This window comes from Allobosea lupini, assembly GCF_900109525.1.
Taxonomy (GTDB): Bacteria; Pseudomonadota; Alphaproteobacteria; order Rhizobiales; family Beijerinckiaceae; genus Allobosea; species Allobosea lupini.
The window spans coordinates 442,597-497,704 of record NZ_FOAN01000006.1 but is presented as its reverse complement, the minus strand read 5'-3'; the positions used below and the strand labels follow the sequence as shown (position 1 = coordinate 497,704).

52 protein-coding genes (1 of these 52 cut by a window edge) are annotated in these 55,108 nt (G+C 67.2%); 30 read left to right on the top strand and 22 right to left on the bottom strand.

Annotation, left to right across the window (positions count from 1 at the left end; translation table 11 throughout):
• On the top strand, positions 1–1,138 hold the 3' portion of the coding sequence (locus BMZ21_RS20210; protein WP_244543922.1) for a glycosyltransferase family 4 protein. Its footprint begins 17 nt before the window's first position; only the last 1,138 of its 1,155 coding nucleotides appear in the window; its start codon lies beyond the left edge, outside the window; its stop codon occupies positions 1,136–1,138.
• Positions 1,135–1,806, top strand: a complete 672-nt coding sequence (locus BMZ21_RS20205; RefSeq protein ID WP_091838222.1) for a class I SAM-dependent methyltransferase — start codon at positions 1,135–1,137, stop codon at positions 1,804–1,806. The genes BMZ21_RS20210 and BMZ21_RS20205 overlap by 4 nt, the downstream gene beginning before the upstream one ends.
• 17 nt (positions 1,807–1,823) lie before the next feature.
• Here the strand turns inward: BMZ21_RS20205 and BMZ21_RS20200 are convergent, their stop codons facing one another.
• The 4 genes from BMZ21_RS20200 to BMZ21_RS20185 form a co-directional block, all read right to left on the bottom strand.
• Positions 1,824–2,051, bottom strand: coding sequence for a DUF1059 domain-containing protein (locus BMZ21_RS20200; protein WP_425285455.1), 228 nt, complete (start codon positions 2,049–2,051; stop codon positions 1,824–1,826).
• Positions 2,052–2,257: 206 nt separating this feature from the next.
• Complete coding sequence (locus BMZ21_RS20195) at positions 2,258–2,965, bottom strand: L,D-transpeptidase (protein WP_091838217.1); 708 nt, start codon at positions 2,963–2,965, stop codon at positions 2,258–2,260.
• A gap of 140 nt (positions 2,966–3,105) precedes the next feature.
• The gene (locus BMZ21_RS20190) at positions 3,106–4,173 is read right to left on the bottom strand and encodes a patatin-like phospholipase family protein (RefSeq protein ID WP_199777486.1); all 1,068 of its coding nucleotides are present in this window, start codon (positions 4,171–4,173) and stop codon (positions 3,106–3,108) included.
• Complete coding sequence (locus tag BMZ21_RS20185) at positions 4,170–4,955, bottom strand: 3-hydroxybutyrate dehydrogenase (RefSeq protein ID WP_091838214.1); 786 nt, start codon at positions 4,953–4,955, stop codon at positions 4,170–4,172. The genes BMZ21_RS20190 and BMZ21_RS20185 overlap by 4 nt, the downstream gene beginning before the upstream one ends.
• A 117-nt stretch (positions 4,956–5,072) precedes the next feature.
• Here BMZ21_RS20185 and BMZ21_RS20180 point away from each other — a divergent pair, with 117 nt between their 5' ends.
• The 3 genes from BMZ21_RS20180 (at position 5,073) to BMZ21_RS20170 (ending at position 9,097) form a co-directional block, all read left to right on the top strand.
• Complete coding sequence (locus BMZ21_RS20180) at positions 5,073–5,606, top strand: transcriptional repressor (protein ID WP_091838211.1); 534 nt, start codon at positions 5,073–5,075, stop codon at positions 5,604–5,606.
• Positions 5,607–5,673: 67 nt separating this feature from the next.
• The gene (gene ispG / locus BMZ21_RS20175) at positions 5,674–6,951 is read left to right on the top strand and encodes a flavodoxin-dependent (E)-4-hydroxy-3-methylbut-2-enyl-diphosphate synthase (protein ID WP_091838209.1); all 1,278 of its coding nucleotides are present in this window, start codon (positions 5,674–5,676) and stop codon (positions 6,949–6,951) included.
• Between the two features lie 160 nt (positions 6,952–7,111).
• The gene (locus tag BMZ21_RS20170) at positions 7,112–9,097 is read left to right on the top strand and encodes a potassium transporter Kup (protein WP_091838206.1); all 1,986 of its coding nucleotides are present in this window, start codon (positions 7,112–7,114) and stop codon (positions 9,095–9,097) included.
• A 4-nt stretch (positions 9,098–9,101) separates the two neighbouring features.
• On the opposite strand, the gene BMZ21_RS20165 is transcribed toward BMZ21_RS20170, so the two are convergent.
• Positions 9,102–10,055, bottom strand: coding sequence for a polyprenyl synthetase family protein (locus BMZ21_RS20165; RefSeq protein WP_244543921.1), 954 nt, complete (start codon positions 10,053–10,055; stop codon positions 9,102–9,104).
• Between the two features lie 134 nt (positions 10,056–10,189).
• Here BMZ21_RS20165 and mtgA point away from each other — a divergent pair, with 134 nt between their 5' ends.
• Positions 10,190–10,918, top strand: a complete 729-nt coding sequence (gene mtgA, locus BMZ21_RS20160; RefSeq protein WP_425285454.1) for a monofunctional biosynthetic peptidoglycan transglycosylase — start codon at positions 10,190–10,192, stop codon at positions 10,916–10,918.
• 90 nt (positions 10,919–11,008) lie between these two features.
• A complete protein-coding gene (gene rpmF, locus BMZ21_RS20155) occupies positions 11,009–11,194 on the top strand; it encodes a 50S ribosomal protein L32 (protein ID WP_057189713.1) in 186 nt (61 codons plus the stop codon).
• A 77-nt stretch (positions 11,195–11,271) separates the two neighbouring features.
• On the opposite strand, the gene BMZ21_RS20150 is transcribed toward rpmF, so the two are convergent.
• Positions 11,272–11,490: a hypothetical protein gene (locus BMZ21_RS20150; protein WP_143079743.1), complete on the bottom strand. Its 219-nt coding sequence runs from the start codon at positions 11,488–11,490 to the stop codon at positions 11,272–11,274.
• A gap of 167 nt (positions 11,491–11,657) precedes the next feature.
• On the opposite strand from BMZ21_RS20150, the gene BMZ21_RS20145 reads away from it, so the two are divergent.
• Complete coding sequence (locus tag BMZ21_RS20145) at positions 11,658–13,352, top strand: EAL domain-containing protein (RefSeq protein ID WP_091838196.1); 1,695 nt, start codon at positions 11,658–11,660, stop codon at positions 13,350–13,352.
• Between the two features lie 35 nt (positions 13,353–13,387).
• On the opposite strand, the gene phaR is transcribed toward BMZ21_RS20145, so the two are convergent.
• Positions 13,388–13,963 carry a polyhydroxyalkanoate synthesis repressor PhaR gene (gene phaR / locus BMZ21_RS20140; RefSeq protein WP_091838193.1) on the bottom strand — a complete coding sequence of 192 codons (576 nt, stop codon included), beginning with the start codon at positions 13,961–13,963 and terminating at the stop codon, positions 13,388–13,390.
• Positions 13,964–14,212: 249 nt separating this feature from the next.
• On the opposite strand from phaR, the gene BMZ21_RS20135 reads away from it, so the two are divergent.
• The 3 genes from BMZ21_RS20135 to phbB are packed head-to-tail and all read left to right on the top strand — an operon-like array spanning position 14,213 to position 16,386.
• Complete coding sequence (locus tag BMZ21_RS20135) at positions 14,213–15,391, top strand: acetyl-CoA C-acetyltransferase (protein ID WP_091838191.1); 1,179 nt, start codon at positions 14,213–14,215, stop codon at positions 15,389–15,391.
• 13 nt (positions 15,392–15,404) lie between these two features.
• Positions 15,405–15,620, top strand: coding sequence for a DUF1737 domain-containing protein (locus BMZ21_RS20130; protein WP_091838188.1), 216 nt, complete (start codon positions 15,405–15,407; stop codon positions 15,618–15,620).
• 40 nt (positions 15,621–15,660) lie between these two features.
• Entirely contained in the window at positions 15,661–16,386 is a 726-nt protein-coding gene (gene phbB / locus BMZ21_RS20125) for an acetoacetyl-CoA reductase (RefSeq protein WP_091838185.1), read from the top strand.
• 76 nt (positions 16,387–16,462) lie between these two features.
• On the opposite strand, the gene BMZ21_RS20120 is transcribed toward phbB, so the two are convergent.
• On the bottom strand, positions 16,463–17,659 hold the full coding sequence (locus BMZ21_RS20120; protein ID WP_091838183.1) for an MFS transporter: 1,197 nt from the start codon (positions 17,657–17,659) through the stop codon (positions 16,463–16,465).
• A gap of 94 nt (positions 17,660–17,753) precedes the next feature.
• On the bottom strand, positions 17,754–18,413 hold the full coding sequence (locus tag BMZ21_RS20115; RefSeq protein WP_091838181.1) for a GntR family transcriptional regulator: 660 nt from the start codon (positions 18,411–18,413) through the stop codon (positions 17,754–17,756).
• A 44-nt stretch (positions 18,414–18,457) separates the two neighbouring features.
• Here BMZ21_RS20115 and BMZ21_RS20110 point away from each other — a divergent pair, with 44 nt between their 5' ends.
• Together BMZ21_RS20110 and BMZ21_RS20105 are read left to right on the top strand one after the other, a co-directional pair.
• Complete coding sequence (locus BMZ21_RS20110) at positions 18,458–19,624, top strand: pyridoxal phosphate-dependent aminotransferase (RefSeq protein WP_091838178.1); 1,167 nt, start codon at positions 18,458–18,460, stop codon at positions 19,622–19,624.
• A 12-nt stretch (positions 19,625–19,636) separates the two neighbouring features.
• Positions 19,637–20,635, top strand: a complete 999-nt coding sequence (locus tag BMZ21_RS20105) for a dipeptidase (protein WP_091838176.1) — start codon at positions 19,637–19,639, stop codon at positions 20,633–20,635.
• 168 nt (positions 20,636–20,803) lie between these two features.
• On the opposite strand, the gene BMZ21_RS20100 is transcribed toward BMZ21_RS20105, so the two are convergent.
• Positions 20,804–21,790, bottom strand: coding sequence for a GlxA family transcriptional regulator (locus BMZ21_RS20100; protein WP_091838173.1), 987 nt, complete (start codon positions 21,788–21,790; stop codon positions 20,804–20,806).
• A gap of 122 nt (positions 21,791–21,912) precedes the next feature.
• Here BMZ21_RS20100 and BMZ21_RS20095 point away from each other — a divergent pair, with 122 nt between their 5' ends.
• Entirely contained in the window at positions 21,913–22,743 is an 831-nt protein-coding gene (locus BMZ21_RS20095) for an alpha/beta fold hydrolase (protein WP_091838171.1), read from the top strand.
• A 191-nt stretch (positions 22,744–22,934) separates the two neighbouring features.
• Complete coding sequence (gene yddG, locus BMZ21_RS20090) at positions 22,935–23,822, top strand: aromatic amino acid exporter YddG (RefSeq protein ID WP_091838169.1); 888 nt, start codon at positions 22,935–22,937, stop codon at positions 23,820–23,822.
• A 1-nt stretch (position 23,823) separates the two neighbouring features.
• On the opposite strand, the gene BMZ21_RS20085 is transcribed toward yddG, so the two are convergent.
• Genes BMZ21_RS20085 through gloB form a run of 3 tightly spaced genes read right to left on the bottom strand, consistent with a single transcriptional unit; the run spans position 23,824 to position 25,827 of the window.
• Entirely contained in the window at positions 23,824–24,585 is a 762-nt protein-coding gene (locus BMZ21_RS20085) for a GNAT family N-acetyltransferase (protein WP_091838167.1), read from the bottom strand.
• Between the two features lie 2 nt (positions 24,586–24,587).
• Positions 24,588–25,043, bottom strand: a complete 456-nt coding sequence (locus tag BMZ21_RS20080) for a cupin domain-containing protein (RefSeq protein ID WP_091838164.1) — start codon at positions 25,041–25,043, stop codon at positions 24,588–24,590.
• A gap of 19 nt (positions 25,044–25,062) precedes the next feature.
• On the bottom strand, positions 25,063–25,827 hold the full coding sequence (gloB, locus tag BMZ21_RS20075) for a hydroxyacylglutathione hydrolase (RefSeq protein ID WP_091838161.1): 765 nt from the start codon (positions 25,825–25,827) through the stop codon (positions 25,063–25,065).
• A gap of 163 nt (positions 25,828–25,990) precedes the next feature.
• On the opposite strand from gloB, the gene BMZ21_RS20070 reads away from it, so the two are divergent.
• The 4 genes from BMZ21_RS20070 to BMZ21_RS20055 all read left to right on the top strand — a co-directional run bounded on the left by BMZ21_RS20070 (position 25,991) and on the right by BMZ21_RS20055 (position 30,585).
• Positions 25,991–26,761 (top strand): class I SAM-dependent methyltransferase, encoded by a 771-nt coding sequence (locus tag BMZ21_RS20070; RefSeq protein WP_091838158.1) that lies wholly within the window; start codon positions 25,991–25,993, stop codon positions 26,759–26,761.
• A gap of 118 nt (positions 26,762–26,879) precedes the next feature.
• On the top strand, positions 26,880–27,833 hold the full coding sequence (locus tag BMZ21_RS20065) for an acetyl-CoA carboxylase carboxyltransferase subunit alpha (RefSeq protein ID WP_199777497.1): 954 nt from the start codon (positions 26,880–26,882) through the stop codon (positions 27,831–27,833).
• Positions 27,834–28,031: 198 nt separating this feature from the next.
• A complete protein-coding gene (locus BMZ21_RS20060; protein WP_208862329.1) occupies positions 28,032–29,453 on the top strand; it encodes a L,D-transpeptidase family protein in 1,422 nt (473 codons plus the stop codon).
• A gap of 214 nt (positions 29,454–29,667) precedes the next feature.
• Positions 29,668–30,585 (top strand): TorF family putative porin, encoded by a 918-nt coding sequence (locus BMZ21_RS20055; RefSeq protein ID WP_167561684.1) that lies wholly within the window; start codon positions 29,668–29,670, stop codon positions 30,583–30,585.
• Between the two features lie 119 nt (positions 30,586–30,704).
• Here the strand turns inward: BMZ21_RS20055 and BMZ21_RS20050 are convergent, their stop codons facing one another.
• Positions 30,705–31,526, bottom strand: a complete 822-nt coding sequence (locus tag BMZ21_RS20050) for an AraC family transcriptional regulator (RefSeq protein WP_091838151.1) — start codon at positions 31,524–31,526, stop codon at positions 30,705–30,707.
• 105 nt (positions 31,527–31,631) lie between these two features.
• Between BMZ21_RS20050 and BMZ21_RS20045 the strand changes: the two genes are divergently transcribed.
• Positions 31,632–32,837, top strand: coding sequence for an MFS transporter (locus BMZ21_RS20045; RefSeq protein WP_091838148.1), 1,206 nt, complete (start codon positions 31,632–31,634; stop codon positions 32,835–32,837).
• A gap of 50 nt (positions 32,838–32,887) precedes the next feature.
• Positions 32,888–33,676, top strand: coding sequence for a 2-keto-4-pentenoate hydratase (locus BMZ21_RS20040; protein WP_091838145.1), 789 nt, complete (start codon positions 32,888–32,890; stop codon positions 33,674–33,676).
• A 33-nt stretch (positions 33,677–33,709) separates the two neighbouring features.
• Here BMZ21_RS20040 and secA read toward each other — a convergent pair whose 3' ends face one another.
• Positions 33,710–36,556 (bottom strand): preprotein translocase subunit SecA, encoded by a 2,847-nt coding sequence (gene secA, locus BMZ21_RS20035; RefSeq protein WP_091838143.1) that lies wholly within the window; start codon positions 36,554–36,556, stop codon positions 33,710–33,712.
• Between the two features lie 306 nt (positions 36,557–36,862).
• Here secA and BMZ21_RS20030 point away from each other — a divergent pair, with 306 nt between their 5' ends.
• Positions 36,863–37,711 carry a peptidylprolyl isomerase gene (locus BMZ21_RS20030; protein ID WP_091838140.1) on the top strand — a complete coding sequence of 283 codons (849 nt, stop codon included), beginning with the start codon at positions 36,863–36,865 and terminating at the stop codon, positions 37,709–37,711.
• Positions 37,712–37,735: 24 nt separating this feature from the next.
• On the opposite strand, the gene BMZ21_RS20025 is transcribed toward BMZ21_RS20030, so the two are convergent.
• Positions 37,736–38,107 carry a helix-turn-helix domain-containing protein gene (locus BMZ21_RS20025; RefSeq protein ID WP_091838138.1) on the bottom strand — a complete coding sequence of 124 codons (372 nt, stop codon included), beginning with the start codon at positions 38,105–38,107 and terminating at the stop codon, positions 37,736–37,738.
• Between the two features lie 12 nt (positions 38,108–38,119).
• Complete coding sequence (locus BMZ21_RS20020) at positions 38,120–38,374, bottom strand: type II toxin-antitoxin system RelE family toxin (protein WP_167561683.1); 255 nt, start codon at positions 38,372–38,374, stop codon at positions 38,120–38,122.
• Positions 38,375–38,471: 97 nt separating this feature from the next.
• On the opposite strand from BMZ21_RS20020, the gene argJ reads away from it, so the two are divergent.
• The 4 genes from argJ to mutT are packed head-to-tail and all read left to right on the top strand — an operon-like array spanning position 38,472 to position 41,554.
• Entirely contained in the window at positions 38,472–39,725 is a 1,254-nt protein-coding gene (gene argJ / locus BMZ21_RS20015) for a bifunctional glutamate N-acetyltransferase/amino-acid acetyltransferase ArgJ (RefSeq protein ID WP_091838134.1), read from the top strand.
• Entirely contained in the window at positions 39,694–40,635 is a 942-nt protein-coding gene (locus tag BMZ21_RS20010) for a DMT family transporter (protein ID WP_091838131.1), read from the top strand. Before argJ ends, BMZ21_RS20010 begins: the two co-directional genes overlap by 32 nt.
• A 14-nt stretch (positions 40,636–40,649) precedes the next feature.
• Positions 40,650–41,141, top strand: a complete 492-nt coding sequence (locus tag BMZ21_RS20005) for a carboxypeptidase regulatory-like domain-containing protein (protein ID WP_244543920.1) — start codon at positions 40,650–40,652, stop codon at positions 41,139–41,141.
• Between the two features lie 8 nt (positions 41,142–41,149).
• Complete coding sequence (gene mutT, locus BMZ21_RS20000) at positions 41,150–41,554, top strand: 8-oxo-dGTP diphosphatase MutT (RefSeq protein ID WP_091838125.1); 405 nt, start codon at positions 41,150–41,152, stop codon at positions 41,552–41,554.
• Positions 41,555–41,770: 216 nt separating this feature from the next.
• Here mutT and BMZ21_RS19995 read toward each other — a convergent pair whose 3' ends face one another.
• Both BMZ21_RS19995 and gltB read right to left on the bottom strand, forming a co-directional pair.
• Positions 41,771–43,195: a glutamate synthase subunit beta gene (locus BMZ21_RS19995; protein ID WP_091838122.1), complete on the bottom strand. Its 1,425-nt coding sequence runs from the start codon at positions 43,193–43,195 to the stop codon at positions 41,771–41,773.
• A gap of 4 nt (positions 43,196–43,199) precedes the next feature.
• Positions 43,200–47,831, bottom strand: a complete 4,632-nt coding sequence (gene gltB, locus BMZ21_RS19990; RefSeq protein ID WP_244543929.1) for a glutamate synthase large subunit — start codon at positions 47,829–47,831, stop codon at positions 43,200–43,202.
• 769 nt (positions 47,832–48,600) lie between these two features.
• Between gltB and BMZ21_RS19985 the strand changes: the two genes are divergently transcribed.
• Both BMZ21_RS19985 and BMZ21_RS19980 read left to right on the top strand, forming a co-directional pair.
• Positions 48,601–49,659 (top strand): threonine aldolase family protein, encoded by a 1,059-nt coding sequence (locus tag BMZ21_RS19985; RefSeq protein WP_091838116.1) that lies wholly within the window; start codon positions 48,601–48,603, stop codon positions 49,657–49,659.
• Positions 49,660–49,761: 102 nt separating this feature from the next.
• A complete protein-coding gene (locus BMZ21_RS19980; RefSeq protein ID WP_143079742.1) occupies positions 49,762–50,559 on the top strand; it encodes a hypothetical protein in 798 nt (265 codons plus the stop codon).
• A gap of 98 nt (positions 50,560–50,657) precedes the next feature.
• Here BMZ21_RS19980 and BMZ21_RS19975 read toward each other — a convergent pair whose 3' ends face one another.
• Positions 50,658–51,119 (bottom strand): Hsp20 family protein, encoded by a 462-nt coding sequence (locus BMZ21_RS19975; protein ID WP_091838111.1) that lies wholly within the window; start codon positions 51,117–51,119, stop codon positions 50,658–50,660.
• A gap of 296 nt (positions 51,120–51,415) precedes the next feature.
• Between BMZ21_RS19975 and BMZ21_RS19970 the strand changes: the two genes are divergently transcribed.
• A complete protein-coding gene (locus BMZ21_RS19970) occupies positions 51,416–52,483 on the top strand; it encodes an alpha/beta fold hydrolase (RefSeq protein ID WP_091838108.1) in 1,068 nt (355 codons plus the stop codon).
• Here BMZ21_RS19970 and hisN read toward each other — a convergent pair.
• Entirely contained in the window at positions 52,388–53,170 is a 783-nt protein-coding gene (hisN, locus tag BMZ21_RS19965) for a histidinol-phosphatase (protein WP_091838105.1), read from the bottom strand. The two genes, BMZ21_RS19970 and hisN, sit on opposite strands and share 96 nt — an antisense overlap.
• Before the next feature lie 349 nt (positions 53,171–53,519).
• On the bottom strand, positions 53,520–54,440 hold the full coding sequence (locus BMZ21_RS19960; protein WP_091838103.1) for an N-formylglutamate amidohydrolase: 921 nt from the start codon (positions 54,438–54,440) through the stop codon (positions 53,520–53,522).
• 288 nt (positions 54,441–54,728) lie between these two features.
• Between BMZ21_RS19960 and cpdR the strand changes: the two genes are divergently transcribed.
• Positions 54,729–55,088, top strand: a complete 360-nt coding sequence (gene cpdR, locus BMZ21_RS19955; RefSeq protein WP_038363805.1) for a cell cycle two-component system response regulator CpdR — start codon at positions 54,729–54,731, stop codon at positions 55,086–55,088.
• The last annotated feature ends 20 nt before the right edge of the window (positions 55,089–55,108 follow it).

The following is a 55,108-nucleotide window of genomic DNA, read 5'->3' as shown; positions in this document are numbered from 1 at the left end:
GTTGTTCGTCGCTACCGAGGACTGGTTCTTCGCCTCGCATTTCCTGCCGATGGCTCGCGCTGCGGCGGAGATGGAGCTCGACGTCGCCGTGATCGCGCGGGAGCGCAATCACCGCAAGGCGATCGAGGCGACCGGAGCAAGGCTGATCGCGCTGGAGGCCGAGCGGCGCTCGCTCTCACCGGTGGCGCTGGCCAGGCAGATCATGGCGCTGAAGCGCCTGATCGAGCGCGAGAAGCCCGATATCCTGCATTGCATCGCGCTGAAGCCGATCGCGCTCGCCGGCCTTGCCGGCAAGCTCGCCGGGGTCGAGCGCCGGGTCTACGCCCTGACCGGCCTCGGCTTCCTCGGGGCGCGCGAAGGCGGTCTCGCCGATGCGGCGCGGCTGGCGGCGAAGGTCTGGCTGCGCGAGGCGGTCGACGGGCCGCAGGTCCGTTTCCTGTTCGAGAACCCGGACGATCCCGTCACGCTCGGGCTCGATCCCGCCGATGGGGCGAAGGTCGCGATCGTCGGTGGTGCCGGGGTCGACCCGCTGGTCCTGATGCCGGAACCGATGCCGCCGCAGCCGCCGCTCAGGGTCGCGCTGGTCGCCCGCATGCTCTGGTCGAAGGGCGTCGACCTTGCGGTCGAGGCGGTCACGCTGGCGCGCAAGCAGGGCGCGCGGGTCGAGCTGACGCTTCACGGCGCACCCGACCCCTCCAATCCCAAGGCGGTTCCGGAGGCGACCCTGCGCGAATGGTCGGCGCGGCCGGGCATTAGCTGGGCCGGGCCGACGCGCGACATCGAGGGCGTCTGGCGAGGGCACCATGTCTGCTGCCTGCCCTCGCGTGGCGGCGAGGGCCTGCCGCGGACCTTGCTGGAAGGCGCCGCCTGCGGCCGGGCGCTCCTGACCACCGACGTACCGGGCTGCCGCTCCTTCGTCCGCACCGGCCAGGACGGCTTCGTCGTGCCGGCCAACGACATCGCCGCGCTGGCGCAGGCGCTGGTGACGCTCGCCGCCTCGCCCTCCCAGGTCGAGCGCATGGGCGCGAGCGCGCGCGAGCGCCTGCTCGCGGGCTATACCGAACGCGACGTGATGGACGGGGTGAAGGCGCTTTACCGTTCGCTGTTGGGTCAGCGGCAGGCGGACCTCGTCGCGTGAGCGCGGTCGACGCCACGCTCGACCGGCTCGCTTTCATCCGCGCCCATACGCGGCTCTTACCGGTGCCGCATGCGCCGGAGATTTCGCTCCACGTTGCCGAGGAGGCGACCGAGCTCTGGCAGAAGACCGAGGACGAGCTGGCGACGATCGGCCTGCCGCCGCCGTTCTGGGCCTTTGCCTGGGCCGGCGGGCAGGCGCTGGCGCGCTATATCCTCGACCATCCCGAGACCGTACGGACCAAGCGCGTGCTCGATTTCGCCAGCGGCTCTGGCCTCGTCGCCATCGCTGCGGCCAAGGCGGGGGCGACGCAGGTGATCGCTGCCGATATCGACGCCTTCGCCGCCGCCGCGGTCTGGCTTAATGCGCAAGCGAACGGCGTCTCGATCGAGGCCCGCCTCGACGATCTCATCGGCCTCGACCAGGGCTGGGACGTCATCCTCGCCGGCGACATCTGCTATGAGCGCGAATTGGCGGCGCAGGTGATCGATTGGCTCTCGGGCCTCTCGCAGCGCGGCGCGACTGTGCTGATCGGCGATCCCGGGCGCAGCTATCTGCCCAGGGACAGGCTCGCCGAGGTAGCGACCTATCAGGTGCCGGTGACGCGCGCGCTGGAGGACGCCGAGATCAAGAAGAGCTCGGTCTGGCGGCTGGCGGGCGAGAAGCGATAGAGGTCGGTAGGTCCCGCTCAGGCGGCCCGGCTCGGCGCCTTCTCCGGGGGCATGCCGTCTTTGATGACGCTCCTGAGCATGTCCCGCAATTCGGGCGTATCCTGATGCCCGTGAACCTTGACGGCGTGTTGAACGGCTGCTTCCAGCAGTTCGCCCTCGGTGTCGGCGCCGATCGCGATCGAGCAGTTCATTTCGCTCGGGAATTCGCGGCAGTCGATGAATTTGCGTCCCATGGCGTCCTCCATGATTGGAAGATCCGGCCCTGCAAGTCGAAGGGCTGCGCGGTCTACAATACGCTCAGGCGGGATTGCCGCAAAAGCGATATGCGGCCCGGCCATGGCCGGGAGCGTGACTATTTCGTCTACCGCGCCATCGATGATTGGGCTCCCCGCACGAAAAAGGGCGCCACCGACACCGGCAGCGCCCTTATCGAAAGCGCGATGGTGCTGTCTCAAGCCGGGAGCACGACCACCTTCGTCTTGACCGGCGTCTGGTTGTAGAGGTGGATCATGTCCTGCGTGAGCAGGCCGATGCAGCCGCTGGTGATGCCGTTGCCGATCGATTCCGCGTCGAGGGACGCATAGATCGTATAGAGCGTGTAGGCGCCGTTCTGGTAGAGATGCAGCGTGCGCGCGCCGAGCGGGTTGTCGAGGCCGCCGGGCATGCCGCGGGCGTATTTGGCGGCTTCCGGCTGGCGCTTGATCATCTCCTTGGGCGGCGTCCAGGTCGCCCATTCGGACTTGCGCCCGACATAGGCGTCGCCGTTCCAGCGGAAGCCGTCGCGGCCGACATTGGCGCCATAGCGGGTCGCCGTCCCATCGCCCTCGACGCGATAGACATAGTAATTGCCGGGATCGACGATGATCGTGCCGGCGGCGTGCTTGGTGTCATAGGCCACCGTGCGGCGGAAATATTTCGGATCGACATGGCTGATGTCGATCGCCGGGATCGGGAACTTCTCCTCGGGCACCGGCCCGTAGAGCTTCTGCGCCTCGGCGAGGCTCACGCCGTCGGTGGTGCAGCCGCCGAGCGCGAGCGCGCCGAGACCGGCGGCCGAGCCGGCCAGAAAAGCGCGGCGGCCGATGAGGCCGGCCGGGCGCCCGCGCAGGGCGATCTCGTGCATCTCGCGGGCATCGGCCCTGCTATCGTCGATGATCATGTTCCTGGACTTCCCATGTCCTGCTGCCCGACGAGAGATCACTCCGGCATACATCTGCTGAACCTCTTGGCGGGGCGGAGATTGCCGGCACATGGCATGGCTGGCAAGCTCCGGCTCCGCTGCATTCTCGGCCTCACGCCTTACGAAATCGCTTCCTTCAAATCCAGCGTTCCCTGCACTCCGATCGCCGCGTAGTTGCGTTTCAGCCAGCGCTTGGCGGCGGTGCGGCCGAGATCGCGCAGGCTGAGCAGGAAATTCCATTCCGAATTGAGGCGCGACGAGGAGGTCAGCTGCGCCAGCGGCAGGCCGCCATCGATGCGATGCATCAGCACGCGCTTGTAGTCGCCGGTCGAGAGCTTGCCGTCGTCGACGAGGCGGTTGACGAAGTCGATGGCGCGCAGTTCGCGTAAGAGCGAGGCGTTGAAGGTGATCTCGTTGAGCCGGTCCTGGATCGCCCGTGCGTTGGTGGGCAGTTCGCGGCGCTCGAGCGGGTTGATCTGCACCAGCAGTATGTCGTCGCCGGCCGCCTCGTAGAACAGCGGGAAGAGCGGCGGATTGCCCATATAGCCGCCGTCCCAATAGGCCTCCCCCGATATCTCGACCGCCTGGAACAGCATCGGCAGGCAGGCCGAGGCCATCAGATGGTCGGCGGTCAGCTCTTCGCGCGTGAAAATCTTGATCTTGCCGGTGCGGACATTGGTCGCCGAGATGAAGAGATTCACGTCGGCGCAGCCATTGACCTTGCTGAAGTCGATCAGGTCGGCGATCACCCCGCGCAGCGGATTGATGTTGAGCGGGTTGACGTCATAGGGGCTGGCGACCTTCGACAGGAGCTCGAACCAGATCAGCCCCGGCGGGCGCCCGTCGGTCCAGGCGCCGAGCATGGTGTCGAGCAGCGAGCGCTCCGAGCCGCCATATTTGCCGTCGACGCTGATCCGGCGCCAGAAATTCTCCAGCGCCGTGCGGGCGCCGTCGCTGCCGCCGTCGAGCCAGCCCTCGGTCAGCACCACCGCGTTCATCGCACCGGCGCTGGCCCCGGTGATCGCCTCGATGGCGATGCGGCCATCGGCGAGGATCTCGTCGAGCACGCCCCAGGTGAAGGCGCCGTGCGCGCCGCCGCCCTGGAGCGCGAGGTTGACCGACTTCTCGGCCTTCGGGCCCGCCAGGCCCTTGACCTGCGGGACGCGGCTGCGCTTGCGGCCGGTCACGCGGCGGTCCAGCCGCCATCCATCGGCAGGGTGGTGCCGGTGATCGACTTGGCCGAATCGGTGCAGAGGAAGACGGCGAGCGCGGCGACCTGCTCGACGGTGACGAATTCCTTGGTCGGCTGGGCCAGCAGCAGCACGTCGTTGATGACCTGCTCCTTGGTCAGGCCACGGGCCTTCATCGTGTCGGGGATCTGCTTCTCCACCAGCGGCGTCCAGACATAGCCGGGCGCGATCGCGTTGACGGTGATGCCCTTGGTCGCGACCTCGAGCGCCACCGTCTTGGTGAAGCCGGCGATACCGTGCTTCGCGGCGACATAGGCTGATTTGAACGGCGAGGCGACGAAGGCGTGGGCGCTGGCAGTGTTAATGATCCGGCCCCAGCCCTTTTCCTTCATCTTCGGCAGGGCGGCGCGTGTGGCGTGGAAGGCTGAAGACAGGTTGATCGCGATGATCTGGTCCCATTTCTCGATCGGGAACTCGTCGACCGGGGCGACATGCTGGATGCCGGCATTGTTGACGAGGATGTCGATCGCACCGAACTCGGTCTCGGCCTCGGCAACCATGGCGGCGATCTCGTCGGGCTTCATCATATTGGCGGCCGAGTAGCGCGCCTTGACCTTGTAGTCGGTCTCGATCGCACTGCGTTCCTTCTCGATCGCGTCGGCATCGCCGAAGCCGTTGATCACGACATTGGCGCCTTCGGCAGCGAGCGCGCGGGCGTAGGCGAGGCCGATGCCGGAGGTGGAGCCGGTGACGAGGGCGGTGCGATCTTTGAGGAACATGGGGCGGCTCCTGACATTTGGCCTGAGAACGCTTAACTTACCGGCGGAGGCTGGCATTGCGCCAGCGAGGGAGCGTCGGTCACCAGGACGGTGCCCGATGTGCTATTGCAACGCAACATGACGAAAATGCAGCCTGCAAGCGACGCTCATCATCACGATCACGAGCATGGTCTGTGCCAGCATGCGCACGACCATTCGGCCCATGCCGCCACCGGTCTGGCGCGAGCCGAGAAGGTCTGCCGCGAGCGCGGCCTGCGCCTGACGCCGATCCGGCGCAAGGCGCTGGAGGCACTCTATTCCGACCACAAGCCGGTGGGCGCCTATGATCTGGCGGATCGGATCTCGCCGCCTGGCGGACGCCGGTTGGCGCCGATCTCGATCTACCGGGCGCTCGACTTCCTGGTCGAGCAGGGTTTCGTGCACCGTCTGAGTTCGCGCAACGCCTTCATCGCCTGCCCGCATGGGCACGGCGCCGATGAGGCGGTCGCCTTCCTGATCTGCGAGATCTGCGGCGGCGTCGACGAGGACGCCTCGCCGGCGATGCGCCAGGCGATCCGGGGGATGGCGGAGGGCCGGCACTTCCAGACCTCCTATCAGGTGGTCGAGATCGTCGGCCGCTGCGAGCATTGTCGCGACGCTGCCGCAGCTTGACGATTATCCTGCAACGGCGCAGTGCAGCCGCGACGAGCCGCTGCCGGCAAAGGATCCGGACTATTCCATGAGCGATCAGCCGCTGACCTGCCTGCCCGAAGGGCCTGACGCCGCGCCGGCGCCTCGCAAGCGCACCGTCCCGGTCATGGTCGGCCATGTGCAGGTCGGCGGCGGTGCGCCGATCGTCGTACAGTCGATGACCAATACCGATACGGCCGACATTCCTGCGACGGTCGGACAGGTCGCGGCATTGGCGCGCGCCGGCTCGGAGCTGGTACGGATCACGGTCGATCGCGACGAGGCGGCGGCGGCCGTCCCGCATATCCGCGAGCGGCTCGACATCCTCGGCATCGACGTGCCGCTGGTCGGCGACTTCCACTATATCGGCCACAAGCTGCTGAGCGACCATCCGGCCTGTGCGCAGGCGCTGGCGAAATACCGGATCAATCCCGGCAATGTCGGCTTCAAGGACAAGAAGGACAGACAGTTCGGCCAGATTGTCGAGCTCGCGATCAGGCATGGCAAGAGCGTGCGGATCGGTGCCAACTGGGGCTCGCTCGACCAGGAATTGCTGACTTCGCTGATGGACATCAACGCCGCCGCAGCGAAGCCGTTCGATGCGCGGGCGGTGATGCGCGAGGCGATGGTGCAGTCGGCCCTGCTTTCGGCCGAGCGCGCCGAGGAGATCGGCCTCGGCAAGGACAAGATCATCCTCTCGGCCAAGGTCTCGGGCGTACAGGACCTGATCGCGGTCTATCGCATGCTGGCGGAGCGCGGCGACTACGCCATCCATCTCGGCCTGACAGAGGCCGGGATGGGCTCGAAGGGGCTCGTCGCCTCCTCGGCGGCGCTCGGCGTGCTGCTGCAGGACGGGATCGGCGACACGATCCGCTTCTCGCTGACGCCGGAGCCGGGTGGGGATCGCACGCTGGAGGTCAAGGCCTCGCAGGAATTGCTGCAGACCATGGGCTTTCGGGCCTTCGTGCCGCTGGTCGCGGCCTGTCCGGGCTGCGGGCGGACGACCTCGACGGTGTTCCAGGAGCTGGCGATGGACATCCAGAGCTGGATCTCCACCTCCATGCCGGAGTGGAAGACGCGCTATCCTGGCATCGAGGCGCTCAACGTCGCGGTGATGGGCTGCATCGTCAACGGCCCGGGCGAGTCCAAGCACGCCGATATCGGCATCTCGCTGCCCGGCACGGGCGAGACGCCGACCGCGCCGGTCTTCGTCGACGGCAAGAAAGTCGCGACCCTGCGCGGACCGTCGATCGCCGCCGACTTCAAGGCGATGGTCGAGGATTACGTCGAGCGGCGCTACGGCGCCCGCGCTGCCGCGGCCGAATAGGCGCAGTCGACCATTCAATCGTTTGAAGCGATTCTCGGCACGCATGACGCGAAAGTGGCTGCCGCCAGCATGGAACTGCTCTAGCGTCTTTGCCTGGACAGACAGGCCGTGCTAGAGGCCCCGGCCTTTCGCTGCATTGCAGCACCCGCGGAGCGCCCTGATGGGTCATGACCAGCAGCACCCGCCGGCCGCCAAGCCGGATGGGGATCGCTTCGGGCTCGACGAGCCGGCCGGCAACGGCCACTCCACGCAAAGCTATGCCGCATTGGCCCTGGGCGCGCTCGGCGTCGTCTACGGCGATATCGGCACGAGCCCGCTCTATGCGCTGCGCGAGACGATCCTGGCCGCGACCGGAGCGGCCTCCGGCGGACATGGCGGCGGCGCCGAAGTCGTCCTGACGGGCCCGCTGCCGCGCGCGGCGGTGATCGGCGTGCTCTCGCTGATCCTGTGGTCGCTCGTCGTGGTGGTGACGCTGAAATACGTCGTGCTGCTGCTGCGCGCCGACAACAACGGCGAAGGCGGCACGCTGACCCTGGTCGCGCTGGCGCAGCGCGCTTTAGGGCGCACGCGCGGCGGCATCGTGCTCTTTCTCGGCATGGCCGGCGCGGCGCTGTTCTATGGCGATGCCGTGATCACGCCGGCGATCTCGGTGCTCTCGGCGGTCGAGGGCCTGAAGCTGGTGACGCCGGTTCTGAACGACTACGTCATCACCATCGCATCCGTGATCCTGATCGCGCTGTTCCTGGTGCAGAGCCGCGGCACCGGCAAGGTCGCCAATTTCTTCGGCCCGATCATGACGATCTGGTTCCTGACGCTGGCCGGGCTCGGCATCTACCATATCGCCGACGATCTCGGCGTCTTCGCCTCGATCAATCCGTATTACGGCGTGCGCTTCTTCTTCGACCATCCCGGGCTGTCGCTCGCCGTGCTCGGCAGCGTCTGCCTTGCGGTGACCGGGGCCGAGGCGCTCTATGCCGATATGGGCCATTTCGGCCGCGGCCCGATCCGCAGCGCCTGGGTCTTTCTGGTGTTCCCGGCCTTGTGGCTGAACTATCTCGGCCAGGGTGCGCTGATTCTGTCCGACCCGACGGCGATCGACAATCCGTTCTACAAGCTCGCGCCGCCGGCGCTGATCCTGCCGCTGGTGATCATGGCGACCCTCGCCACCATCATCGCCAGCCAAGCGGTGATCACCGGTGCCTATTCGCTGACCCGTCAGGCGATCCAGCTCGGTCTGCTGCCGCGCCTCGAGATCCGCCACACCTCCGAGCATACCTCGGGTCAGATCTACATCCCGCGCATCAATATCCTGCTGCTCTTCACGGTGCTGCTGCTGGTCTGGACCTTCAAGACCTCGTCCAACCTCTCGCATGCCTATGGCATCTCGGTGTTCGGGGCGATGCTGGTCGATTCGCTGCTCGCCTTCATCGTGATCTGGCGGGGCTGGCGCTGGGGTCTGGCGGCCGCTGTCGCCGTGATCCTGCCCTTCCTGATCATCGACGTCGCCTTCTTCTCGGCGAACCTCCTGAAACTGCTCAGCGGCGGCTATGTGCCGGTGCTGTTCGCCATGGCGCTCGTCCTGCTGATGTGGACCTGGGTGCGCGGCACCAAGATCCTGTTCGACAAGACCCGCAAGACCGACGTGCCGCTGCTCGAGCTGGTCGGCATGCTGACCAAGAGCCCGCCCTACCGGGTTAAGGGCATGGCGGTGTTCTTGACCAGCGATCCCGAGACGGCCCCGGCCTCGCTGCTGCACAACCTCAAGCACAACAAGGTGCTGCACGAGCGCAACGTCATCCTGACCGTGCGCTCGGCCGATACCCCGCGCGTCGCCGAGAGCGAGCGCGTCAGGCTTTCGCGGATCACCGACGATTTCTGGCGCGTCGAGATGGTCTACGGCTACATGGAAAGCCCGAATGTGCCGAAGGGGCTGGCGATCCTGCGCAAGCAGGGCTTCAAGTTCGACATCATGTCGACCTCGTTCTTCCTGTCGCGCCGCTCGATCAAGGCCTCGCCGCAATCGGGCATGCCGATCTGGCAGGACAACCTCTATATCGGCCTGACCAAGAGCGCGACCGACGCCACCAACTTCTTCCAGATCCCGACCGGCCGCGTCGTCGAGGTCGGCACTCAGGTCACGGTCTGACGTATCAGCTCTGGCGCTGCGCGCTGAACTGCGCCGCGGCGCGCAGCATCGCCGCCTCCGGCCCGAAGCCGGCGAGCGCCGCGATCGCCTCGTCGCTCAGCCGGTCGCGCTCGTGCTTGGCGGCGTCGAGCCCGAGCGCGGTGACCAGCGTCGCCTTGCCCTTCGCGTCGTCCTTGGCAGTCGCCTTGCCCATCTGCTCGGCGCTCGCTTCGATATCGAGGATGTCGTCGGCGACCTGGAAGGCCGCCCCCAGCGCCTTGCCGTAGCGCTCCAGCGCAGCCATCCGCTCTGGGTCGGCCTGGCCGAGGCGGGCGCCGATCAGGACGCTGCCGGCGAGCAGCGCGCCGGTCTTCATAGCCTGCATCCGCCGGATCTCGGCCTGGCCGAGCTTCTCCGCGGTGCCGTCGCCGCCGAAGCGTCCCTCGGCGGCAAGATCGAGCATCTGGCCGCCGACCATGCCGCCAAGGCCGAGTGCGCGGGAAAAGAGCAGGACGATCGCGGCACGCGTCTCTCCGTCCGGGTGGGTCCGCGCGTCGGCGATGACGTCGAAGGCGAGCGTCAGCAGGCCGTCGCCGGCGAGGATCGCGGTCGCCTCGTCATAGGCCTTGTGCACGGTCGGGCGGCCGCGACGGGTGTCGTCGTCGTCCATGGCCGGCAGGTCGTCATGGACGAGCGAATAGCAATGGGCGAGCTCGACGGCGGCGCCGGCCCGCAGCGCCTGCTCGGCGGGGACGCCGAAAAGCCCGGCCGTCTCGACGACGAGGAAAGGCCGCAGGCGCTTGCCGCCGCCTAGCGCGCCATGGCGCATCGCGGCGAGGAGCCGGGCGGGGCGATGGATCTCGCCGGCCTCGAGCTCGTTCCGCAGCAGCGCGTCGAGCAGCGTCTCGATGGCCGCTGCCGTCTTCGACAAGGCGCTGGCCAGAGCCGGAGCGGGGGCCGTCCGTTCCACGGAACTCATCATCATCTCTCGCGTTTGGCAGCCTGATCTGGCGCTGACTTAGCGCGCGGGGCTTGCCGGAGGCGGCCGTAATCGTCAAGCGTGGGGGCATGACGCAGATGGCAGACAATCCAGCTCCACGACGCGGGAGCCTCGTGGGATGGATCGTCCGTGTCCTGGTCCGGTTAGCGCTGGTGCTGGCGATCGTTTTCGCTGCGCTGCTGCTGCTCTACCGTTTCGCACCGCCGCCTTCGACGCTGATGCTCGGCCGCTGGCTGACCTTCCGCACGGTGGAGCGCGACTGGGTGCCGCTGTCGCAGATCTCGCCCCATCTGATCCGTGCCGTGATCGCCTCCGAGGACCAGCGCTTCTGCTCGCATGCCGGCGTCGACTGGGGCGAGCTCAACGCCGTGCTGCAGGACGAGGATGGGCCCAGCCGCGGCGCCTCGACGCTGACGATGCAGACCGCCAAGAACCTTTTCCTCTGGCCGGGCCGCTCCTATCTGCGCAAGGGGCTGGAGCTGCCGATGGCGCTGGCGCTCGACTTCGCCTGGCCGAAGCGGCGAGTGATCGAGGTCTATCTCAACATCGCCGAATGGGGCGAGGGCGTCTTCGGGGCGGAAGCGGCGTCCCAGCGCCATTTCGGCAAGCCCGCCTCGCGCCTGACGCCGGCGGAGGCCGCCAGGCTCGCCGGAGCCCTGCCGAACCCGATCCTGCGCGACCCGTCGCGGCCGAGCCGGGCGTTGCTGGCGGCCGCCGGCCGCGTGCAAAGGCGGATGAACCAGCTCGGGCCGCTTGGAAACTGTGCGCTTCCGGCCGGTGCCAGCGCACAAGCGCCACTTTTTCCGCAGCATGGTCTAGCCAGAGCCCGCGCGAGCGTGTAAAGGCCAGCCCTCATCACGAATGTGACGTCGTCGCGACAGTGGTGCGGGTGAAATGCCCCGCCTCGCGCGAAGGCATGATGGAGAGTACCGATGGCCGTTCCGAAGAGAAAGACTTCGCCGTCGAAGCGCGGCATGCGCCGCTCGGCCGACGCGCTGAAGCAGCCTACCTATATCGAAGACAAGAACTCGGGCGAGCTGCGCCGCCCGCATCATATCGACCTGAAGTCCGGCATGTATCGCGGCCGTCAGGTGCTGAAGGCCAAGACCGAGGCCTGATATGGCGGGGCCCTGCGGCCCCAGTCTTCGAGACCCAAGAGCGCCGGCCGATAGGCCGGCCTTTTTGCGTTTATGCGTCAGGCCGAGTGCAGGAGCCGGTGCGGCGGGCGGCGCTGCGCCATTCCCTCATAATAGCGGCGGGCGCCGATGAAAGGCGTCTCGCGGTCGCGGCGGGCGAAGGGGCCGATCCCAGCCTGGCTCGCGGCGAGCTGGACGAGAAAGGCCGCGGGAACACTCGGCGTGGGGGCTTCCTGCTCCGTGAAGGAGGCCGTTTCGGGCTGTCCTGTCTCGATCATCGTGCCGCTCCGGAACATCTGGGGGTTCGGGAGCGAATCCTTGCAATCCGGGCGCCGGCCTTAACCGGCCGTTAACGCAGCCTCCTGCATCGTTTCGGGACAGTTTCCCGCCATTCCGCAATCAGGACGGGGCGGCTCTCCAACCCGTCGTCCGAGGCAGCCGCACCATGTCTGCGCCGTCCCTGTTCGGTTCCCGCGACGAGAGGATCGTCGAGCCGCGCAGCCTGCTCTCATCGATAGGCGAAGTGGCTTACAGCTGGGATATCGGCAGCGACACGTTGAGCTGGGGCCCGAATGCGGCCGAGGTGCTCGGTCCTGTGCCACTCGCCGTGCTGCAGCGCGGCCTATCCTTCGCCGGGCTGGTCGAGCCCGGGAGCGGGCGCAGCCGCTACGATGCGATCTTCTCCTCGGGCGGGCATGATCTCGGCGACGGTGCGGTCTATCGCACGCGCTACGCCGCCGATCTTGCCGGGCGCAAGATGTGGATCGAGGATGCCGGGCGCTGGTTCGTCGGGATCGACGGCCGCCCAAGCCGCGCACGCGGCGTGCTCAGGCTGGAGCGGGCCGTGCGGCCGGAGGAGCTGACCGCGACCGACGCCGATCTCTGCGATCGCAATGCGCTGGTCGAGCGCGTCGACGAGGCCCTGGCAGAGCATCTGCCGGCGGACCGCTCGGTCGTCGTGCTGGTCGCGGCGATCGGCGAGCTCGCGCGCCTCAATGGCGAGTTCGGCCATGAGGGCACGGAGGAGATCATCGAAGAGGTGCGTCAGCGCCTGCATTCGGTGATGCGCCGACGCGACCAGCTCATGCATTATTCCGGCAATCGCTTCGCCATCCTGCTCAGCAGCTGCCCGGCAAACCAGATCGAGGCGGCGGCGGAGCGCTTCATCAAGGCTGTTGCCCGCTCGGCGGTCGAAAGCTCGCGCGGGATTGCGCTGGTCAGGCTGCGCGTCGGCGCCGCGATCGCCCCGGACCTGGCCCGCGAAGGCGCGACGCTGGTCAAGGCGGCCGAAAGTGCGCTCTCAGGCGCCGAAGCGGCGGGGCTCGACAATGCGGTGATCGCGCGCCGGCCGGTTGTGGCCGAGGGCGGCGGCGGCGCGCCGCGGCTCGACCTCGAAGCCGTTGCCGCGCTGAACGAGCGCAGGGTGCGGCTGGCCCTCCAGCCGGTGGTGACGGCGAAGGGCCGCATTCCGGCCTTCCACGAGGCGCTGCTGCGGGTCGAGCGTCCGCAGGGCGGCTTCCTGGCCGCGGCCGAGCTGGTGCCCCTGCTCGAAAGGCGGGGCCTGGTGAACCTGTTCGACCATCGCGTGCTCGAGCTCGCCATGATGCATCTGACGGACCGGCAAGACGCGGTGCTGTCGATCAACGTCTCGCCGCGCACCCTGGCGGACGCCGACTGGATCGAGGGGTTCGAGGCGAGCGCCGGGGCGAGCCCTGGCGCGGCAAAGCGCCTGATCGTCGAGGTCACCGAGACGGCGACGATCGAAGATCCCGAGCGGATGGCCAGGCTCCTGGTTAGGATCAAGCAGCGCGGTGCCCGGGTGGCGATCGACGATTTCGGCGCAGGCCACACCTCGCTGCGGCATCTGCGCGCCTTTCCGATCGACATCCTCAAGCTCGACGGCGCCTTCACGCAGAACCTGCGGCGTTCGACCGATGATCGCTTCTTCGTGCGCACCCTGCTCGAGCTGGCGCATCATCTCGGCGTCGAGACCGTGGCCGAATGGGTCGACGACGAGCTGCAGGCTTCGATGCTGTGCGATTGGGGTGTCACCTATCTGCAGGGACACCTGGTCGGCAAGGCCGAGCTGAGCCTGCCGGACGAAACGCATGATGGCCCGCCACTGCGCGCGGCGGGCTGATAGCGCGGGCGATCAGCTCCGGTTGGAATTGCCGCTCACTTGTCCTTGGCGAGCTTGTCGAGCCGTTCGCGCATCTCGTTGAGCTCGCGCTTGAGATCGCCGAGTTCGCCGGTCTCGCCCTGGGCCGGCGCTTCGCCCCGGCCTTTCGCTGCGGCAGCCGCCGCGAAAGGGTTGAACAGGCGGAAGGCCTCCGTGAACATCTGCATATTGGCGCGCGTCTGGGCCTGGAGCGCATCTATCGCGCCCGTGCCGAAGGCCTTGCTCATCTGCTCGCGGATCTTGTTCTGGTCCTGCGTCAGATTATCCATCGAGAATTCGAGATAGCGTGGCACCAGGGCCTGCATGCTGTCGCCATAGAAGCGGATCAGCTGGCGCAGGAAGGTGATGGGCAAGAGGTTCTGCCCGTCCTTGCTCTCTTCGTCGAAGATGATCTGGGCCAGTACCGAGCGGGTGATATCCTCGCCGCTCTTGGCGTCGTAGACGACGAAATCCTCGCCCTTGCGCACCAGACCGGCCAGATCCTCCAGCGTCACATAGGAGCTCGTACCCGTGTGGTATAGCCGGCGATTGGCGTATTTCTTGATGACAGTCGGTTCTTTGTCGCTGGCCATCGACCCCACACGGCTAGTTGCGGACAAGCCCGAGGGATCGGGCAAGGCCGGAGAACGGTCCCGGAAGGAACGATAACTCTTCGGCTGCCTGCTGCAAGTTTTTTGAGCGCGCCGCGAGATCATGCCGAGTCTGCCTCGAAGATGAGCTTGGCTACTCAGCCCGCTTGACGGCGTCGTTTCGCCCTTCGAAGGTGTGGAAGACATGCCGCTGCGCCGCCTGGCCGGCGAGCGAACCGGAGGAAGAGCCCCATGGCTGAGAATGACATCGTGATCGTTGGCGCAGCGCGCACGGCGATCGGCTCCTTCAACGGCGCCTTTGCCAATACGCCGGCTCACGATCTCGGCTCGGCGGTGATCAAGGACGTGCTGAAGCGTGCCAAGGTCGATGCCGGCGAGGTCGACGAGGTCATCCTCGGCCAGGTGCTGACGGCGGCGCAGGGCCAGAACCCGGCCCGCAAGGCAGCGGTCGACGCCGGCGTGCCGCAGGGCTCGACGGCCTGGGGCCTCAATCAGGTCTGCGGTTCGGGCCTGCGGGCGGTGGCGATCGGCATGCAGCAGATCGCCAATGGCGATGCCAGCATCATCGTAGCCGGCGGCCAGGAATCGATGTCGCTTTCGGCCCACGCCTCGCACATGCGCGCCGGCACCAAGATGGGCGACGTCAAGTTCATCGACACGATGATCAAGGACGGTCTCTGGGACATCTTCCACGGCTATCACATGGGCACCACGGCGGAGAACGTCGCGGCCAAATGGCAGATCAACCGTGAGGAGCAGGATCGCTTCGCCGTCGGCTCGCAGAACAAGGCCGAGGCCGCCCGGAAGGCCGGCCGCTTCAAGGACGAGATCGCGCCGATCACGATCTCGACGCGCAAGGGCGACATCGTCGTCGACACGGATGAATACATCCGCGACGGCGCGACACTGGAGGCGATGGCCAAGCTGAAGCCGGCCTTCTCGAAGGACGGCACGGTGACCGCCGGCAACGCCTCGGGCCTCAATGACGGTGCCGCCGCGCTGGTGCTGATGACGGCAAAGGAAGCGAGCAAGCGGGGCTTGACCCCGCTGGCCCGTATCGCCTCTTGGGCGACCGCCGGCGTCGATCCGGCGATCATGGGTTCGGGCCCGATTCCGGCCACGCGCAAGGCGCTGGAGAAGGCTGGCTGGAAGGTCGGCGATCTCGACCTCGTCGAGGCCAACGAGGCCTTCGCGGCGCAGGCGCTGGCGGTGAACAAGGACCTCGGCTGGAACCCCGACATCGTCAACGTCAATGGCGGCGCGATCGCGATCGGCCACCCGATCGGCGCTTCCGGCGCGCGGGTGCTGGTGACGCTCCTGCACGAAATGGCGAAGCGCGACGCCAAGAAGGGCCTCGCCACGCTGTGCATCGGCGGGGGCATGGGCATCGCCCTGGCGGTGGAGCGCTGAGCAGCTCTCCGTCATGCCGAAGCAGACCACGCTCTATCGCTATCTCACCGGTCCCGATGACGCCTCGTTCTGTCATCGGGTCTCGGACGCGCTGAGCCGCGGCTGGGTCCTCTACGGGCACCCGACCCTGACCTATGACGAGAACTCGGGGCGAGTGATCTGCGGGCAGGCGATCATCAAGGATGTCGACCGGGCTTACGAGCCCGGTCTCGATCTCAGCAAAGAATAACGCGGCCGCATAGCCGCGTCCAAGAGGGGAGAAGACGACGATGGCTAAGGTTGCACTGGTGACGGGCGGGTCCCGTGGCATCGGGGAGGCGATTTCGAAGGGTTTGCAGGCGGCCGGCTACACCGTGGCGGCAAGCTATGCCGGCAATGACGAGGCGGCGGCCAAGTTCACCGCCGAGACCGGCATCAAGACCTATAAATGGGACGTCTCGGACTATGACGCCTGCGTCGCGGGGATCGCCAAGGTCGAGGCCGAACTCGGGCCGGTCGACGTGCTCGTCAACAATGCCGGCATCACCCGCGACGGCATGTTCCACAAGATGACCAAGGAACAGTGGGACGCGGTCATCAACACCAACCTCAACTCGCTCTTCAACATGACCCGCCCGGTCTGGGAGGGCATGCGCGCCCGCAAGTTCGGCCGCGTCATCTGCATTTCGTCGATCAACGGCCAGAAGGGCCAGATGGGCCAGGTCAACTATTCCGCCGCCAAGGCCGGCGACATCGGCTTCGTCAAGGCGCTGGCGCAGGAGGGCGCGCGGGCCGGCATCACGGTGAATGCGATCTGCCCCGGCTATATCGCGACCGAGATGGTCAAGGCGATCGATCCGGCCGTGATCGAGAAGTCGATCCTGCCGCATATCCCGGTCGGGCGCCTCGGCGAACCCGGCGAGATCGCGCGGGCGGTGGTGTTCCTGGCCAGCGATGATGCCGGCTTCATCACCGGCTCGACGCTCTCCGCCAATGGCGGCCAGTACCTGGCTTAGGGTCGATCAGCAGCCCCGAGGCGAGAAGGGCGGAGCCGGTCGGCTCCGCCCTTTTTTCATTCTGCGGGGCCTCCTGTCAGCGCCGCGCTTCCTTCGGCAGCATGAAGGTGAGCAGGCCGAATGCCGGCAGCCAGGCGCAGAGCCAAAAGACCTGGATGATGCCGATCCTGTCGGCGAGCGCGCCGAGCGCGGCGGCAGCGAGGCCGCCGAGGCCGAAGGCGAGGCCGTAGAACAGCCCGCCGACCAGGCCGACGCGGTGCGGCACCAGGTCGATCGCGTAGATCAGGATCGCCGAAAAGGCACTCGCCATGATGAAGCTGATGATCACGCTGAGGATCGCGGTCCAGAGGAGATCGGCATAGGGCAAAGCGAGCGCGAAGGGCAGGCAGCCGAGGATCGAGAGCCAGATCACGCGATGGCGGCCGATGCGGTCGCCGATCATGCCGCCGATGATCACGCCGACGGCGCCGACGACGAGATAGAGGAAGAGCAGGATCTGCGAGAGCTGCAGCGAGACCTGGAAACGCTCGATCAGATAGAAGGTGTAGTAGGAGGTGAAGGAGGCCGTATAGGCGTTCTTCGAGAACAGGATGACGATCAGCACCGCCATGGCGAGCAGGACCTTGCCGCGCGACATGCCGTGCGAGGCGACATCGTCGGCATGCGCCTTGGACGCGACCTGCTCCTTGCGGAAGGCGGAATAGCGCGAGCCGATCCAGGCCATCAGCAGCATGGCGACCAGCACGATGCCGGAGAACCAGGACAGGCTCTGCTGGCCGTTCGGCACGACCACGGCGGCGGCGAGCAAGGGGCCGATCGCATAGCCGGCATGGCCGCCGACCTGGAAGACGCCCTGCGCCAGCCCCTGCCGGCCCGCCGCGGCATGGCGGGCCATGCGGGTCGCCTCGGGATGGAACACGGCCGAACCGGTGCCGACCAGGGCGGCGGCGACCAGCACCATGCCGTAGCTATGGGCGAAGGCGAGCGAAAGCAGGCCGGCCAAGGTCGCGCCCATGCCGGCGACCATCGCATAGGGCCAGGGCTTCTTGTCGGTGACATAGCCGAGAAGCGGCTGCAGCAGCGAGGACGTCACCTGGAAGGCGAGTGTGATCAGGCCGATCTGCACGAAGTCGAGCTGATACGTCTCTTTGATCAGCGGGTAGACCGCCGGGATCATCGACTGGATCAAGTCGTTGAGCAGATGGGCGACGCTGAGCGCCGCCAGGACCGGCATCAGAGGGCGGGCGGCGGTCGGCAAAGGGAGTGTGGTCATGGCGCACGCATGCGCCCGCGCGCGAGCGCGGTCAATCGCCGCACGCCGCGCAGATTGCATGGCGGCTATCGCACATGTGCGCGTCGAAGGCGCGTCAGGGCGATGCCAGCAATTGCGCCGCGAGCGCTTCGCCGGCTGCGAGGATATGGGCTTCCAGCGCCTGGGCGGCGGGCTCGATCCGCCTCGCCGCCAGTTCGGCGAGGATGTGCCGGTGTTCGGCTTCCGAGCGCGGCTGCCAGTCTAGGCCCTGCCAGGTCGCGAACAGGAAGCGTGCGCTCGTCCGCTGCAGGTCCTCGATCGTCGCCAGCAGGCGCGGCAGGCCGCAAGGCGCGGTGATGGCGTGATGGAAGCGCCGATTGGCTGCCTCCCAGATCAAGGCCGCATCGCTGGCCTCCGCTTCGGCGATGGCTGCCGCGGCCGCCTCCAGATCGGCTGCGGCGAGCTTCGGGAAGCCGCGGCGTAGCGCGAGAGCTTCGAGTGCGGCGCGCATCGCCGTCACCTCCAGCACCAAGCCCGGTTCCAGCGGGGCGACGCGCACGCCGCGGCGCGGCTCGCTGACGAGCAGGCCCTGCGCCTCCAGCGTGCGGAAGGCCTCGCGCACCGGCACGTGGCTGGCGCCGAACTCGGCCGCGACATGGTCCTGCCGCACGGCGGTTCCCGGTGCCAGTGCTCCGGTGAGGATGCGCTGCGCCAGGCTTCTGGCGATGCGGCTGGTCAGCGAGGCGCCAGCCTCGCTTTCGTCTTGAAAGCTCATGGCACACATGTTTTCATAGATAATATATGGAATGAGGTTTCACGATGACACGCTCTCGTCCAGCCCGCCTGCATCATATCGCCGGAATCGGCGTCGACCGCATGGGATCGATCGCCGACGCCTCCGGCAAGGATTTCCTACGGCTGGAGAATCTCGACACCGACATCCTGCCGGACCCCGAGGCGATCGCGCGCACGGTGCACGCCGCGACCGAGGATGCCGACAACAGCTACCTTCCCTTCATCGGCCAGGCGCGCCTGCGCGATATCGCAGCCCGCCACGTCTCGGCGATCTCCGGGGTGAGCTATAGCGGTGAGCGCAACTGCGTGATCTCGGCCGGCGGCCTCTCCGGCATCCTCAACGTCCTATTGGCGACGATCGAGGTCGGCGACGAGGTGATCGTCACCGATCCGACCTATGCCGGGCTGATCAACCGGGTGCGGCTTGCAGGCGGGGTGCCGCGCTTCGTGCCCTTCAGCTTCGAGCCTGGTGGCGAGTGGCGGCTCGATCGCACGGCGCTGCGCGCCAGCATCGGGCCGAAGACCACGGCGATGCTGCTGATGTCGCCCTCGATGCCCTCCGGCGGCTGCCTGGACGCCGCCGACTGGGCCGTCGTCGCCGAACTCTGTGTCGCGCATGACCTGTTGCTGATCGTCGATACCGCGATGGAGCGGCTGGTCTTCGACAGCCGGCCGGTGCTGCATCCAGCCGGACTGCCGGGCATGGCGGAGCGGACGATCACGGTCGGCTCTTCGGCCAAGGAACTGCGGATGATTGGCTGGCGCGTCGGCTGGATCGTCGCCCCGGATGCCTTCATGCCGGATCTCGTCGCCGTCTCGCTCGCCAATGTCGTGGTGCCGGTCGGCATCGGCCAGGACGCGGTCGCGACTGCGCTGGAGAATTCGGCGACGACGCTGGCGCCTTATGTCGACGAACTGCAGGCTCGGCGCGATTGCGTGCTCGAGGAGCTGCGCGGCCTGCCGGTCGGCGTCCCCGGCGGCGGCTGGTCGCTGCTGCTGCGCGTCTCGGATTTCGGGCTGGACGGTGCGGCCATGTCGGAGCGGCTGCTGGAGCAGGGCGTTTGCGCCACCGCCATGGCCGGCTGGGGCGAGACTCATGGCGGCCAGTATATCCGTTTCGTCTACGCCAACGAGCCGACCCGGCGCCTGCGCGCGCTCGGCGCCCGCGTTCGCGCGGCTCTCGGTCTGTGAAGGGGCGAGGTGATGGCGGAGTGGCGCAAGACGCGGCCGGAGCTTGCGGACGCGATCGTCTGCGACGGGCTGCTGCCCTGGGCGAAAGCTTTCCTGCCGCCTGGGGCAAGGCTCGGCGAGCAGCTGGCGCGCTTTCGGGCGCAGGGCTGCGACCACATCTCGCTCACTGCGGCCGCCGGGGCGGACGGGCCGGTGGAGGCGGCGGCCCGGCTCGGCTTCCTGCGCCGCGAGATCGCGGCGGCGGGCGACTGGCTGACGATCGCCGTGGACGCGGCCTCGATCAGGCAGGCGAAAGCGCAGGGGCGGCTCTCGGTCTCCTTCCATTTCCAGTCGGCGACGCCGTTCGCGCCCGATCTCGATCTGGTCGAGGCCTTCCGCGCCGCCGGCATCGACCGCGCCATCCTGGCCTATAACGAGGCCAATCCCTTCGCCGACGGCTGCCACGAGCCGCGCAATGGCGGGCTTTCAACGCTGGGGCGGCGGCTGATCGCGCGCATGGACGCCTGCGGCATGCGCGTCGACCTCAGTCATTGCGGGGTGCGGACGAGCCTCGATGCGCTGGAGCTCGACCTCGCCGCGCCGCCGATCTTCTCCCATTCCAATGCGCGCGCGCTGTTCGACCACGAGCGCAACATTAGCGACGAGCAGATCAGGGCCTGCGCCGTCCGAGGCGGCTATATCGGCGTCAACGGCGTCGGCATGTTCCTCGGCGTGGCCGGGCCGCAGATTCCCCAGGCGATGGCGCGGCACCTTGCGCATATCGCTATGCTCGCCGGACCTGACCGGATCGGCCTCGGGCTCGACTTCATGTTCCTCGCAGGCAGCGACTACGGATTCTACCATGCCGCGAAGGGTCGCTGGCCGCGCGGCTATCCGGAGCCGCCCTGGGATTTCTTCCAGCCCGAGCAGTTCGGCGATCTCGTGGCTGCGCTGGAAGCGGAAGGCTTCGGGGCAGAGGAGATCCGGGGTATTCTCGGTGAGAACTATCTGCGGCTTGCGCTTCCCAGCTGAGGCGGATTTCGCGATAGCGCCATGTCGGGGCGGGTGCCGCCTGTCCAGCTCCTCGGCATGACCGTCGTGATCGGAGGCGTCTTCGTGCTGGCGATCGCGGCGGCGCGGGGATGGCTGGGGCGAGACGTATGGCGCGCAAATATATCCGCTTCGCCTGTAGCGGCCCGTTCAGGCGACGGCGACGCCGAAGCGGCGGCGGTAATCGGCCGGGGCGAGCCCGGTGATGCGCTGGAACAGCTTGCGGAAGGCCGAGGCGTCCTCGTAGCCGACATCCCAGGCGATCTGCGCCACCGGACGGCGGCTCAGTTCCAGTGCCTCGCGCGCCTTGGCGATGCGGATCTGCTGGGCATATTCGGTCGGGCGCAGTCCTGTCGCCTTGCGGAAGCGGCGCAGGAAGGTGCGTTCCTCCAGCCCGGCCCGCTTCGCCAGCGCCGGCACGTCGTGGTCCCTGGCCCCGCTCGCCTGCAGCCAGTGCTGCACTTTGAGGATCGCCGCGTCGCCATGGTCGAGCCGCGGCACGAAATGGCCATAGGGCTGCTGCGTGCGTCCGGGCGGATCGACCAGCAGGAAGCGTGCGGTCTCCAGCATCACGCTCGGTCCGAGCAGGCGCTCGACCAGCGTCAGGCCGAGATCGGTCCAGGCCAGGATGCCGCCAGCGGTGATGAGGTCGCCATCGTCGATCACCATGCGGTCGGTATCGACCTTCGCGGCCGGAAAGCGCGCTGCCAGCTCCTTGGCGAAGGCCCAATGCGTTGTCGCCTCGCGGCCTTCCAGCAGGCCGGCCTCGCCGAGCAGGAAGGCGCCGGCGCAGACCGAGCACAGTGTCGCACCCTCGCCATGGCGCTCGGCCAGCCAGCTGGTGAGACCGTTCATCGGCTGCATCCTCGCCGGCATGATCAGGCTTGGCGGCGCGATCAGATGGCTGGGATCGTGCAATGGGCCGGGATGGCTGTCGAAGACGCATTCCACACCGGCGCCGTCCGCCGCCTGGCGCCAATGGCTGACGCGGATGACGGGCGCATCCGGTCCGCCGCGCTCTTGGCTCATCTCGCCGGCGATCCGGAACAGGTCGGTCAGGCCGTAGACGGCCGCGAGCTGCACATCCGGATAGAGCAGGAGCCCGATCTCTGCGACAATCTGCTTGCCTGTCGTCATGTTGTCAGTTTTGCCTCGTTGATTGTCGCTTCCGCCAAGCGGCAGCATGCAACGCCCCGCCTATAACCGTCCACATCGAAGGGCGACGATCCGGCCGCCCGGAAAGCCGAAGGAGAAGGCAGATGAGCACGATCACCACCAAGGACGGTACCGAGATCTTCTACAAGGACTGGGGCCCGAAGGAGGCGCAGCCGATCGTCTTCCACCATGGCTGGCCGCTCAGCGCCGACGACTGGGACAACCAGATGCTGTTCTTCCTGCATCAGGGCTTCCGGGTGATCGCGCATGACCGCCGCGGCCATGGCCGCTCCAGCCAGACCGCGACCGGCAACGAGATGGACACCTATGCCGCCGATGTCGCCGAGCTCGCCGCGCATCTGAACCTCAAGAACGCCGTCCATATCGGCCATTCCACCGGCGGTGGCGAGGTCGCTCATTATGTCGCCCGCGCCGAGCCCGGCCGCGTTGCCAAGGCGGTGCTGATCGGCGCGGTGCCGCCTGTCATGGTCAAGTCCGAGAAGAATCCGGGCGGCCTGCCGATCGAGGTTTTCGACGGCTTCCGCGCTGCGCTCGTCGCCAACCGCGCTCAGTTCTATGTCGATATCCCGACCGGCCCGTTCTACGGCTTCAACCGTGAGGGCGCCAAGGTTTCGCAGGGCGTCATCGACAACTGGTGGCGGCAGGGCATGATGGGCGGCGCCAAGGCGCATTACGACTGCATCAAGGCCTTCTCGGAGACCGACTTCACCGAGGACCTGAAGGCGATCGAAGTGCCGGTGCTGGTGATGCATGGCGACGACGACCAGATCGTCCCCTATGCCGACTCCGCTCCGCTGTCGGTCAAGCTGCTGAAGAACGGCACGCTGAAGACCTATGCCGGCCTGCCGCACGGCATGTGCACCACCCATCCCGACGTGATCAACGCCGACCTGCTCGCCTTCATCAAGGGCTGAGGCGGGGCGGGGGGCTGAGCTTTCAGCCTCCACCTGCCCCCATCAAACTGCCGGTCGGCCGCTGCGGCGGCTGATCGGCGGCTTTTTGCATAGGAATCGGGTCCCGGCTTTGTCGTGAAGACCGAACGGGCTGGCGGGGACGCGGCGCAACCCTTAACGGGTCTCCAGTCGTCACGCCGAAGCTCGTTCCCATGACCTCCCATACCGCCACCGCAACCGGCGCCATTGCCATCCTGCTCTGGTCGACTTTGGCGCTGTTCACCGCCATGTCCGGGCGGGTGCCGCCCTTCCAGCTCGTCGGCATGACCTTCGTCATCGGCGGCGTGCTCGTGCTGGCGATCGCGGCGCTGCGGGGGCGCCTGCATCTGGCGCGGCCGACCCCGGCCTCCTTCCTGCTCGGGCTCTACGGGCCGTTCGGCGACACCGCGCTCTACTATGCCGCGGTGAAGACGGCTCCGGCGGCCGAAGCCAACCTGATCCATTATCTCTGGCCGCTGCTGATCGTGCTGTTCGCGGCGCTTCTGCCGGGCGGGGGGCTCAGGGCCCGCCATTTGGTCGGGGCGCTGATCGGCCTCGTCGCCACCGCACTGCTGATTTCCGGCAGCCTCGGCTCGGGCGGCGCCGGCATCCGGCTCGGCCACGTGCTGGCGGCGCTCGGTGCCTTCGTCTGGGCGAGCTATTCGGTGCTGTCGCGGCGCTTCGCCGGGGTGCCGTCGGAGAGCCTGGCCATCACCATGCTCGGCTGCGCGATCCCTGCCTTCGCCTGCCATGTTGCCTTCGAGGCGACCTTGTGGACGCCAAACGCCGTCGAATGGGGCGGCGTGCTCGGCCTCGGTCTCGGCTCGATCGGGCTCGCCTTCATCTGCTGGGATATCGGCATGAAGAAGGGCGACGTCGCTTTCCTCGGCGTCGCCTCCTATGCGGCGCCGGTGCTCTCGACCGTTGTCCTGGTCATCGCCGGCTATGCGGCCGCGAGCTGGCTGCTGGCCATCTCCTGCGTGCTGATCGTCGTCGGCGCGCTGGTCGCGAGCTTCGGGCCAGCGGGACGAAGCACCGAGCCGCAGGCCGCCGGCGGCTAGGTCAGGTGTCGAGAATCCGCGTCTCGTAGGCGTAGACCGTGCGGAAGCCCAGCCGCTTGTACATCTCGAAGGCGAGGCCGTTGCTCTGGTCGACCTGGAGATAGGCTTGGCTGCAGCCCTGCGCTGCCGCCCAGCCCATCAGCCCGAGCATCATCTGCTTGCCTAGGCCCTTGCCGCGCAAGGCTTCGTCGACGATCACCGCGCCGATCTCGGCCATGCCGCGCTCGGCCACGCTCATCGCATAGGCGGCCGGGCGCCCCTCATGCAGCAGCGTCGCGAAGGCGGCGGGCACGCGTACGCCGGAGACGATCGCGGCGAGATGCTCGCGGTTGCGCTTCGCGCCGGTCTGGTGAGCGCAGACGCCATCGATCCAGGCATCCTCCGCCTGTGCGGTCGTCAGCATGCCAGGGGCAGGCGGATGCAGATTGGGATCGAGTTCGGCGACCATGCCGAAGGAGGCGGTCTCGATGCGATAGCCGCGCTCCGCGAAGCGTCGGCGGGCGCTCTCGGCGACCAGCGGGGTGAAGCGGATGCGCGGCGGCAGGCCGGCCTGGCGATAGAGACCCTCGACGAAGGCCAGCGTCGTCTCGTCCATGTCGCCGTCCTCGCGCAGCGAGGAGGCCGAGTTGGCGCGGCCGGAATAGCCGTTGGCGAAACGCACCACCCATTGGTCGACGACGAGCGTCGTCGGCGCCGGCCAGGCATTGACGATGCGGGTCTCGCAGGCGCTGACCAGCGCCGTATCGATGACAGTTTTGTCCATGGTCAGCCTCCGGCCGGGCGCGGCGTCGACCGCCAGTCCGGCGGGGCCATCTCGAAGCCGGAAAAGGCGAAGCCCGGCGCGACCGTGCAGCCGACCAGCGTCCAGGCGCCGAGCGAGGTCGCGCTCTGCCAGTGCCCGGCCGGCACGACGATCTGCGGGCGCTGGCCGGTCGCAAGGTCCTTGCCGAGATGGTGGGCCGAGGCGTCGTGGCCGTTGGGCGAGAGCGTGATGACCATCGGGGCGCCGGCATAGTGGTGCCAGATCTCGGCGGCATCCACGCGGTGCCATTCCGAGGTCTCGCCGACATCGAGCAGATAGTAGATCGCGGTCGAGAAGCCGCGGCCCTCCGGCCCGGCGGGATCGCGGAAGGTCTCGCGATAGTGCCCGCCCTCGGGATGGGGCTTCAGCTCCAGCAGGCGGATGACCTCGGCGGCGCTGAGGCCGCTCAACGTGTTCATCTGGCGTCAGAACCTGTTCTCAAAATTTGTTCTTGGCCTCGCGCAGCGCGGCGAAGACCTCGCCCGCCGGCTTGCCGACGATGCCGAGCGTCGCAGCGAGCGCCGGCTCCTCGGCGCGGAAGAAGGGGTTGGTCGCCCGCTCCTCGCCGATCGTGGTCACCGCCCAGAAGCGTCCCTCGGCCTTCGCCGCCTCGGCCTCGGCGAGGCGAGCGGCAACGGCGGCGTTGCTCGGGTCCATGGCCGCGGCGAAGCGGGCATTCGAGAGCGTGTAGTCATGGCCGGTGATCAGCGTGGTCGCGTCCGGCAGCGTCATGATGCGCGAGAGCGAGGTCCACATCGCTTCCATCTTGCCGGGCATGACGCGGCCGCAGCCCATGACGAAGACGACATCGCCGACGAGGGCGAGCTTGGCGCTTTCGCCGATGAAGCTGACATGCCCGTCGGCATGGCCGGGCGTCGCCCAGGTCTCGAAGTCGTAGCCGCCGACCGAGACGCGGTCGCCTTCGCCGAGGACGACATCGACGGGCGCGCCGGCGCGCGCGGCTTCCGGTGCGAACACCTTGGCGCCGGTCGCCTGCTTCAGCGCGGCGACGCCCTGGACGTGGTCGGCGTGCTCATGCGTGACCAGCACCTGGCTGATCGACCAGCCCCTGGCCTTGGCGGCGGCGAGCACCTCGTTCGCATCGGGAACATCGATGGTGGCGCAGGTGCCGGTGGCGGGGTCGCGCAGCAGCGCGCCGGCATTGTCGCTGAGCGTGCGGAAGACATGGATGTCGAGCGGCATGGGAAGCTCCGGCAGTCGGCAACAAGCAGTCGGCAATCGGAGAATCCGAGCCGGCGCGGATCGAGGCGGCAACCTATCAAGTCAGGCTGGGGACTGCCTACTGCCGATTGCCGACTGCCGTCTACCCTTGCACTCCCGGCCCCGCTGAGCCATCTCCGTCGGCATGGCCCTGGATGTCGTCGACCTGCGCAGCTTCTACGCCAGCCCGCTCGGGCATGTGGCGCGGCGGACCGTCGGCCGGGTCATGCTGAGGCTCTGGCCGGATTGCCGGCGCCAGCGCTTGCTGGGGCTGGGCTTCGCGACGCCCTATCTGCCGCTGCTCGGCGGCGAGGCCGAGCGGGTGATCGCCTTCATGCCGGCGGCGCAGGGCGTGGTGAACTGGCCTTCGCCCGGGCTTTCCGCTTCCGCTCTGGTCGAGCCGACCCTGCTGCCGCTCCCGACCGCCTCGGTCGACCGGGTGCTGCTGGTCCACGCGCTGGAGGAGACCGAAAGCCCCGAGGATCTGCTGGAAGAGATCTCGCGGGTGCTGAGCCCGGGCGGGCGGCTGATCGTCGTCGTGCCGAACCGGCGCGGCCTGTGGGCGCGGATGGATACGACGCCCTTCGGCCATGGCCGGCCGTTCAGCCGGTCGCAGATCGAGGCCTTGATGCGCCGGGCCATGTTCTCGCCCGAGCACTGGGCCGAGGCGCTCTATGTGCCGCCGCTGCGCCGGCGCCTGTTCATGCGCTCGGCCATGGCCTGGGAGAAGGTCGGCGGCGGGCTGTCGCTGCCCTTCGCCGGCGTCTACGTCATCGACGCGACCAAGCAGTTCTACCGGCGCGCGCCCTTGCGGGCGACGCGGCGCAGCTTCGCCTTCCGGCCGGTCCTGCTGCCGCAGGGCCACTCCTCAGGTCGGCTGCCGCGGCAGGATGAGGCGAATATGCCGGCGGGTTGACAATTTCGCCGGGGCGCGGCCAAGGTCCGCCGCCTTTTTGACCGTTCCGTCGCCGCGACCCCTGGCGGCCGATGCTGCCGCCTCTTCCGTGGGAAAGCGGGACCTGATCTGGATGTCGATGCGAAGCTATCTCGATTTCGAAAAGCCGGTTGCCGAATTGGAGGCGAAGGCTGATGAACTGCGTGCGCTCGACGGCAAGGGCGACGGCTATTCGCTCGCCGAGGAGGTCGGCAAGCTCGAAGCCAAGGCCTCGCAGGCGCTGAAGGACCTGTATGGCGCCCTGACGCCCTGGCAGAAGACGCTGGTGGCGCGCCATCCGCAGCGACCGCATTTCCTCGACTACTGCTCTGCCCTGATCGACGAGTTCACGCCGATGGCGGGCGACCGTGCCTTCGGCGAGGACGAGGCGATCGTCGGCGGCTTCGGCCGCTTCCGCGGCGAGCCGGTGTGCGTGATCGGCCAGGAGAAGGGCAACTCGACCGAGACCCGCATCAAGCACAATTTCGGCATGCCCAAGCCCGAAGGCTACCGTAAGGCTGTGCGCCTGATGGAACTGGCCGATCGCTTCGGCCTGCCGGTGCTGAGCTTCATCGACACCGCCGGCGCCTATCCCGGCATCGAGGCCGAGGAGCGCGGCCAGGCCGAGGCGATCGCGCGCTCGACCGAGACCTGCCTTGCCCTGCGCACGCCGAGCGTCGCGCTGGTGATCGGCGAGGGCGGCTCGGGCGGGGCGATCGCGATCGCTGCCGCGAGCAGGGTGCTGATGCTCGAGCATGCGATCTATTCGGTGATCTCGCCGGAAGGCGCTGCCTCGATCCTCTGGCGCGACACGGCGCGTGCCCAGGATGCCGCGACCGGCATGAAGATCACCGCCCAGGATCTGCTGCGCTTCGGTGTGATCGACAGGATCGTCACCGAGCCGACCGGCGGCGCCCACCGCGATCCCCAGGGCGCGATCGAGCGGGCCGGCGCGGCGATCGAGGCGGCGCTGTCCGAATTCGCCGGGCTCGGTGCCGACGAGATCGTCGATCGGCGGGCACAGAAATACCTGGCGATCGGCCGGGCGCTGTAGCCCTGCCGATTGTGCGCAAGCGGGCGTTCGGCCCGGCGGGCGCTTTACCGCGGCTTCGCCATATGGCCATCTGCGAGCCTCCTGTGGTAAGGGACGGTCAAGGCTAACGATCCTGCAACCAATCGACGGGCATAATTTGGCCGCGTTGTCTGAGGCATTGTCGGCTTTGACGCGTCTGCGCGAAATGGGATTGACGACGTGGCTGTGAGACATTTCGCGCTGGCGGCGCTCCTTGGCCTCAGTTTGGCAGCCTGCGAAGAGGACCGCTATCGCGGCTCCGCGCGCCACAACATCCCGATTCCGTCGGCGACCTACACGCTGATGTCCGAGAAGGGCATGAGCAAGAGCCAGCCCATCGTGATTCGCTCCTACAAGAAGGAGTCGGAGCTCGAGGTCTGGAAGAAGCGCGCGGACGGCAAATACGCGCTGCTGAAGACCTATCCGATGTGCCGCTGGTCCGGCCAGCTCGGCCCGAAGGTGCGGGAGGGCGACCGCATGGCGCCCGAGGGTTTCTACGCCATCAGCCCGGCGCAGATGAACCCTAACTCGTCGTTCTACGTCTCGTTCAACATGGGCTATCCCAACGCCTATGACAGGGCGCATGGCCGCACCGGCGCGCATCTCATGGTGCATGGCGCCTGCTCCTCGGCCGGCTGCTATTCGATGACCGACGACCAGATCGGCGAGATCTACGCGCTGGTCCGCGAGGCCCAGAATGGCGGGCAGCGCGCCGTTCAGATGCAGGCTTATCCCTTCCGGATGACGCCGGAGAACCTCGCCAAGCACCGGCTCGATCCGAATATAGCCTTCTGGAAGAACCTGAAGGAAGGCTCGGATTATTTCGAGGTTGCCAAGGACGAGCCTTCGGTTTCGGTCGTTGGTGGGCGCTACGCCTTTAACCGCGACGGCGTCCAGGTCGACCCCTCGTTGACGCAGGCGATCGCGCAGAAGCGCCAGCAGGACGAGATCCAGGTCGCGGCGCTGGTGTCCAAGGGCACCCCCGCAGTCAAGCTGATCTATGACGATGGCGACCAGCATTCCTCGTTCAAGCGTCAGCTTGCCCAGTCCGGCGCTGATTCCCTGAACAGGTCGGTGGCCTGGGGCTCGCGTGATGTCGGCATCAGCCGCGTCGATTCGCTGATCGGCCCGCGCGTCGTCGTGCTCGACGACAAGGGCCGCACCAAGGCGACCGTGCGGGCCGAATCGGCTGATAACGACGCTGTGCTCGCCGCGGTCAGCAGCGCGCAGATGGAGGACGCCAAGCCTGTCGTCGCCGCTGCCGCACCGACCAGGCCTGCGTCCGTGCAACCCGCCGCCAAGCCGGCAAGCGATGCAGCGGCGCAGGTCGCCAAGGCGAACCCGGGCGAGGCCACCGCTGCTCCGATCCAGACGGCTTCGGCCGCACCGGCGCAGCCCTCCTTCTATCAGCGCGCGCTGAGCTTCGTACCGCTGCTCGGCAGCTCCTCCGAGCCTAAGGAGCAGTCGCCGGTCGCCTCGACCGTGCCAGAGGCCCCGCAGACGGTGACCGTGCCGCTGCCGCCGCGGCGTGCCTCGACCCTGCGGACCTCGCAGCTCCAGCAGCCCGATGCCGCCTATGCGAACCAGCCTGCGACTCGCTGAGCGGTCTGCAAATCATCTGATGTAAAAAAGTCACGCCCGCGGTCAGCAATGGCCGCGGGCGCTTTTCTGGGCGCGGAATGCGCCGAAACCGACAGATTTGCCTATTGATGCGGCAGTCTGCCAAAAAGCTCGCCTTGCCGATATTGCGGCTGCGAAGGCCTAATCATGGCGAATGCATGACTGGAGTCGTGCAGGGATCTCGATGGAGTTCGCGATGGCTGCCTTGAAGACTTCCGGCTTGCTGACGGGCTTTGCGCTTTCGATGGCGCTGACGGTTTCGGGCGCGGCGCTCGCCTCCGACCTGCCGAGCAAGAAGGGCGCTCCGCCCCCGCCGGTGGCCCCGAGCATCACCTGGTTCGACATCGCCGTCAGCGTGAAGGGCATGACGGACTACAATTTCCGCGGCATCTCGCAGACTGACCGCAAGCCGGCGATCCAGGGCGGCGCCGAGCTGCAGTTCTACGACAACCTGGTCTATGCCGGCGTCTATGCCTCAAATGTCGACCTGGCGACGCGTCCGCCGGCCGAGATCGACTTCTACGCCGGTATCCGTCCGAAATTCGGTCCGGTCACCGTCGATGTCGGCGTCTGGCAGTACTATTATCCCAGCGAGAAGCAGTTCATCGATACGGCCGGCGTGTACTGGACGCCGCGGAACACCGACTACACCGAGGTTTACGGGAAGGTCAGCTACAATTTCGAGGACAAGCTGATCCTCGGTGCCAACGTCTTCTACGCCTGGGACTGGCTCGGCACCGGCGCGAGCGGCACCTATGCCTCGGTGACGGCGAAGTACAACCTGCCCTTCCTGGAAGGCCTCTCGGTCTCCGGCGAGTTCGGCCATTACTGGCTCGGAACGACCAATCTGGCGATCTGGTCGACTGTGCCGCCGACCAACCTGCCCGACTACGCCTACTGGAACGCCGGTGTCTCCTACACCTGGAAGAACCTGACGGCGGATGTGCGCTATCACGACACCAACCTGTCGAAGACCGAATGCTTCGCGCTGACGGCCGATCCGCGCGGGGTCAACTCGGGTTCGGGGCGCTCGAAATGGTGCGCCCCGACTGTGGTGGCGACGCTCTCCTTCGACATCACGGCCAGCAGCGTCGGCATCTTCGCGCCGAAGTGAGGGCCTCAGGGCACGTGCCGATCAGATTGCTTTAATCTGATCGGCACGTGCCCTAGCCGCATGCACTGCTTCAGGGCCGCTCGCGAGAGCGGCCCTTTTTCATGCCGGTTGCGGCGACGCTATCGCGCCAGCGAGGCCTTCATGTAGTTGCGCGGCGCAGTGCCCAGCCGCCGCCTGAACATGGTCGTGAACGCCGCGACATTGTCATAGCCCGCCAGCATGGCGGCTTGCGTGACCGGCATGCCTTCCGCCAGCCGAGGCAGGCAGGCGAACAGGCTGGCCTGCTGGCGCCAGGCGACGAAGCTGAGGCCGGTCTCACGCTGGAAGAGCCGGGTGAAGGTCCGCCGACTCATCGCGAGCTTCGCAGCCCAATCGTCAAGACGCTCATTGACCGAGGGCGCGGCCATATAGGCGCGGCAGAGGGCAGCGAGACGCCTGTCGGCGGGGATGGGCAGGCCGAGCGGCCGGATCGGCAGCGCGGCGATCTCGGCCGTCAGCAGCTCGAGGACGAGGGCGAGCTTGCGATGGCCCGGCGGCATGTCGCGCAGGCGGATCGCCTCGACGATCAGCGCATGGGCGAGATCGGTGACGCCGAGCACCTGCAGCATGCGCTCCGCCAGGTCGTCATCTCCGGTCAGGAGATAGACCGACTTGATGCTGACATCGCTCAGCATCTCCACCGCGTGCTGCAGCCGGGCGGGGATGAGCAGGCCATGGCCCGGCGGGATCATCCAGCTGCCACGCTCGGTGTTGATCTGGACCACGCCGGAGAAGGCGCAGAGAAGCTGGATCTGGCGATGGCTGTGCAGCGGGATCGTATAGCCGGCGGGATTGTCGGAGACGCGGACCAGAACATCGCCGTCGGCGTCGGCAACCGTGCCGTGGATATGGCGATGGTCGGAATGGAGGGCCTCGACCTGTGGCTGCGGCAGCTTTCTCATCGAATGGCCCGAACACGAAGCAATTAGACCGAATCACGAAAGCAGGTCACGGGCAAGCCTTGTAGAAGGAGCGCCGCTGAAGGTCCGCATGCGGGGAATGGCGCCATGGTTGCAACGGTCGAGGGGAGCCAGCCCCGTTTCGAGAAGACGACGATCTCCGTCCTGCTGGCGGTGAGCTTCTGCCATCTCCTGAACGACGTCATGCAGTCGCTGCTGGCCTCGCTCTACCCGCTGTTCAAGGCCAATTACGCGCTGGATTTCATCCAGATCGGCCTCTTGACCATGGCCTTCCAGGTCACGGCCTCGCTGCTGCAGCCGGTCGTCGGCATGGTGACCGATCGCTGGCCGATGCCCTATTCGGCGCCGGCCGGCATGGCCTCGACCTTCGGTGGCCTGATCCTGCTCGGGAATGCCCATAATTTCGCGGCTCTGATCATCGCGGCCTGCCTGATCGGCCTGGGCTCGGCGATCTTCCATCCGGAGGCGTCGCGGATCGCGCGGCTCGCCTCCGGCGGGCGGCACGGCCTGGCGCAGTCGCTGTTCCAGGTCGGCGGCAATCTCGGCTCGGCGCTGGGGCCGCTGCTGGCAGCTTTCGTCGTCCTGCCATTCGGCCAGGGCAGCGTCGCCTGGCTCTCGGTCATCGCCATGGCCGGCGTCGTCGTCCTGACCCGGGTCGGGTCCTGGTACGCGGCCCATCGCCGGGCGCAGGCCGGGCGTCCGCCGGCTAGCCGGACCCTGCCGCTGCCGGGCGGGCGCGTCGCCTTCGCGCTGTTCGTGCTGGTGCTGCTGACCGCGACCAAGAACGTCTACATGGCGAGCATCTCCAGCTACTTCACCTTCTACGTCATCGAGCAGTTCCAGCTCGGCTTCCGCGACGCGCAGTTGATGCTGTTCCTGTTCCTCGGCGCGGCGGCGGTCGGCACCTTCGTTGGCGGCCCGATCGGGGACCGTTTCGGCGCGCGCTTCGTAATCTGGTTCTCGATCCTCGGCGTCATCCCGTTCGCGCTGCTCTTGCCCTACGCCAACCTGGTCTGGACCGGCGTGCTGAGCGTGATGATCGGGCTGGTCTTCGCCTCGGCCTTCTCGGCAATCGTGGTGTTCGCGCAGGAGCTGGTGCCTGGCCGCGTCGGCCTGATCGCCGGCATGTTCTTCGGCTTCGCCTTCGGCGCGGGCGGGCTCGGCGCCGCCTTCCTCGGCGGCTTCGCCGACGCCTATGGCATCACCTTCGTCTACAAGGTCTGTTCCTATCTGCCGCTGCTCGGGCTCCTGACGATCCTGCTGCCACGGCTGCCCCGGCATGGTGCTGGCTGAGAGGGCCGTCACGTGGCAGGCTGCCGTTACCCGACGCCCGGAGCCTGGCCTTGTCCGATACAGCCATCGCTGCCGCAGCCAATGCGATCGCTACTGCGCGGCTGAGCCTGACGCCTCTGGCGCCGCCAGCTGCCGGAACCGCGCCACGAGACCTCGTGGAGGCCTATGCGGTGCGCGACGCAGTCCATGCGCGCCTTGCCGAAAGCCGTTTCGGTGCAAGGGTCGGCTGGAAGGTCGGCTGCACCACGCCGGTGATGCAGGCCTATCTCGGCATCGCCCATCCTTGCGCCGCCGGGCTCTTCGCCGGCACCACGCATCGCGGCGATGCCAGGCTTCGGCATGGCTGCTTCGTCAAGGCCGGAGTCGAGTGCGAGATCGCGGTGCGGCTGGCGGGCGATCTGACGGAAGGGCCTTTCACGGCCGAGAGCGTCCGCAGCGCGGTCGGAGCGGTGATGGCGGCGATCGAGATCGTCGACGACCGGTATGTCGACTGGCAGGGAACGGGCACGCCGATGCTGGTCGCTGACGATTTCTTCGCCGCCGGTGCCGTGCTCGGCCGCGAGCATGACCCGGCCGCGCTACCTCACCTCGCGACGTTGCGCGGGCGGGTCCTTATCGACGGGATCGAAGCCGGTGCCGGTGTCGGCGCCGACGTGCTCGGCCATCCCTATGCGGCATTGGCATGGCTGGCGGAGCACGCCAGCGAGCGCGGGATGCCACTGCGGGCCGGCGAGACTGTCCTGCTTGGCAGCCTCGTCCGAACGCAGTGGGTCAGTGCCGGTGCCAGCGTCCGGATCGAAATCGATGCGCTCGGCGCGGTCGAGGCCGATTTCGCCTGACATTCGCGCCGGCGTATCGCGCCGGCGCTGCGGTCAGACGAACTGGCCGTGGCAGTGTTTGAACTTCTTGCCGGAACCGCAGGGGCAGAGCTCGTTGCGGCCGACCTTGCCCCAGCTCGCGGGATCGGCCGGGTTGCGCTCGGCCACGGCGAGGTCGCCATCGGTGGCTGCGAACTGCGGCTGGCCGGCGAAGAAACCGGCGGGCGGCGGGGGCAGGGCATCGCTGCCGCCCTGGCCGAAGCCCTGACCGTCTTCCGGCGGCTGGTCGAAGCGGACCTCGACGCGCATCAGATTGCCGGTGACCTGCTCGCGCAGGCGGCCGATCAAGCTGTCGAAGAGCTCGAAGGCTTCCTGCTTGTACTCGTTCAGCGGGTCGCGCTGGGCATAACCGCGCCAGCCGATGACCTGGCGCAGATGGTCGAGCGTGACCAGGTGCTCGCGCCAGAGATGGTCGAGCGTCTGCAGCAGCACCTGCTTCTCGATATAGGTCATCACCTCGTCGGTGTTGCGCTCGATGCGCGCCGTATAGTCGTCGTCGGCGATCTTGCGGATGCGCTCGCGCAGCTCCGCGTCGGCGATGCCCTCTTCCTTGGCCCAGTCCTCGATCGGCAGTTCGAGGTTGAGATAGGTCGCGACGTCCTCGCGCAGGCCGGCGGCATCCCATTGTTCGGGATAGGCGTCCTCGGGGATGCGGCGCGAGACGGTGTCCTCGACGACGCCATGGCGCATGTCGTCGATGGTTTCGCGCACGCTTGCCGCGCGCATGAAGTCGCGGCGCTGCTCGAACACGACCTTGCGCTGGTCGTTCATGACGTCGTCGTATTTCAGGATGTTCTTGCGGATGTCGAAATTGCGCGCCTCGACCTTGCCCTGCGCCTTCTCGACCGCCTTGTTGATCCAGGGATGGACGATGGCCTCGTCCTCCTGCAGGCCGAGCTTCTGCAGCATGCCGTCCATCCGGTCGGAGCCGAAGATGCGCATCAGGTCGTCCTGCAGCGACAGGAAGAACTTGGAGCGGCCGGGGTCGCCCTGGCGGCCGCCGCGGCCGCGCAGCTGATTGTCGATGCGCCGGCTCTCATGGCGCTCGGTGCCGATGATGTAGAGACCACCGGGGCGGGTCATGGTCTTGGCCGGGCGCGAGCCCTTGGCCGGCTCGAGCTCGATCGTCTCGGAGGCGTTGAGCACGATCTCCTTGAAGCGGGCGACCTCGGCTTCGATCTCCACGATCTTGGCCTGCTTCTCCGGCCCCTCTTCCATGCCGGCCGTCTCGATCGAGACGCGCATCTCGACGTTGCCGCCGAGTTTGATGTCGGTGCCGCGGCCGGCCATGTTGGTGGCGATGGTGATGGCGCCGGGGACGCCGGCCTCGGCGACGATGAAGGCCTCCTGCTCGTGGAAGCGGGCGTTCAGCACGGCGAACTGCTTGGTGCTCTTGCCGGTACGGGCGGCGGAGTAAAGGCTGTCGAGCGCGTTAGGCTGGCTGAAGTCGATCTGCTTGAAGCCGGCAGCAACCAGCATCTCGGCGATCTGCTCGGATTTCTCGATCGAGGCGGTGCCGACGAGCACCGGCTGCAGGCGCTCGCTGGCGCGCTCCAGCTCCTTGATGATCGATTTCACCTTCTCCGGGAAGCTGCGATAGACCTCGTCGTCGTCGTCGATACGGGCGACCGGGACATTGGTCGGAATCTCGACCACTTCGAGCTTGTAGATCTGCTCGAACTCGTCGGCCTCGGTGCCGGCGGTTCCGGTCATGCCGGCGAGCTTCTTGTAGAGGCGGAAATAGTTCTGGAAGGTGATCGAGGCGAGCGTCGCGTTCTCGGGCTGGACGGTGACGCCCTCCTTGGCCTCGAGCGCCTGGTGCAGGCCTTCCGAATAGCGCCGGCCGGGCATCATGCGGCCGGTGAACTCGTCGATGATCACCACCTCGTCGTTGCGGACGATGTAGTCCTTGTCGCGTGTGAACAGCGCATGGGCGCGCAGCGCCTGGTTGACGTGGTGGACCAGGGTGACGTTGACGGAGTCGTAGAGGTCGCCGTCCTTGAGCAGGCCGGCTTCGCGCAGCAGCTGCTCGATATGCTCGTTGCCGGCCTCGGTCAGCGCGACGGTGCGCTGCTTCTCGTCGACCTCGTAGTCACCCTTGACCAGGCCGGGCAGGACCTTGTCGATCGCGACATACAGGTCCGACTTGTCGTCGAGCGGGCCGGAGATGATCAGCGGCGTGCGGGCTTCGTCGATCAGGATCGAGTCGACCTCGTCGACGATCGCGAAATGGTGGCCGCGCTGGCTCATCTGCGCGACCTCGTATTTCATGTTGTCGCGCAGATAGTCGAAGCCGAACTCGTTGTTGGTGCCGTAGGTGATGTCGCTGGCATAGGCGCGCTGGCGCTCCTCGTCGTCGAGGCCGTGCACGATGATGCCGAAGCTGAGCCCGAGGAAGTTGTAGATCTTGCCCATCCACTCGGCGTCGCGGCGGGCGAGGTAGTCGTTGACTGTGACGACGTGGACGCCCTTGCCGGCAAGCGCATTCAGATAGACCGGCAGGGTCGCGACCAGGGTCTTGCCTTCGCCGGTCTTCATCTCGGCGATCGCGCCCTCGTGCAGCACCATGCCGCCGATCAGCTGGACGTCGAAATGGCGCTGGCCGAGCACGCGCTTGGCCGCCTCGCGCACGGTGGCGAAGGCCGGCACGAGCAGGTCGTCGAGCTTGGCGCCGTTGGCGAGCTGCTGCTTGAAGGTTTCGGTGCGGGCGCGAAGAGCCTCGTCGGAGAGCTGGGAGACCTCGGCTTCGAGCGCGTTGATCGCGTTGACGCGGGGTTGGTAGCCCTTCACCCGCCGATCGTTCGACGAGCCGAAGAGTTTCTTTGCGAGCGCGCCAAGCATGTCTGGCCTTTCAATGACGAATCCGGCCTGCGCAGACCGCGCGGCCGAAGCGGTAATCCATAGAATTCACGCGCGTGTTTAGACGGGCGCAGGCGCGTGGTCCAGCACGCGCTTATCCGCGCGCATGTAGGGTCCGGCGGGGCGTGTTCCAAGAGGCCTGGACTCTGGCGTCGCCGGCTGCAGCACAGTGAACCATGCTTGCCGGCTCGCGTTGATGTGCGAGGCGCCGTCTTGCCAATGCCGCGTTCTGCTGGCACTCAGCCGGCGAGATCGATCTTCGCGCCGTCCAGTCGAAAGGCCGCACCGATGTTGTCCTCCCGTCTCGCCTTGCTGTCGCTTGGCTTCGCGCTGGCCGCCGTGCCGGCCCTGGCTCAGCAGGACAAGCCCGTCGCCAAGGTCGACGGCATCACCATCACCGAAGGTGACATCAAGCTGGCCGAGGAGGATCTCGGCGAGCGTACCGCGCAGATGCCGGAGGAGCGCAAGCGCGAGGAAGTGATCAACTATCTGGTCGACCTCAAGCTCGGCGCCAAGGCTGCCGCCGCCGCCAAGGTCGGCGACGGGCCGGACTTCGCCAAGCGACTGGCCTATAACCGGGACAAGCTGCTGCTGGACGAATATCTGACGGTCGAGGCCAAGAAGGCGGCGACGCCCGAGGCGGCCAAGAAGCTGTTCGACGACACCGTCAAGGCGATGAAGCCCGAGGAAGAGGTCCACGCCCGTCACATCCTGGTGCCCGAGGAGGCGCAGGCCAAGGCGGCGCTGGAGCGGGTGAAGAAGGGCGAGGACTTCGCCAAGGTCGCGGCCGAGCTCTCCAAGGATCCCGGCTCGGGCAAGGAAGGCGGCGATCTCGGCTGGTTCGCCAAGGACCGGATGGTGCCGGAATTCGCCGAGGCCGCCTTCAAGCTCGAGAAGGGCCAGGTCTCCGAGCCGGTGAAGAGCCAGTTCGGCTGGCACGTCATCAAGCTCGAGGACAAGCGCACCAAGCCGCTGCCGAGCTTCGACGAGGTCAAGCCGCAGATCGACCAGTATCTGGTCCGCAAGGCGCAGCAGGACATCATCGTCGGGCTGCGCGACAAGGCCAAGGTCGAGCGCCTCGACAAGCCGGCCGCCCCGGCGACGCCCGCGACCCCGGCGGAGCCGAAGAAGCCCTGACATCCTGGCTCTCGGCCTGGTGCTTCAGATCAGATCGTCGACCGTGATCTTCAGCGCGTCGGCGATCTTCTTCATCGTTTGAAGCGTGCCCTCACGCTTGCCGGTTTCGATCTGCGACAGATAGGGCTGAGCGATGCCGGCCTTGTCGGCCAGCGCGCTTACGGACAGGCCGCGATGCTCGCGCCAGACGCGAACGCGGTTTTCGCCCGCGATGATGCGCCCGACCATGTCGGAGGGAAGGAGTTCCTCTTCTCCTGCCGCGAGGCGACGTTCGAATTGTGCGATGGCGCGCAGATCGGCCGCGTCCTCGGCTGCCTCGATAAGTCTCTCATAGGCTGCCCGTGACAAGGCGACATAAGGCTCGCCGTCGATCGTCAGCTGAAGATATTCTTTCATGACGGTCTGTCCTCAATCATACGCGGATCCCCTCGCCGCAACCTTTACGATCAGGATCACCGTTCCATCGTCGCGGAAGATGACCCGCCAATCGCCTACCCGAAGCCTGAAGTAGCCCTTGCTACCTTGCAGGGCCTTGACGTTGTTGGTCTGGGCTTTCGGGGCGGCCGCGTACTGAGCGATCTTGGCTCGGATCCGCGTCGCGGTATTGGCCGGCAGCCCGACCAGGGTCTTGAGCGCGTCCCTGCTGTAGTTGATCTGCCTCACGTGTGATCTATAGCAATATGCTATAAGACTGTCGATAGGGCGGCCTTGCCTTCTACCCTCCGCTGCGGCACATCGGGCCAACCATACGAGGAGGCGCATGATGGCCGGCAAGGATGTTCCCGTTTCTCCGCTTGCGCCGAAGCGCCAGCCCAAGGTCCCGGCCGTGCCGGGTGTGCGCTTCGCCACTGCCGAGGCCGGCATCCGCTACAAGGGCCGCACCGATGTCGTGCTCGTCCTGCTCGACGACGGCTCGCAGGCTGCCGGCGTCTTCACCCGCTCGAAATGCCCGTCGGCGCCGGTCGACTGGTGCCGCGAGAACCTGGCGCAGGGCAAGGCGCGCGCCATCGTCGTCAATTCCGGCAATGCCAATGCCTTCACTGGCCTGAAGGGCCGCGACTCGGTGGCTCTGACCGCGAAGATCGCGGCCAAGGCCGCAGGCTGCAAGGCGGAAGAGGTCTTCATCGCCTCGACCGGCGTGATCGGCGAGCCGCTCGACGCGACCAAGTTCGAGAGCGTGCTGGCCGATTGCGCCAAGCGCGCCGCCGACGGTCCATGGCTCGACGCCGCCAAGGCGATCATGACCACCGACACTTTCCCCAAGGCCGTCTCGCGCAAGGCCAAGATCGACGGGCATGAGGTGGTGATTGCCGGCATCGCCAAGGGCGCCGGCATGATTGCGCCCGACATGGCGACGATGCTCTCCTTCGTCTTCACCGATGCGCCGATCGCGGCGCCCGTGCTGCAGGCTTTGCTGTCGAAGGGCGTCAAGGGCTCGTTCAACGCGATCACGGTCGATAGCGACACCTCGACATCCGACACGCTGATGCTGTTCTCGACCGGGAAAGCCAGGGCGCGCGGCGTGCCGGAGATCACCGATCCGAACGATGCGCGGCTGTCGGGCTTCAAGCGGGCGCTGAACGCGCTGCTGCTCGAGCTGTCGCATCTGGTCTGCAAGGATGGCGAGGGCGCCCGCAAGTTCGTCGAGGTCCGCGTCGTGGGGGCGAAGTCGGCGCGCTCGGCCAAGAGGGTCGCGCTCTCGATCGCCAATTCGCCGCTGGTCAAGACCGCGGTCGCCGGCGAGGACGCCAATTGGGGCCGCATCGTCATGGCGGTCGGCAAGGCCGGCGAGCCGGCAGATCGCGACAGGCTCGACATCTCCTTCGGCGCGATCAAGGTGGCGGAAGCGGGCGCGCGCGCCGCTTCCTATGACGAGCAGGCCGTCTCCGACTACATGAAGGGCGAGCACATCGTCGTCACCGCCGATCTCGGCCTCGGCCGCGGCAAGGCCACGGTCTGGACCTGCGACCTGACCAAGGCCTATGTCGAAATCAACGGCGACTACCGCTCCTGAGCCTTCCGGCTCGGCAGGCCCGAGCAAGAGCTTCATCGTCGGCAATCTTGCTGCCTGCTCCTTCCTGTGGGGGAGCAGCTACCTGTTCATCAAGCTGATGGCAGGCGAGGTCGCCCCCTGGGCGATCGCCGCCTGCCGCGGCCTGCTCGGCGCGGCGACACTGGCGCTGTTCGTCATGGCGCGCGGCCAGAGCCCGCTGCCCCGCCGCCATGAGCTCCGCCACTGGCTGGTGCTCGGCACCTGCAATGGCTGGCTGCCGAACGTGCTCGTCGCCTATGCGCTGATCCAGCTCGCCAGCGGGCCGGCGGCGATGATCCAGGCGGCGGGGCCGCTGGTCACGGCGCTGTTCGCGCATGTCCTGTTCGCGGAGGAGCAGTTGAGCCGGCGCCGGCTCGTCGGCATCCTGGTCGGCATGGCTGGGGTCGCCATCCTGGTCGGCCCGCGCGTGATCGAGGGCGGCGGCACGGCGCTCAGCCTGCTCGCCATGGTCGGTGCGACGCTGTCCTATGCATGCGCGAACCTCTACACGCGCGCCGTGCCGCCGCGAGCGGGCGATCCGATCCGGCTCGCACTCGGCCAGCAGATGGTCTCCGGCACCGGGGCGCTGCTGCTGACGCTGACGGTCTCCGGCTGGGGGGCACTTCTGGCCCTGGCCCCGCATTGGCAGGCCGCGCTGGCGCTCGGCGTGTTCGCAACAGCGATGCCGGTGGCGTTCTTCATGCGGCTGATCCGTGCGGCCGGGCCGACACGGGCGGCGATGACCGGCTATCTGGTTCCGGCGGTCGCTGTCGCGATGGGTGTGCTCGTGCTCGGCGAAACGCTGGAGTTGCGGCAGGTCATCGGAGGTTGCATCATCCTTGCTGGCGTCTTTCTGGTCTCGACGGCGCCTGCGGGGGGACGTGCCGAATGATAAGGATAGACTGCGTGCTGGGCCTTGCGGCTCTGCTGGGAGCTTGTGTCGCGCAGCCGTCGCCGACGGCTTCGTCCTTCTCGGCCGAGGAGGCCGCCGTCATCCGGAAACCCGGTACTGGCGTCATCGTCGGCCACGCTTTCCGGACGCGTTCGAAGGGGCAGGTGGTGAATGCGGCCGGCGAGGTGGTCAGGCTGATCCCGGCGACGGCCTATGCCCGCGAGCGCTTCAATCGCGTTTTCGGCAAGGCCAAGTTCCTGCCGCACTGGCGCTATCCGAACGAGCAGGTCGATCCGCGCTACGCCGAGCTGACCCGCACGACGAAAACGGCGGCGAATGGCCGGTTCAGCTTCGATAAGGTCGCGCCCGGCAGCTATTTCGTCTCGACCCAGGTGATCTGGGGCGAGGAGGATCAGGTTTTCCGCGAGGGCGGCACGGTCTATGACGAGGTCACGCTGACCGGCAAGGAAACCGAACCGGTCGAGGTCATCCTCTCGGGACATTAGATCTTGCCGTGAAGCTGCTGCTCGTCGTCGCCTGCGCGCTGGTCGATTCCGACAATCGCGTGCTCGTCACCCAACGTCCCGAGGGCAAGGCGCTGGCCGGCCTCTGGGAGTTCCCAGGCGGCAAGCTGGAGGCCGGCGAGCGGCCGGAGCCGGCGCTCATCCGCGAGCTTGCCGAGGAACTCGGTATCGAGGTCAAGGAAGCTTGCCTCGCGCCGCTGACCTTCGCCAGCTACGCCTATCCCGAGTTCCACCTCTTGATGCCGCTCTATATCTGCCGGCGCTGGGAGGGGACGGCGATGTCGCGCGAGGGGCAGGCGCTGAAATGGGTGCGCCCCGGCAAGCTGCGCGATCTTGCCATGCCACCGGCCGACGAACCGCTGATCCCGCCGCTGGTGGATCTGCTGGGGGCGTGAGTGTCAGTACGTGATTAGCGAGGAACCGGAACGCAGAACCCCTCTCCCGGATGGGAGAGGGGCAGGGGTGAGGGACCGCCGCTGATTATTCGGGCGAGGCGGCGCCGTTGCGCCTTCTACGGATAAGGCAGGCCCTCATCCCTGCCCTTCTCCCACACGGGAGAAGGGTTCACGCGCCCTTCATTCCGCTCTGTGCTTACCGATTACTCCAGCCGCTCAGCGCGGCAGGATGGTCTCGCCCATCAGGTGCTTGTCGATCGCGTGGGCCATCTGGCGGCCCTCGCGGATCGCCCAGACCACCAGCGACTGGCCGCGGCGCATGTCGCCGGCGGCGAAGACCTTCTCGACCGAGGTCTTGTAGGCCAGCATGTTGGCTTCGACATTGCCGCGGCCGTCGAGCTTGACGCCGAGCTTCTCGAGCAGGCCGTCATGCACAGGCGAGACGAAGCCCATGGCGAGCAGGACGAGATCGGCCTTGAGCTGGAACTCCGTGCCCGCGATCGGCTTGAAGCTGGCATCGACCTTGGTGCAGTGCAGCGTCTTCACCTTGCCGTTCTCGCCGGTGAACTTGACGGTGCCGACCGCGAAGTCGCGCTCGGCGCCTTCCTCATGGCTGGAGGACGTCCGCAGCTTCAGCGGCCAGTTCGGCCAGGTCAGCGCCTTGTTCTCCTTTTCCGGCGGCTGCGGCATGATCTCGAGCTGGGTGACGGAGAGCGCGCCCTGGCGCACCGAGGTGCCGATGCAGTCGGAGCCGGTGTCGCCGCCGCCGATGACGACGACATGCTTGCCGCCGGCGAGGATCGGCCGGGCGTTGCCCGTCGTGTCAGGCTCGCCGCCATTGCGGCGGTTCTGCTGCGGCAGGAAGTCCATGGCGAACTGGACGCCGTCGAGGTCGCGGCCCTCGATCGGCAGGTCGCGCGGCTTCTCGGCGCCGCCGGTCAGGCCGATCGCGTCGTACTGAGCGAGCAGTTCCTGCGGTTCGATGTCGACGCCGACATTGACGCCGTAATGGAAGACGACGCCTTCGGCCTCCATCTGGGCGACGCGCCGATCGACATGCGACTTCTCCATCTTGAAGTCGGGAATGCCATAGCGCAGCAGGCCACCGGCGCGGCCCTGGCGCTCATAGACATGGACCTCGTGGCCGACGCGGGCGAGCTGCTGGGCGGCGGCGAGGCCGGCCGGGCCGGAGCCGATGATCGCGATCTTCTTTCCGGTCTTGACCTCGGCCGGCTCAGGAACGATCCAGCCTTCTTCCCAGCCCTTGTCGACGATCGCGCATTCGATCGACTTGATCGTGACCGGGGTGTCCTCGAGGTTCAGCGTGCACGACGCCTCGCACGGGGCGGGGCAGACGCGGCCGGTGAATTCGGGGAAGTTGTTGGTCGAGTGCAGGTTGCCGAGCGCTTCCTGCCACTTGTCGTTGTAGACGAGATCGTTCCAGTCCGGGATCTGGTTGTTGACCGGGCAGCCATTGTGACAATACGGGATGCCGCAGTTCATGCAGCGCGCCGCCTGGTCGCGGGTCGCCTCCCGGCCGAGCGGGATCACGAACTCCTTGTAGTTGCGGATACGATCCGAGGCCGGACGATACTTCCGGTCGCGACGATCAATCTCGAGAAAGCCGGTTACCTTGCCCATCGTCTCACTCCGCCGCGACCGAGACGCCGGCCTGGGCCCGCTCGATTTCCAGTAGTGCGCGCCGGTACTCGACCGGCATGACCTTGACGAATTTGGGCAGGTAGTCCGCCCAGTTCTCCAGGATCGCCTGTGCCCGCGCCGACCCGGTGTATTTCAGATGGTTGGCGATGAGCTGGTGCAGGCGCTCGGCGTCATAGCCGGACATGTTGGCCATGACGTCGATGCGGCCCTTGAACTCGAGGTCGCCGCCATGATGGTAGAGGCGCTGGGTCAGCTCCTCCTCCTCCGGCACCGGCTCGAGATCGACCATGGAGAGGTTGCAGCGCTTGGCGAAGCTCCTGTCCTCGTCGAGGACATAGGCGATGCCGCCCGACATGCCGGCCGCGAAATTGCGCCCGGTCTGGCCGAGCACGACGACGACGCCGCCGGTCATGTATTCGCAGCCATGGTCGCCGGTGCCCTCGACCACCGCGATCGCGCCGGAATTGCGCACGGCGAAGCGCTCGCCGGCGACGCCGCGGAAGTAGCATTCGCCGGAGATCGCGCCGTAGAGCACGGTGTTGCCGACGATGATCGCCTCCTCGGCGAGCGCCTGCGACTTCGGATCAGGGCGGATGATCAGCTTGCCGCCCGACAGGCCCTTGCCGACATAGTCGTTGGCCTGGCCGGTGAGATCGAGCGTCACGCCGGACGTAACCCAGGCGCCGAAGCTCTGGCCAGCCGTGCCGGTCAGCTTCACCGTGATCGTGTCGTCCGGCAGGCCGAGCCCGCCATGGCGCTTGGCGATCTCGCCCGAGATCATCGCGCCGGTCGAGCGATCGACATTGCGGATGGTGCTCTCGATCACGACCGGAGCGCCGCTGTCGAGCGAGGCGCCGGCCTTGGCGATCAGCGTGCGGTCGAGCACCGACTCGATCGGGTGGTGCTGGCGCTCGACATTGCGGATGGCGACGCCTTTGCCCGGCTCCGGCTTGTGGAAGATGCGGGCGAAGTCGAGCCCCTTGGCCTTCCAGTGGTCGATGGCTTCCTTCTTGTCGAGCCAGTCGGAGCGGCCGACGAGCTCGTCGAAGCTCCTGACGCCCATCTGCGCCATGATCTCGCGCACGTCCTCGGCGAGGAAGAAGAAGAAGTTGATGACGTGCTCGGGCTGGCCCTTGAAGCGCTTGCGCAGCACCGGGTCCTGGGTGGCGACCCCGACCGGGCAGGTGTTGAGATGGCACTTGCGCATCATGATGCAGCCGGCTGCGATCAGCGGCGCCGTGGCGAAGCCGAACTCGTCGGCCCCGAGCAGCGCGCCGACGACGATGTCGCGGCCGGTGCGCAGGCCGCCGTCGACTTGGAGGGCGATGCGGCCGCGCAGCTTGTTCATCACCAGGATCTGGTGGGTCTCGGCGAGGCCGATCTCCCAGGGCGATCCCGCATGCTTGATCGAGGTCAGCGGCGAAGCGCCGGTGCCGCCCTCGTAGCCGGCGATGGTGATGTGGTCGGCGCGCGCCTTGGCGACGCCGGCGGCGACGGTGCCGACGCCGAGCTCGGAGACGAGCTTGACCGAGACGTCCGCCGCCGGGTTGACGTTCTTCAGGTCGAAGATCAGCTGGGCGAGATCCTCGATCGAATAGATGTCGTGGTGCGGCGGCGGCGAGATCAGGCCGACGCCCGGGGTCGAATGCCGGACCTTGGCGATGCGGGCATCGACCTTGTGGCCGGGCAATTGTCCGCCCTCGCCGGGCTTGGCGCCCTGCGAGACCTTGATCTGCATCATCTGCGAGTTGACGAGGTATTCGGTGGTGACGCCGAAGCGACCCGAGGCGACCTGCTTGATCGCCGAGCGCATCGAGCGCCCGTCCGGCAGCGGCTTGAAGCGCTCCGGCTCCTCGCCGCCCTCGCCGGTGTTCGACTTGCCGCCGATCGCGTTCATGGCGAGCGCCAGCGTCGAATGCGCCTCATGGCTGATCGAGCCGAAGGACATGGCGCCGGTGGAGAAGCGCTTGACGATCGAGGCTGCGCTCTCGACCTCGTCCAGAGGGATCGGCTTGCGGCCGAGCTCGTCGGCCATCTTGACGTGGAACAGGCCGCGAATGGTCGAGAGCTTCTCGCTCTGGTCGTTGACCAGGTCGGAATAGGCCTTGAACTTGTCGCGGGCGTTGCCGCGCACGGCGTGCTGGAGCAGCGCGATGTTCTCCGGCGTCCAGGCATGCGCCTCGCCGCGCAGGCGGAAGGCGTATTCGCCGCCGATGTCGAGCGCGTCGCGATAGATCGGCGAGCCGCCGAAGGCGTCGCGATGGCGGCGCACGCTCTCCTCGGCGATCTCGGCGAGACCGACGCCCTCGATCGAGGAGATGGTGCCGGTGAAGTACTTGTCGATGAACTCGGTGCGCAGGCCGACGGCGTCGAAGATCTGGGCGCCGCAATAGGACTGGTAGGTCGAGATGCCCATCTTGGACATGACCTTGAGCAGCCCCTTGCCGACCGACTTGATGAAGCGCTTGACCACCTCGTAGCGGTCGACCTCCGGCGGGAACTCGCCGGCCTCGAACAGCGCTTCGAGCGTCTCGAAGGCGAGATAGGGGTTGATCGCTTCGGCGCCGAAGCCCGCGAGCAGGGCGAAGTGGTGGATCTCGCGCGGTTCGCCGGATTCGATGACGAGGCCGACCGAGGTGCGCAGGCCCTTGCGGATCAGGTGATGATGGACCGCTGCCGTCGCCAGCAGCGCCGGGATCGGGATGCGGTCGGGCCCGACCTGGCGGTCGGAGAGGATGATGATGTTGTAGCCGCCATGGACGGCCGCTTCCGCGCGCTCGCACAGGCGCTCGATCGCGCCCTCCATGCCGGCCGCGCCCTCGCGGGTCGGATAGGTGATGTCGAGCGTCTTGGTGTCGAATCGATCCTCGTAGTGACCGATGCAGCGGATCTTCTCGAGATCGTCATTGGTCAGGATCGGCTGGCGCACTTCCAGGCGCTTGCGGCGCGAGGTGCCTTCGAGGTCGAGGATGTTAGGCCGCGGGCCGATGAAGGAGAGGAGGCTCATCACGAGCTCCTCGCGGATCGGGTCGATCGCCGGGTTGGTGACCTGGGCGAAGTTCTGCTTGAAATAGGTGTAGAGCAGCTTCGACTTCGAGGAGAGCGCCGAGATCGGGGTGTCGGTCCCCATCGAGCCGACGGCTTCCTGGCCGGTCACCGCCATCGGCGCCATCAGGATCCTGGTGTCTTCCTGGGTGTAACCGAAGGATTGCTGGCGATCGAGCAAGGCGACGTCGGTGCGCGAGGCGCGTGCCTCGACCGGCGGCAGCTCCTCCAGCACGATCTGGGTGCGCTTCAGCCAGTCCTTGTAGGGGTTGGCGAGGCAGAGGGTGCTCTTGATCTCGTCGTCGCCGATGATGCGGCCTTCCTCGAGATCGATCAGCAGCATCTTGCCGGGCTGGAGCCGCCACTTCTGGACGATCTTCTCCTCCGGGATCGGCAGCACACCGAACTCCGAGGCGAGCACGACGAGGCCGTCGTCGGTGACGAGATAGCGGGCGGGGCGCAGGCCGTTGCGATCGAGCGTCGCGCCGATCTGGCGGCCGTCGGTGAAGGCGATCGCGGCCGGGCCGTCCCACGGCTCCATGAGGGCCGCATGGTATTCGTAGAAGGCGCGCCGGCTCTCATCCATCAGCGGGTTGCCGGCCCAGGCCTCGGGCACCAGCATCATCATGGCGTGGGCGAGCGAATAGCCGCCCTGGACCAGGAATTCGAGGGCGTTGTCGAAGCAGGCGGTGTCGGACTGGCCCTCATAGGAGATCGGCCAGAGCTTGGAGATGTCGGCGCCGAAGAGCTCGGAATCGACCGAGGCCTGGCGGGCCGCCATCCAGTTGACGTTGCCGCGCAGCGTGTTGATTTCGCCGTTATGGGCGACCATCCGGTAGGGGTGGGCGAGGCGCCAGGACGGGAAGGTGTTGGTGGCGAAGCGCTGGTGGACGAGGGCGAGCGCGCTCTCGAAGCGTGCGTCGGTCAGGTCCTTGAAGTAGGCGCCGAGCTGGGTGACCAGCACCATGCCCTTGTAGACGATGGTCCGGCAGGAGAAGGAGACCGGGTAATAGGTCGCGGTCGCCCGGTCATGGCGCTTGTAGACCTTGTTCGAGACCGACTTCCTGAGGACGTAGACCTGCCGCTCGAACTCGTCCTCGTCGGTGATCTCGGCCGGGCGGCCGACGAAGATCTGGCGATGGCAGGGCTCGGTCTCCTTGACGGCCTCGCCGAGATCGCTGTTGTCCACCGGCACGTCGCGCCAGCCGAGGAAGATCAGGCCTTCCTCCTCGACGGTCTGGGCGACGATCTCCTCGCAGACGGCGCGGTTGTCTGCCTCCTGCGGCATGAAGAACTGGCCGATGGCGTAATGACCGGGCTCGGGCAGCTCGATGCCGATCCCGGCGCATTCTTCCTTGAAGAAGCGATGCGGGATCTGGGTGAGGATGCCGCAGCCATCGCCGAGCTTGGGATCGGCGCCGACCGCGCCGCGATGGTCGATGTTGTGCAGGATCTGCAGACCCTGCGCGACGATCGCATGGCTCTTGCGGTTCTTCATGTCGGCGATGAAGCCGACGCCGCAGGAGTCCTTCTCATAGGACGGGTCATAAAGGCCCTGGCGGGTCGGCATGGCCGGGTCGCGCACCTCGGGGAAACGCTCGAAAGCGGCCGTCGTCGTGGTGGCAACTTTAGCAGTGGTGTTGGCCATCGCGCTCGCCTTCCTGCTCTCGCTCATCGTCGCCTCCGCCCGCCTTCGGTCCCGCAGCATCGGCTGGGGAGCCCGCCAAAGTCCACCGCCGCTCCGGCTTCCACCTTGCCGAGCAAGGATCGGGCCGGTCCGGGTTTATTCTCGGTTTGCGAAGGTTGCTTGCGCTGGTCTTGTCTTGCGCCCGCGTCCTCCGCAGGCGCCTCGGGCGTCAAGCCCTGCCGCGCCTGGTCACGCCGCCGTTTTGCGGGCGGCGCGCGTCGTACGGTTGGCTTTGGCTTTGTTTGCCGTACCTCCCGTCATCATCCGCTCCATCCGCCTGCGCCGGGGCCTCGGCGAGGCCCGCTTCGAAAATGGGACAGCATCGCTGTCCTATTGCCTTGACCTTGCCAGAATTCCAATCTGGGCACAAGCGCCGATTTTGCGTCGCGGCGACATTTTATTGCGACCTCCATCGCTGTCCGGACATTTTCACATCATGGTGGCTGGCTCGCCAAGCCGGAAGTTGTCAATCGCAGGGAATCGGGCCTGCCTGCGCCGCAGCCGGATTGGCCATCTGCTTCCGGTATGGTGGCCGCGTTTTCCCCATCGGGCCTGCGCTTCAAGCAGATCGGAACGGGCTCCAGCATCGATTGCGCTGCGCCGGGAGGCTGCTTATCCCTCAAAATCCTGCAGCGGCCCGCCGGATATCTCCATGAACTTCATCAGCGACAATCTGGCCGGGGCGAGCGCGCCGGTGATGCTAGCAATGGCCGCGGCCAATGACGGCTTCGCCGCCGGCTACGGCAACGATGCCTGGACCAGGCGGGTCGAAGGGCTGTTCGCCGATTTGTTCGAGCGGGAGGTCGCGGTCTTCCTGGTCACGACCGGCACGGCCGCGAATTCCCTGGCGTTGGCGAGCCTGGTCCAGCCCTGGGGGGCGGTGCTCTGCCATCACGAGGCGCATATCGCCGCCGACGAATGCGGCGCGCCCGAATTCTTCACCGGCGGGGCCAAGATCGTCGGCTTGCCCGGCGATGGCTGCAAGCTCGCGCCGGAGGTCGTCATCGACCAGCTCGCGCGCCTGCGCGCGGGCGCCGTGCATCAGGTCCAGCCGCAGATGCTGTCGATCACGCAGGCGACCGAGTGCGGGCTGGTCTACAGTGCCGAGGAGATCGCGGCACTGAAGCAGGCGGTCGCGCCGCGCGGGCTGAAGCTTCATATGGACGGCGCCCGCTTCGCCAATGCGGTCGCGGCGCTGGGTTGCGCGCCCGCTGAGATCACCTGGCGGGCGGGCGTCGACGTGCTGTCCTTCGGCGGTACCAAGAACGGCGCCTTCGCCGCCGAAGCCGTGATCGTCTTCGATCCGGCCGATGCGGATGAGATGCCGTGGCGACGCAAGCGCGCCGGGCACACCCTGTCCAAGGGCCGGTTGATCGGGGCGCAGTTCGAGGGTTTGCTCGCCAGCGGCCATTGGCTCGACCTTGCCCGCCATGCGAATGCGATGGCCAGGCGCCTGGCCGATGCCGTTGCGTCCGCCGGCAAGCTGCGGCTGGCTTGGGCCTGCGAGGCGAACGAGGTCTTTCTGGTATTGCCGTCGCAGGCGCAGGTCGCGCTGGCGGCGCAGGGCGCGCAGTACATCGCCTGGTCGGATGGTGCGCTGCCCGCGGGGCAGGCGCTCCAGCCTGGCGAGGTCGTCGGGCGCTTCGTCTGCTCGTTTGCGACGCGGATAGAGGAGGTCGACAGGCTCGCCGCTGTCCTCGCGACCGTCTAGACGCCGGAAAGAGCCTGTTTCCCAGCCGATTCACGCCGCAAGCGCGCCGCAATCCTTATCAAGAACTGAAGACTGCGAATTTCGTCTGACAGAGGACAGACCATGGCAGTTTTGGTTTCGCCCGCCGCGCCGCGCCGCTTGCGCCGTCGGATGGCTGGCCTTGCCGTCCTGGCCGTGATGGCCGGTGCGAGCGGCCCGGCCCTGGCACAGCTCGACGACTATGGCGGTGGGTACGCCCGTTACGGCTACGACTACGACGATGACTACGGCCCGCGCTACGACTATGCGCCGCGCCGGGCGGCGCCGATCCCGCCACGGGCCGTCGGACGGATGGCGGCGCAGGAATTCGGCCTGCGCGAGGTGCAGCGGACGGTGCGCACCGGCTCGGCCATCGTCGTCGACGGCCTGGCGGCGAACGGATCGCGGGTGCGGCTGATCATCGACCGCTTCAATGGCGAGCTGATCGACCGGATCGTGCTGCAGCCGCCGCCGCGGGTCGTCAGGCTCGATCCGCGCGAGGAGGAGCGTCCGGCGCAGAAGAAGCTGACGCCGCGCCCGCCCGAGCGACCGGCCGCGTTGAAGCCGGCGCAGCCGCCGGCCGAGGCGAACGCGCCGGCGACCGTCGCGCCGCCGTCACCGGCCGCGCCCAAACCTGAAGCGCCCGCGACGAAGCCGGTTGCGGTACCCTCGGTCGCGCCGGTGGACATCGGCAAGCCGAAGCTGGTCAATCCGCAGGATGTCCGTGGGGCCGAGGGGCCCGATCGCCTGCCGCCGCTGGCACGGGCGCATCCGAGCGGCATTCCGACGCCCGACACGACCCTGCCGCCGGTGCAGATCGAGGAGATGAAGTCGGCGCAGCCGAAGCCGGAAACGCCGATAGCGCCGGTCAATCCGAACTGAGGCGCTTCAACCGTCGACGCTGATGGCAAAAAAGCCTCCCCGGTTTCCCGGGGAGGCTCTCGCGTCTCATATCTGCGGTGCTTGCACACCGATATCGGTTACGCGGCCTTCCGGGCCTCGATCACCTTGGGGGTGCTGCCGCCGATCGGGATCAGGCGCGGCTTCTTGGCCTCGGGGATCTCGCGGACGAGGTCGATATGGAGCAGCCCGTTCTCGAGGCTGGCGCCGGTGACCTGGACATAGTCCGCGAGCTGGAAGCGACGCTCGAAGGCGCGGGCCGCGATGCCCTGATGCAGGACTTCGCGCTTCTCGGCATCCTCGGCGGCTTTCTTCTCGCCGCGAACGGTCAGCGCGTTCTCCTTGCTCTCGATCGAGAGGTCGGCCTCACCGAAACCGGCGACCGCGATCGAGATGCGATAGGCGTTCTCGGAGATGCGCTCGATGTTGTAGGGGGGATAGCTCGGCGCATTCTCGACGCTGGTGGCCTGGTCGAGCAGCGAGAACAGGCGGTCGAAGCCGACGGTCGAGCGATAAAGCGGGGAAAGGTCGTAAGAACGCATGATTGTCCTCCAAAGGAAGCGACATTCGGGTCAGCCCGCCTCCTCATGAGCGCGGGCCGGGTTTGGTCTCGCGCAGCCGCTTGACGGCCTGCGCAGCAATGATCTGGGTGGCGGTTTCAGCTTTTCAAGAGCTCTACCGCAGTGAGATCAATCGCCTGATGGAAGCGGGCTCGCGTGCCAAATGCCTGTCATGTCGGCGCTGCGCTTCGCTGTGGCCGGAATGACGGACCGATACCGGAGGGCAACGGAATTTTACCGCGATGACGCTATAACAGCAGGGTGACTCCGGAGCGCCGATGACGCAGGCCGAATTCTTCCATCAGCCGGACTACCCGGTGCCCGGCCACGGCAAGGTCTGGTTTGGCGAGACCGCCGACAAAGCGCGCCTGCGCCTGGCGAGCTGGCGCCCGAGCGTGCGGCGGGAGAGGGGCACCGTCCTGGTCGTGCAGGGCCGAGCCGAGTTCATCGAGCGCTACAGCGAAACGATCGCCGAGCTGCGCCGGCGCGGCTTTCATGTCCTGACCTTCGACTGGCGCGGGCAAGGCGGTTCGCAACGCTTCACAGGCCGGCAGCGCAAGGGGCATGTCGGCCGGTTGGTGCATTACGAGCGCGATCTCGCGCTGGTCGTGGCGCAGATGCAGGAGCGCCTGCCGCCCCCCTATTTCGTCCTGGCGCACTCGATGGGCGCGGCACTCTGCCTCGACGCCGCCCGGCACGAGGCGCTGCCGGTGGAGCGGTTGGTCGCGATCGCGCCGATGCTCGGCATCGCCATGATCGAGAATCCGCGCGGCGCGCGCTGGCTGGCGCGGGTGCTGTATTGGCTCGGCTTCGGCAAGGCCTTCGTGCCCGGCGGCGGCGATACCGCGATCGGCACCAAACCGTTCGAGGGCAACCGGCTGAGTTCGGACCCCGTCCGCTATGCCCGCAACGCTGCCTTGTCGGCCGCGGCGCGCGATCTTGCGATCGGCGACCCCAGCGTCGGCTGGATCTACGCCGCCTTCCAGTTGATGGACCGGCTGGCGCAGCCGCGCGCGCCGCTCGAGGTCAGGGTGCCGACGCTGGTCGTCGCCGCCGGGCGCGATCCCGTGGTCTCGACGCCCGCGATCGAGCGCTTTGCGGCGAGGCTCAAGACGGGTTCCGCTCTGGTGCTGCCGACGGCGCGCCACGAGATCCTGATGGAGACCGACGCGATCCGGGCGCAGTTCTGGGCAGCCTTCGACGCCTTCGTCCCCGGCGAGGAATTGCCGGTCGCGACGCCGGCCCCGACGTCAGCCGTTCAGGAGGGCGAGAGCGGCCTGGTGCAAGGCCTTGTTGCCAGCGGCGAGGATGGTGCCGCCCTGGGCGGCGCTGCCACCGTCCCATGAGGTGACGATGCCGCCGGCGCCCTCGATGATCGGGATCAGCGCGACGATGTCATAAGGCTTCAGCCCGCTTTCGATGACGAGGTCGACATGGCCGGCGGCAAGCATGCAATAGGCGTAGCAGTCGCAGCCATAGCGCGCCATGCGGACGGCGCTTTCGACCCGGTCGTAAGCGGCTTTCTGCCCGTCGACGAAGAGGTGCGGGCTCGTGGTCATCAACGTCGCCTCGGCGAGATTCGTCAGCTGCCGAGTATGAAGTTCGCGCGGTCCGTTCGGCCCTTCATAGCGCGCCATGCGGCCGTCGCCTGAGAAGCGCTCGCCGGTGAAGGGCTGGTTCATCATGCCGTAGACCGGCACGCCCTTGCGGGTCAGGCCGATCAGCGTGCCCCAGACCGGGATGCCGGAGATGAAGGCGCGGGTGCCGTCGATCGGGTCGAGCACCCAGACATAGTCTGCATCGGCATTCTCGGCGCCGAATTCCTCGCCGAGGATGCCATGGGCCGGGAAGGTGCGCTTGATCAGGTTGCGCATCACGTCTTCGCCGGCGCGATCGCCCTCGGTCACGGGATCGAAGACGCCGCCGCCGGATTTGTCCTCGGTGGTATGCCGGGCGCGGAAGAAAGGCAGGATCGCCTGGCCCGACAGGGTCGCCAGCCGGGAGACGAATTCCGTGAAATCGACCGCGCTCATCAGGGTTCCTTCGGCTCGACCGGCCTGCCGCCTTCATGCTGTGCGGCGCACGGGATGACAAGCGCCGTCCCGGTCGAGGTCGATCAGGTCAGGACAGTTCAGCTTCAGCCGATCCCGCGAAATCGGACAGTTCATGACGATTGTGCGGCTCGTCATGCATTTTCTGCATGTCGATATCTGCGTTTCGGCTTGCGTTTTTGCAGCGCAATGCGCTATTGTGCACTGCGAAGGGGAGATGACCTCAAACCTTCGTTGCCCTCCTTGGGCGTTTCCTCCCTAGACTTCGGGCCGCCACGAAAGTGCGCGGCCCTTTTTCTTTGGCCTCAAGGGATTGGCCAGGGATGCAGGCCTACTCCGCGGCCTGGCGCCAGTCGTCGCTCCAGCCGCTCCAGCGCGCGAAGCATTCGGCCATGGCGGCGCTGATCACCTGCTGGAGTGCCGCAAAGCCGCTGCTCGGCTCGAGTGTCGCCTCGTTCATGTAGAGGCCGCGGCTGACCTCGATCTGCAGGGCATGCACGCCGGAGCCGGGTGCTCCGTAATGCTCGGTGATGAAGCCGCCGGCATAGGGGCGGTTGCGGGTCACGGTGAGCCCGGCGCGCGCGAATGCCTGTTCCGCCGCATCGACGACGAAGCTGGCGGCGCTGGTGCCGAAGCGGTCGCCGAGGATGATGTCGGCCTTGGCGGTGCCGTCGCGGTCGAGCCCGGCCGAGGGCATGGAATGGGCGTCGACCAGGATGCAGCTGCCGAAGCTGGCTTGCGTACGATTCACCAGATGGCGCAGGCCGGCATGATAAGGCCGGTAGAGCGCCTCGATACGGCTGAGCGCATTCTCGACGGGAATGCGGCCGGAATAGATCTCATAGGATTCTCCGACGATGCGCGGGATCGTGCCGAGTCCGCCGGCGACGCGCAACGAGCGGGTGTTGGCGAAGCCGGGCAGCCGGCCCTCGAACATGCGCGGATCAAGCTCATAGGGTTCGCGGTTGGCGTCGAGAAAGGCGCGCGGGAACTCGGCGACGAGCAGGGGCGCGCCGAGCGCGACCGCATGGGAGAAGAGCAGGTCGACATACGCGTCCTCCGAGCGTCGCAGCGCCCGCAGCGGCAGGCGCGAGCCCTCGACGAAGGCGCGCGGATAGCACCTCCCGGCATGGGGCACGTCGACGATGACGGGGACGACCTGCAGCGCGGGCTGATGGAGCGTGAACGGCCGCTCGATCTCGGCGATCACGTCGTCCGGGCGGGGAAAGGAGAATCCGGCTGGCAGCGTCATGTCGACAAACTCAAGCACAAAGCTGCCGCCGATTGAAGGGCCTGACCTTTCGTCATCTGGCGAGCCAGCCTTCACTGGTTGTTTACCGTAATGTCGCCAAATAGAACTGGCTGATCCATCCGGATGTGTGCGAGCGACGAGTTCGCCTCACGTCGGGCTGGACCGGCAACACCCGGGATGGCAGGGACGGCCACCCGGTACGAGGGACGACGAACGAGCGAATGGCTTCCGGCCAGAATGGCAGGGCGGCGTGGGCTCGGTGCAACATCGCGGACGAAGCAAGGCGCCATGACCAAGATCCTCCTGGCCGAAGACGACAACGACATGCGCCGCTTCCTGGTGAAGGCGCTGCAGAATGCAGGCTATGACGTCGCCTCGTTCGACAACGGGCTATCGGCCTATAACCGGCTGCGCGAGGAGCCGTTCGAACTGCTCCTGACCGACATCGTCATGCCCGAGATGGACGGAATCGAGCTGGCGCGCCGCGCCACCGAGCTCGATCCCGACATCAAGGTGATGTTCATCACCGGTTTCGCGGCGGTGGCGCTCAATCCCGATTCGCAGACGCCGAAGGATGCCAAGGTGCTGTCGAAGCCCTTCCACCTGCGCGAGCTGGTCAACGAGGTCGAGAAGCTGCTGGCGGCGTGAGGGCCGGGCAGGGGCCGAGC

Excerpts from the sequence above, each read along its gene's own strand:
- BMZ21_RS20200 (WP_425285455.1), bottom strand. The coding sequence starts at position 2,051 with ATGGAGGACGCCATGGGACGCAAATTCATCGACTGCCGCGAATTCCCG.
- BMZ21_RS20195 (WP_091838217.1), bottom strand. The coding sequence starts at position 2,965 with ATGATCATCGACGATAGCAGGGCCGATGCCCGCGAGATGCACGAGATC.
- BMZ21_RS20185 (WP_091838214.1), bottom strand. The coding sequence starts at position 4,955 with ATGTTCCTCAAAGATCGCACCGCCCTCGTCACCGGCTCCACCTCCGGC.
- BMZ21_RS20180 (WP_091838211.1), top strand. The coding sequence starts at position 5,073 with ATGACGAAAATGCAGCCTGCAAGCGACGCTCATCATCACGATCACGAG.
- ispG (WP_091838209.1), top strand. The coding sequence starts at position 5,674 with ATGAGCGATCAGCCGCTGACCTGCCTGCCCGAAGGGCCTGACGCCGCG.
- BMZ21_RS20170 (WP_091838206.1), top strand. The coding sequence starts at position 7,112 with ATGGGTCATGACCAGCAGCACCCGCCGGCCGCCAAGCCGGATGGGGAT.
- BMZ21_RS20165 (WP_244543921.1), bottom strand. The coding sequence starts at position 10,055 with ATGAGTTCCGTGGAACGGACGGCCCCCGCTCCGGCTCTGGCCAGCGCC.
- rpmF (WP_057189713.1), top strand. The coding sequence starts at position 11,009 with ATGGCCGTTCCGAAGAGAAAGACTTCGCCGTCGAAGCGCGGCATGCGC.
- BMZ21_RS20150 (WP_143079743.1), bottom strand. The coding sequence starts at position 11,490 with ATGATCGAGACAGGACAGCCCGAAACGGCCTCCTTCACGGAGCAGGAA.
- BMZ21_RS20145 (WP_091838196.1), top strand. The coding sequence starts at position 11,658 with ATGTCTGCGCCGTCCCTGTTCGGTTCCCGCGACGAGAGGATCGTCGAG.
- phaR (WP_091838193.1), bottom strand. The coding sequence starts at position 13,963 with ATGGCCAGCGACAAAGAACCGACTGTCATCAAGAAATACGCCAATCGC.
- BMZ21_RS20135 (WP_091838191.1), top strand. The coding sequence starts at position 14,213 with ATGGCTGAGAATGACATCGTGATCGTTGGCGCAGCGCGCACGGCGATC.
- BMZ21_RS20130 (WP_091838188.1), top strand. The coding sequence starts at position 15,405 with ATGCCGAAGCAGACCACGCTCTATCGCTATCTCACCGGTCCCGATGAC.
- phbB (WP_091838185.1), top strand. The coding sequence starts at position 15,661 with ATGGCTAAGGTTGCACTGGTGACGGGCGGGTCCCGTGGCATCGGGGAG.
- BMZ21_RS20120 (WP_091838183.1), bottom strand. The coding sequence starts at position 17,659 with ATGACCACACTCCCTTTGCCGACCGCCGCCCGCCCTCTGATGCCGGTC.
- BMZ21_RS20115 (WP_091838181.1), bottom strand. The coding sequence starts at position 18,413 with ATGAGCTTTCAAGACGAAAGCGAGGCTGGCGCCTCGCTGACCAGCCGC.
- BMZ21_RS20110 (WP_091838178.1), top strand. The coding sequence starts at position 18,458 with ATGACACGCTCTCGTCCAGCCCGCCTGCATCATATCGCCGGAATCGGC.
- BMZ21_RS20105 (WP_091838176.1), top strand. The coding sequence starts at position 19,637 with ATGGCGGAGTGGCGCAAGACGCGGCCGGAGCTTGCGGACGCGATCGTC.
- BMZ21_RS20100 (WP_091838173.1), bottom strand. The coding sequence starts at position 21,790 with ATGACGACAGGCAAGCAGATTGTCGCAGAGATCGGGCTCCTGCTCTAT.
- BMZ21_RS20095 (WP_091838171.1), top strand. The coding sequence starts at position 21,913 with ATGAGCACGATCACCACCAAGGACGGTACCGAGATCTTCTACAAGGAC.
- yddG (WP_091838169.1), top strand. The coding sequence starts at position 22,935 with ATGACCTCCCATACCGCCACCGCAACCGGCGCCATTGCCATCCTGCTC.
- BMZ21_RS20085 (WP_091838167.1), bottom strand. The coding sequence starts at position 24,585 with ATGGACAAAACTGTCATCGATACGGCGCTGGTCAGCGCCTGCGAGACC.
- BMZ21_RS20080 (WP_091838164.1), bottom strand. The coding sequence starts at position 25,043 with ATGAACACGTTGAGCGGCCTCAGCGCCGCCGAGGTCATCCGCCTGCTG.
- gloB (WP_091838161.1), bottom strand. The coding sequence starts at position 25,827 with ATGCCGCTCGACATCCATGTCTTCCGCACGCTCAGCGACAATGCCGGC.
- BMZ21_RS20070 (WP_091838158.1), top strand. The coding sequence starts at position 25,991 with ATGGCCCTGGATGTCGTCGACCTGCGCAGCTTCTACGCCAGCCCGCTC.
- BMZ21_RS20065 (WP_199777497.1), top strand. The coding sequence starts at position 26,880 with ATGCGAAGCTATCTCGATTTCGAAAAGCCGGTTGCCGAATTGGAGGCG.
- BMZ21_RS20055 (WP_167561684.1), top strand. The coding sequence starts at position 29,668 with ATGGCTGCCTTGAAGACTTCCGGCTTGCTGACGGGCTTTGCGCTTTCG.
- BMZ21_RS20050 (WP_091838151.1), bottom strand. The coding sequence starts at position 31,526 with ATGAGAAAGCTGCCGCAGCCACAGGTCGAGGCCCTCCATTCCGACCAT.
- BMZ21_RS20045 (WP_091838148.1), top strand. The coding sequence starts at position 31,632 with ATGGTTGCAACGGTCGAGGGGAGCCAGCCCCGTTTCGAGAAGACGACG.
- secA (WP_091838143.1), bottom strand. The coding sequence starts at position 36,556 with ATGCTTGGCGCGCTCGCAAAGAAACTCTTCGGCTCGTCGAACGATCGG.
- BMZ21_RS20030 (WP_091838140.1), top strand. The coding sequence starts at position 36,863 with ATGTTGTCCTCCCGTCTCGCCTTGCTGTCGCTTGGCTTCGCGCTGGCC.
- BMZ21_RS20025 (WP_091838138.1), bottom strand. The coding sequence starts at position 38,107 with ATGAAAGAATATCTTCAGCTGACGATCGACGGCGAGCCTTATGTCGCC.
- argJ (WP_091838134.1), top strand. The coding sequence starts at position 38,472 with ATGATGGCCGGCAAGGATGTTCCCGTTTCTCCGCTTGCGCCGAAGCGC.
- BMZ21_RS20010 (WP_091838131.1), top strand. The coding sequence starts at position 39,694 with ATGTCGAAATCAACGGCGACTACCGCTCCTGAGCCTTCCGGCTCGGCA.
- BMZ21_RS19995 (WP_091838122.1), bottom strand. The coding sequence starts at position 43,195 with ATGGGCAAGGTAACCGGCTTTCTCGAGATTGATCGTCGCGACCGGAAG.
- gltB (WP_244543929.1), bottom strand. The coding sequence starts at position 47,831 with ATGCCGACCCGCCAGGGCCTTTATGACCCGTCCTATGAGAAGGACTCC.
- BMZ21_RS19985 (WP_091838116.1), top strand. The coding sequence starts at position 48,601 with ATGAACTTCATCAGCGACAATCTGGCCGGGGCGAGCGCGCCGGTGATG.
- BMZ21_RS19980 (WP_143079742.1), top strand. The coding sequence starts at position 49,762 with ATGGCAGTTTTGGTTTCGCCCGCCGCGCCGCGCCGCTTGCGCCGTCGG.
- BMZ21_RS19975 (WP_091838111.1), bottom strand. The coding sequence starts at position 51,119 with ATGCGTTCTTACGACCTTTCCCCGCTTTATCGCTCGACCGTCGGCTTC.
- BMZ21_RS19970 (WP_091838108.1), top strand. The coding sequence starts at position 51,416 with ATGACGCAGGCCGAATTCTTCCATCAGCCGGACTACCCGGTGCCCGGC.
- hisN (WP_091838105.1), bottom strand. The coding sequence starts at position 53,170 with ATGAGCGCGGTCGATTTCACGGAATTCGTCTCCCGGCTGGCGACCCTG.
- BMZ21_RS19960 (WP_091838103.1), bottom strand. The coding sequence starts at position 54,440 with ATGACGCTGCCAGCCGGATTCTCCTTTCCCCGCCCGGACGACGTGATC.
- cpdR (WP_038363805.1), top strand. The coding sequence starts at position 54,729 with ATGACCAAGATCCTCCTGGCCGAAGACGACAACGACATGCGCCGCTTC.